This is a genomic window from Legionella sp. 39-23 (genome assembly GCF_001897665.1).
Taxonomy (GTDB): Bacteria; Pseudomonadota; Gammaproteobacteria; order Legionellales; family Legionellaceae; genus Legionella; species Legionella steelei.
This window is the reverse complement of the sequence record NZ_MKTO01000042.1, coordinates 1-57,671: the sequence shown is the minus strand read 5'-3', so window position 1 is coordinate 57,671 and position 57,671 is coordinate 1. Positions and strand designations below refer to the sequence as shown.

The window sequence follows — 57,671 nt, the reverse complement described above, 5'->3', positions numbered from 1 at the left end:
AAACTGGATTCTCGATCGCAACACCCATTCTTTGATTGATAAAGAATCGGTTGCTATCCCTTTAAGTCAACGAGAGTATGAACTGTTGGTTATTTTTTTAGAGCATCCCGGACGTATTTTAAGTCGCGACCAATTAATGGATTTGTTATATGAAAAAGATTGTGATTCGCAAGACAGAACCATTGATGTCCTTATTGGACGCTTGCGTAAAAAAATAGAGTTCGATCCTCGTAATCCACGATTATTGTTAACGATTCGTGGTGGCGGTTATCAATTTAAAACCAAGGTTGACTTGGTATGAGCCAATTAACTAAAACAGCAAAAAAGACCCTGGTTGGCTTAATACTAGGTAATTTATTAATCATTTTTTCACTCATGCAGTTGGGAAAATATTATTATGAAAACATCCGTTCTCCACTTCCACCTAAAGCGGTCCGCTCATTGACCCATCTCGTGACGTTGTTGCAAAAAAATCCTCAATCCGTCTGGCCTCTGATCTTAAGAAATCAAGGGATTTCCTGGGCGGAAATAACCTTATCTCCCCAGCCTGTATACGATAAAAATGCATTGTTAACCTTAAAAGCTCCCGTACTTATTAATTTAATAAAACAAAATAAGAAATTGGAATTCTCAGTATTTATAAAAGAAAATAACTGGTTGAATATCAAAGTGATTTCTTTTTTTCCCAGACAAGCGAACTCTATAGTCAGCCTATTTCTTATTTTAATTGGCGCGCTACTTTTTATTAATTATTGGGCAGTCAGAACGTTGAATCAACCAATACATACCTTAATTCAAAGCCTTCATTACAATGAGCATCAAGAAAATTGGTTGCCCATCCCAATCACTGGGAATCAAGATCAAAAAGCCATCTTTAAAAAAATTAATGATCTGCAGGAAAAAGTGAATAAACTTCTAGCAAATCGAACCCGAGTGGTCACTGCGATTTCACACGATCTACGAACTCCGTTAACTCGTTTAAAATTACGTGCTGAATATTTAGAAGATAATCCCAATTATAATAAAATAATGGCCGACATTAACGAAATGGAACTGATGATCCGTGAAACCTTAGATTATTTCAGGGATGTAAATGTTGAAGAAAAACCTCAGCTCTTTGATTTGGTCGCATTGCTTTCATCATTGAAAGATGATGCAGTTGAACTGAATTATGACGTAAGCTTTATCAGCGAAAGCCCAAAATTGGTTTATTATGGGACGGTAAATTTACTCAAACGTGCCTTTAATAATTTAATTAATAATGCAGTTCATTATGGCTATAAGGCAGTGATCCATCTAAATTGTTTGCAAGATATGATAGAAATTACCATTACTGACCAAGGCCCAGGATTACCCGACACAGATCTTGAACAAGTGTTCTTACCGTTTTATCGAGGAGAAAATTCACGTTCTCGCAGTACTGGCGGTACAGGCCTGGGATTAACCATAGCCAGAGAAATCATTCAAATGCATCAAGGAGATATTACTTTAACTAATAATTTGCAGGGCGGCTTAAAAGCAATCATTACTTTACCTCTTAGACCGTCTTAATTTCTTTGTATTTTGTGCGCCCTAAATCACCATAAATTAACTAAACTAAATATAGGCTTAAAATAATTCCATCATTGGTTGAAAAACGAAAAGGGTAGCGCAATGCAAGCGTTTAAAAATCTTTTCAACCACATAAGGTAGGCTGACTCATGGAACAACATGCCCGTCAATATCGCCTGATTTACTATGTTAGCCTTGAGTTAATTGTCATTAGTGCCGTTATTATTTGTCTCTATTCTCTGATGAAGTTGTGGTATATGGTTGTTCTTTTTAGTGGTGGATTTAGTATTGTAATAATTAATTTGTGGATTCTTTCCCGTACAGCAAATACTTTTTTCTGCGGGCATCTGATCACGCTGATTACGTTCACGATTATCATTGTTGCAAGCTGTATGATTTGGGGTATAGGAACAATCCATACGCAATGGTTTTATGTTATTCCATTACTTGCCGCTGCACTTGTTGGACGCAGTGGTTTGATTATTTATTCTGCCTTATCACTATTTATGATTCTGGGCTCTGGAAAATTATCGCTTCCTCCCTTTTATCATCTTCCCCAGTATAAACTTGAGATGATTGAGTGGGTAAATCATTTATTTGCCTATTTAATTCTAGTCACTACATTAATCAATTTGATATATGAACATGAACAATATGAACAAAAACTAACGAATAAAAATTATTTATTACAATCTGAAAAAGATAAATACCATTATTTAGCGCGTTTTGATCAGCTCACTAATTTGCCCAACAGCATGTATTTTAAGCAACATCTCAATGAAATTATTAACTCCTTAGCATCCAATTATCGCGCTACAATTTTCTTTATCGACCTCGATAATTTTAAATACGTAAATGATTGTTATGGTCATAACATAGGCGATCGCTTACTGCTAGAAGTCTCTAGACGTTTACAAATAAGTTTTCGCGAAGGAGACTTTATAGCACGTATAGGAGGTGATGAGTTTATCGCTGTAGTATTACATACCGAAGATGAAAAAATTCCTCAATTGATTGCTCAACGCATCATCCAAGAAGCCGAAGAAAAAATTCAGTTTGAGAATATTGAATTAAGCTGTCCTCTTAGCATAGGGCTTGCAACTTATCCAACAGATGCCCAAGAAGTAACTGAGTTGCTGATTAAAGCTGACCAAGCAATGTATGCGGCCAAGAAGATAAAAGGTAGTTCCTATTGCAAAGTGGACACATTAGCACTCTAAATTAACTTGCGTTTCCCATATAGACTTCATTCTGAGTAATATAATAAGCCCTATTCTTATCATGAATGAATTTTAAATACATTCATGATAAGAGCAAAACCGATTATATTGATGGACTCTTAAGAGAGTATTAAGTGAGTTTAGCTGGTAAGCTTTTAACATCAGGATTTTTTGAATAAGCCTCAAGAATTTCGTTAATTAATTGCTCTATAATACCTTCTCTCATTTCATCTTCAATTAATCCCATTTTTTCTTTCATATTATTCAACCGAGATTCTAATTCTTTAGCAATGGAACCATTAGGAAATAATGCCGCCAAAAGACGTCGTGCCTCACCTGGCCCAAGATGACGATACAAGTGGTTTCTCACTGTGGCATCCTCGGCTGTAGTACTAAATGCCCAGAGTTCAACTGGACCTAAAGTCAGAGTAAGCAACTGCACATTGACGCCACTTTTAGTAGCATATTGTGCCAGGAAAGTTCCTCCTCCTTGTCTTGGACCATGGACTCGAGTGCGTAAAGCGGTTTTTGCTGTTTCAGATAGCCCAAAAATGGCAGTCGTTTTTTCGATCGCTTGTGAAGGTCCTGCATCCATAATGTAAATTGCTGTAGCAAAATCGATCATGACTGGATCAAAGTCATCAACTGCCTGTGATAGCAAGGCAATTTGCACTTTCCATTTACGTCCTTCCCGCATATCAATAATCACTTGCTCACGTACTGCAGCAGATTTTGAAGTACGGTGAAACTCGTCATAAACAATACGTTTGTGATCTTCTCTAATCTCTTGCACTCTTTCTTTATGATATTCCTTGTATTGCTCTGGGATATTATTGAGACTCTCTTCAGTTAAATAATAGTGCCGTGCCAATACATAACGTGACAACATATACATGACTGCAGTCTGCCTGTCTGCTGCATCTCCACCACTTTTTGCTACCTCGTCAAGGTCAAGTGATACAACACGCGCGTCACCAATATCAAAACTCGTTACACGTGACAAAATAGGGTATTCACGAACAGCAGAAGAGATCATGCGTGAAAATGCATTAATTAACGATTCGCCAGTCGGTGCTGTGATTCGTTCATAGAGATCTTCAATAGATGGAGTACGGCAAATCGATGCAGCATCAGCCAATAAAGGCATCGCATAACGTTGCGCCAACATCGCTTCATGTATAAAACCTGCTGAATAAAGTGAGTCAGTTACTTCCCACCAGGTTGATTTTGAATCACGAACAAAGCCAATTTCCTCCAAAATACTGTCGAGGAATTCCTCTACTCCTGGAGAATAAGGTGATGGATTATATTCATCAGCCAAACTTTTATATAATTCATCTACCACCATACCTGCAAGGTCTGGCATACCATCATAGGGTTTTTCTGCACCCAATGGCGTCGTTAACAAGGTAATAAAGTTAACCAAAAATGCGCGCTCTAATGCAGTAGGATAACGACATCCCAATTGTGTATCAAAAGGATTGATTGAGTAATCAGGGGTCATTCTTAAACGATGATAAGCAACCAAATGGCGTTTTGATGCAGGAAGAGCCTCTTTCAGCAAAGAAATTAACCCGCTACTTGAAGGTCCAATATCAATAATTGCAATCCGTGGTAAACGCAACAACCCCCCTGATAAGCATAAAGCCAAGTTAATCGCATTCGATAAAACTGATTTACCAGAACCTGGACGCGCATATACGAGATCAATCCAGGTGGTTTGTTCTGTAGAGCCTGGCTGGAAAGGCCATGGTTTACCATCTGGAGTTCTAAAAAGTAATGCACCTTTTAGCCATGGCGATGCTGGGCGAGTAATCGGTAGTATGGAAATCACTGAGCTTAGTGGCGCAACAGTAGCTACTGCCGCACTATTCAGCGTAGCCGCCAACATCCCAGAGACAAAACCACCAAATGGGTCACCACAAATTTCAGAAACGTCGGTTGATCCCCACCCCTCAATTGCTTTGACTAGTTCAGAGCTACGTTGTCGCAATAATGCCATTCTGTCCTCAGGCGCCCAAGTTGTTGCAACAACACGCAAACGGACTATAGATTCGTCCGTATTTAACTGTAAATATTTTAATAAATTTACCGAGTCACTGATTAAACGATTTTGTGCTGAACTAAAAGTTAAAATTGCTGCCAATAGTCCTTTTAGTTTAATCGTAGCAAGCCCTTCACTTTCGATTAGAAAAGAGATTCTCCAAGGAACATGTGCCGGCAATATACGAGTAAATAGCTGAATAAATGGTCTAATGTCCTTGGGAAATAAATCAATGTACGTAGATGAGTAAATCTTGTCTCCAACCCTGACTGTACGCAAATCTAATACATCCGCATCACGAGGAAATACTTGTTTCGCCAGCGAAGGCCATAATAAATCAGAAGCGTCTCCGTCAAAAGAATTAATTTCTCTAGCAGTCACTTTATCCCCAGGCAGACTGGCTCGCCAATCATCAGCCGTATAATCTGGATCTGCAGTCATGCGTATTGCATGTATTGCATCATGAACTTCCAATAATTTAGCGAAAATATGTAGTGCATCCAGATCGTTCATCACCGCACGAACATAAGCATCATGAGTATCACGTAATTCAGGGATGGCCGCATAGATAGTCTGGCTGTTTTTAAACGGAGGAGCCTTCATATCTTTGATCATCTTAAATTTGGTTTTGGTTGCTACTTTTAATTGTTCCGAGGGTAAGTTGAATGGTCGGGTAATAAGTACAAAATAGACGCGCTCTTCTGCACAATATTGAGCCATATAATTGACACGTTCTTCAAATAAGTCCGTTAAATTGAGCTCAAGCCGTTTTGCAGATGCTGTAGCAGGTTCAAAAGTGTCTTGAATCAATTTCCTTATATTTTGTTTATCATGGCTAAAATATACCTGCAAAGCATGTCCTGGGCGCCCCATTGCCCCCTGAAATGCATTAGTTAACCCTGCAACCAAATTGTCAAACTCTTCAGCCCCTACAAGTGCAGAAACCCCTTCAATTTTCAAAATTGATAATAAAGAACCATCGTGATTAACCAACACAGTTGGACTATCTGCTGTTTCTAATTCAATATAAGATTCTGTTGTTTGCTTGAGCGAAGTACTTAGCCAGGCAAAGAAGGTATCTATTCCTTCAAAAAAAGATTCTGACCAATGCGCCATTCCATTACCTCTCTTTTAACTTGAAATTTCTTCTAGTGCACTCGCAGCCCATTTTTCAATTTGTTTACGGAATTTAGCTCTTGAAGGCAATAGAAGTATATTTTTAAATAATTGAGATCGTCTCTCTTCGTCATTCACTCCTGCATCGATCATTAACTGACCAAATATGGCAGGATCACTGGTTCCCTCACCAAATTTCTCCTCCACAAGTTGTGAACGAAATTTGAATGCTCGATAAATATTCTGTGCACTCGATTTATAGCCGGTATCATTAGTAATCGCACAAAATAACACATGACAGATACTATTTAACTCAGGCTGGGTTAGTTCGGGAAGATAAATTAATGTCCCTCCACCATAACCACCAACACCAACGGATTCAACAAAAAAACACTGTGCGCAGAAACAACAAGAAGTCACCAAATTATCTAACTTGTTGTTCGCATAATTATTATCAAGATTAACTACTTCTTGAAATAAGCGTGCTTGAAATCCACAAAACCTACATGTATATCTGTCTCTATGAAATACTTTTTGCTCAAACGCCTTAAATCGTTCGTCAACCTTTCTTGCAGAATATAAACGCCATGAACCAGGCGTAGCCATTAATTTTAATTTATTTTGTTCTTGATTAACTGCCATATCCTCGGCTCACATTGAATACAATAAACTTTGGCAATTATTCGTTTTAATACCTATTAAAAGATCCTCTTCCCCTTAACGGGGAGAGGATCAAAATGAATCTTACCATTATTATAAAAGCAACTATTATGCGATTAGCCGCTTCTTAATAAACTGTACCTGTAGGTCCAGCAGTTGTACCACCACTACCCCCGAACATTGTTGCTCCAGTAACTCCTAAAATTGTAGGTAGGAACAATAAAGCCGCAGCGATAAAAACTAATGCAATTGGTGTACCTATTGGAATTTGGGTCGGGTTATCTTTGTGCTGTTTAAACTTCATAATAGCACCAATTGAAAATCCCAATCCAGCCAGATAAGAACCTGCGGTGATCAGTTTTGTCAAGTTTGTAAATGACGAAGTAATGTTTGATGCCATCGACCCTATGGACTGGCCTGCTGCCGCATCTTGGCTAAACAAAACCAATAAGCTTAGGCAAATGAAACTGCCTATCCAATATTTGTAATCAGATTTACTAATGAGTTTGCTTTTCACCTTTTTTCTCCTCAAATTTAAATTTTAAAACAAATCAGTACATTCCACTCTGCTGCTACCCCCCATATAAAGTATTATTAATCATCTCAAGTGTTCCGATGATGTTAATTGCTAATATTCCTCCGAACACATGCATTAAACCTTTACCAGTCCCACCTGGGGGTTGTCCTTGCGAAGCAGAACGCGCAATCAATACCCATCCTCTTACAAAGGCGACTAAGCCAATTACCTGAATAATAATTGTTAAAGGTCTTCCAACGACGCTTCCAGTTCCGAATAAAGTATCCAGCGTAGGATTATTACTACTTACCGGCGCATAGGAAAGGACATTTTGATAACCAAATGTGGTTACCATTAATGCCGAAAAAGCCGTTGGAAAATAAATAAATATCGCACCAACTAACAAATACATAACTGGTTCTTTGATGCTTGTATTATTCGACATCATCGTCCGCGCCTCGCCATATACTTTTAAACTATAGATCGCTTTAAACAAAAAGGCACATCCAATCAAATATGCACCTCCTGTAATCAAACGCTCTACAGGAATCAACGAATTTGCGATATTAGTTAGTATATTTACTTGACCCGATATCCAGCAAGCTACCGATCCGCCTGTACATGTATCAGCCATAAAAACCTCAACTATCTTCTTGACTAAACCTAATTACTCGCCCGGAACTCGTTAAAACTCGCCCTTGCATAGAGTCGATTAATCTAACTGTCCCATATCCTGCGATTTTTGTCCCTTCTCTTACTGTAAGTGTAGAACCATTTGTGCCAATTAGCCAAGCCCGACCAGGAATTACTGCATTTATATAGTAAATTATTTGTGGAACTACGTTACGAACACGAACAACGCGTTTAACTGGTTTGGGTTTTGTACGCTCCATTAACACATTGATGATTTCAGATTGTTTGGTGACTTGATTATTCAAAACACTAATCATTTGGTTCAGTTTGGTAATCTGTGCATTTAATGCATTGACATTATTATTGACATTACCTACTTGTTGGCTCATTGAGCTCACTTCAGATTGAACCGTTTGCTGGCTTGCTTCAATAGATGCAACCTTTTGTTGTAGCGCTGTATTGTTCTCTTGCGCAGCCGGCGCTTGTGGTTGGACCGTGGGCTGTGGCTGAATAGGTTCTTGAGGAATTTGTGTTGGCGTTGTTTGTAGCTGAGGTTGTGGTTGCAGCTGAGGAGGAGGGGGAGTAACTTCCGCCATAGGAGCGGGATTTACATTCTCTTTAGTCGGAGTGGAAGTAGATTTAGAGAACATCCCGCCGATAAATTTATACATCAGCATAATAAAAACAATGACTCCCACTACAACTAGAGCATTGCGTGTAATATTCTTTTTTGGCCCCTGTCCATCAGGTGCTGCAGGAGTAGAACTTTTTGTATCAAACTCTGAAGTCTCCAGAGATTCATTCTCAAGAGAATCTAACTCAGCGAACTTATACTCATCGTTTTGATCATTATCTGCCATTTTTACCTGCCATCAAATTAAAAAGATTTCACATCCTGAGTAAATAAAACACCTACGGGAGTTCCTGCATAAACTTCAACAGTTGTAGGTGTATTAAATAATACTTGTGCTTGTTGTCCCCAAGTCTTACCAACCGTTGCCAAGCCAATTACAGCATTTTCCAGCGTAGAGCGGCCAACACCATTAGAAACAGTTACGTTATTGCCGCCACCTGTTCCACCGACGGTAACCGTTGTATTGGCTGACTGGAATGCATTACCAAAACCTTCTAAAAATGAGGAAGCAAATAATGAACCGTATCTCAGCAAATAATGATTATTTGTTTTGCTAGAAAGAGCAGTTCTTGCAGTATTTGGATCAATTGCATATGCAGAAATTGGAGTTGTTTTTGGTGCCCCAGGAATTGACATCGTATTAAATGTAATAACCATTTTGTTAGCATTCGAAGGTAGATTAAAGCTGCCAATTAATTTGGTTCCTTTGAGTCTTCCTGAAACAATAGTTGCGAGAATAGGTCCTGGTTCGTCGCTATTAATGGCAGTATCAATTACAGCGAAAAGCACATCACCTGTTTTAATCATATTAACGTCAGTAGTTGATGTGGTTGTGGTTTGAGTAACTGTTGTTCCACCAGGACCAGCTCCAGCTGCTGCTGTTGCAGCAGACGCTGCTCCACCACCCTCTTCTTCCTTACCTGCAGTAAAGTTCTGTGATGGTACACTGTTCCATTCACTTATTAATTGGTTTGCAGCCGATAACATATCTGAACTTTTTTGTTGAATTTTTTGTTGATATTTTTGTTCCGCTTGCTGCTCATTTTGTCTATTGATAATGGCTTGCAACTGTTCATTACTAGCAGCGGATCCTGGCAGTACTGGAGTTCCTGCCGCCCCCTGACCCATAGTGGGGATTCCACCAATGTTAAATGTGCCCTGTTGCAGATTTGGAGCGCCCAAGCCCGCTACTTGCGATCCCGCGCCTGTGGGAGCAACTGCCAAATTTTGAAGTTCGGTAGGACTGTATCCAGCGTTTCTTAAATCAGCAGCGCTATATCCGGCATCAGCCAAATCTTTAGCACTAAAACCTGCTGCCTTCATTTCGGCTGCTGTAAAGCCAGCATCTTTTAAATCCTTAGCGCTAAAACCCGCATCTTTTAAGTCTTTGGCACTAAATCCAGCATCCTTTAAGTCTTTGGCACTAAATCCAGCATCCTTTAAGTCTTTAGCGCTAAAGCCTGCATCCTTTAAGTCCTTAGCGCTAAAGCCTGCATCTTTTAAATCCTTAGCGCTGAATCCTGCTGCCTTTAAATCCTTAGCGCTAAAGCCTGCATCTTTTAAGTCTTTGGCGCTAAAACCTGCATCCTTTAAGTCTTTGGCACTAAAACCTGCATCTTTTAAGTCTTTGGCACTAAAACCTGCATCTTTTAATTCTTTAGCTGTGAATCCAGCATCTTTTAAGTCCTTAGCACTAAAACCCGCAGCTTTTAGTTCAGCAGCTGTAAATCCTGCATCTTTAAGCTCTTTAGCTGTATAACCAGCATCTTTTAGTGCTTTTGCTGAACATCCAAGCGTTTTCTTGATTGTCAAAGCACTAACACCCGCGGCTCTTGCTTTCTTCAATGACTCAACACTGCAATCGGCTACACGACCATTTGCAATGATATCTGCTGGATTCAATCCTGCATTTTGTAAGTCCTTAGGAGTAAACCCAGCAGCAAGAAGTTGCGCTGGAGTAAACCCGGCATCAAGCAATGATTTTGCATCGTAACCCGCATTCTTTAATGCTTCAGCACTACATCCATTTAATTCTTTAATCCGCTTGGCAGAAACACCGGCTGCAAAAAGCTTTTTCAAATTATCTGGGTTACAACCCGCAGCTCTGATTTGTGCATCAGTTAGAGGAGTAGCCGCACTAATTTGTGCTGGAGTGAAGCCTGCATTAGCTAATTCCGCATCGGTAAAGCCCGCTGCTTTTAATGCTTGAGCACTGCATCCAGCATATTGTTTAATTAAAGTCGCGCTAACTCCAGCAGCTCTTTCTCTTTTTAATGCATCAACATCACAACCTGCTTTTTTTACATCATCAGCAGTAATACCTGGCGGAAGCTCAGCCTCTGCTGCCTTTATCTCTGCTGCGGAGTATCCTGCTTTAGCAAGGTCGTCTGGAGTAAATCCTGCATTTAATAGATCTCGAGCAGTAAATCCTGCCGCTTTTAATTCCTCTGGGGTAAAACCAGCTCGTTTTAAATCCGCTGCGCTAAAGCCCGCATCGCGCAACTCTTTAGCAGTAAACCCTGCTGCTTTTAATTGCTCTGCACTACATCCACTTATCCTACGAATTGCTGAAGCTGTAACACCTGCTTTACGTAGTTTGGTCAATCCTTCAACACTACATCCTGCTTTTAATACATCCGCAGCGCTTATTCCTGCTGGCAAACCACTGGCTTTAGCTATTTCCTCTGGAGAATACCCGGCCCCTTTCAATTCATCATCAGAAAAACCTGCATCTTTCATCTCTTGAGCAGTAAAACCTGCATTACGTAATTCGCACGCATTAAAGCCGCAATCTCTTAATCTTGAGGCAGTATAGCCTGCATCTTTAAGTTGTCTGGCATTATATCCCGCAGCTTTTAATTCTTTACAGGGACAAACTGGATTCAGATCCTGTAAAGAAAAACCATTGTCCTTTAACTGAGCACAGCTACATGCTTGTTTTAGATCAGTTAATTGCGCACCTTGGCTAACAACCTGTTGTACCACTGTCTTTGAACAACCACCGTTTTGTAATGCTTGCAACCATAGACTTTTTTGAGCGCCTTCTTCATTTTCACGCGCTAAAGTAGCAAATCCTACGCCACTTTGCCCACCTTGAGAACCAATAACACCAACCCCCTCTCCTAAAGATTGAGTTCGAATAATCGTTGGAATTGCACTGCCACCACTTTGCTCTGCTTTTTGTGCCTGGTTGACATTTTGTTCTTCCTGTAATTTGGCATATTGGGCAGTTGGGTTGAGGACCCCAGGAATGGACTGGATGCCTCCAGGAGCATGTCCAAGAGTCGCCTGTGCTGAAGGGCCTGTACCTATCGATTTTAATTTTATATACCCGACTACCACAGCAATCACTAATAATACTGCTGTAAAAATAATAATAACTCGGGTACGAGTGTTTGAAAAAAGTGATTTAATATTTTCTTTTCTGCCAGCCATTTATAACCCTTCTACCTTGAGCTGCATGACCTTCCCATGCCAGGAAACGAGTAACACCGGAGATTTGTGCATTTCATATGCATGAGTCCCATCTGCGCTGGTCATACTTGCCAACCAGCCCGGTGACAATATAGTAAGATTTGTTCTAACATACATTCTGTCATTGGCTAACCAAGCACGCGCATCTCCTCCTGTAATAGTTAAGCGTTTACTTCCAGGAGGAGGTACACCATCTAAAACATGAAGAAGTAATTCACTAGCTGAGGGGGGAATCCCTGTTTCTAATGGCATACTTTTAGCATTTGGTCCAAAACCTTGAACACGTAAATCAACTCGATAATCAACTGCTTTTTGTCCTGGTATTAAAGTAAGCATTACTGGCGTATTTAAACCTCTCAAACGCACAGCCAAATTACCATAATTGTACAACTTCATTGCTTGAATCATTATGGTATTGCTTGTTTTATCCCATTGAATATTGAATGAGTTAGGATCTCCCAAATCATAAGCGGCAATTGGCCATGGCGCTCCCGAGGAATCAAGAAAAACCAATGAAGAAACAAACCCTTGAGCCAAACGTATGACCGGTGGGGTTGAGCCCGGAGACAAATTTACAAATTGAGAAGTTGCTGTAGGTTTTGGTGGGGTTCCTGCGGGCGAAGCCTTAGCATACTCCATGGTGTCATGTAATTGCCTTAATTGGCCAATTTGTCCTGGGTTCATTGGATAGATACTTTTTGTCATATCTTTAAATGCTTTATTATCAATGATTTGCTCATCATTTTGCGTTACTATCTGCGGCGCATTAGGATTGGGCGCAGCAGGATTCTCAGGTCTTGGAGGAGGACCTTTATAAATATTCCCAGCAAGCGGAATAGGAATATTGGGGCCTTGATCCGCTGGCGGATTTTGCGCAGGAGTTGGATTTTGCCCTGCTTGAGCTCCTGCCGGTGCCGGTTGATTTTGTCCTAGTGCCTGATTTTGTCCTCCTGGCTGATTTTGTGATAACCGTTGTTGCAATAAACGCAACTGTTGTAAGGCCTGCTGAGCGCTATCTGTTGATTGATCCTGCGCATAGACAGGAGCCGGAACCCAATAGACTATTCCATGCAACAAACAAAACTTTAAAAACCAACTCAGCTTTTTCATTAAGACACTCCACCTGTGGCAGGTCCTACAACAAATTGCGATATACCTATCCCTCTCGGCGAATTTAAAGTAGATACACGAGTAATTAACATAGTAACCACATTATTTTGTTGAGTAAACTCACTCGCACTCTGGTAGGTTACCAATATAGGCATTTGTACTCGCCATGAAAAGTTTCCATTTAAAACACCTTTTTGCAAAATAATAGGTGCTCGTGTTGCCACTGCAGAAACAATCAGTTTTTTGGCTTTGACTGCATCCAAGTTATTTGATTGTTGTAAAGCACTTAGGAACTGGTCCCAACCTTCGGCGGTAAAAAATCCAGATGAAGCCTGTAATTCGTCTCTATAGTTAACAAAATTGTAAGTAAATGCAGCAATCGCAGCCTGATTCGCCCATTGCAATACAGCCGAATCCGACTGGTTTGGTTCACTCAAAGGGAACAGTGGTGTAATACGGCCATTAATACTGGTAGCAAAATATTTAGGAGCTGGGGGGTGAGTGATCATGTACACTAATAGTGCAGCTAAAACAATATTGACAACAAGAGCAATTAACAACGCAAGCATTACCTTACGTTGGCTGTCCTTATAAAATTTGTTTCTTAGTGCGACAACTGTCAAGGAATCTTCAGCCATAATGTCCTCTATTTAATGCTTATTGTGGTATCACTTTATCTTCATTCTCCGCAGGCGGATCAGGAGGAAGTAACGCGTTCGATGAATAATTTGGAGCCAGCAGAGGCTGCAATTGAATAGGTGGTGCTATACCACTCGTTGCATAAAAATCCCGCTCAGGCTCAGTTAAATAAATATAAGCGATTAAAACGCCAAAAATACAATTCAACAGCAGGGATATAATCAACGTCGTCAACCCGCGTCTATATGAGTTAACGTAAAAATTCTTACTACCCTTGATCAATCCCCATGTTTCACGACTCATTATGTCCCCTACGCCACAGCTCGCCTGAAAGTAATTTCTACCCTAGCATTTACTGAATTATCACCGCCTCGCATGAATGAAATAATAGGTTTATCACTACCTAATCCTTGTGTAAAGATAAAACGGCTATCCACTCCTTGAGACCAAAGATAATCACTAACCACCCTAGATCGCGCTAAAGTTAATGCATGCTCTCTTTGTGGTGATACGTATTTGTTGCTGTAACTGGCTATATTAATTGCAATCTTGCGAAATTGTTTCAGAAACACAGCGATTTCATTTAATAAAGGATACGACTTCCATTTTAGACGTGGTGTTTCTGGTTCAAATAAGTAGCTGGCAGGAATACTAATCATATAATCCTGACCGATAGTAATTACTTTTACCCCTTGTTTATTTAGTTTTTTAGTGAGCTTCATGATGGTGGCATCACAGGCACCGAGAACCTTACAGGGATATTTAGGCTCTACTTTTTCTAGCGCCCACTGGTCACCTTTACAGGCAGTTAACATAATTAAGGCAATCACCCCAACAGCCCGGATTAGATTAATACGTACCGATCTCACTCACTATCCTCAAAGTTCAATAAAATGATTCTGACTGTAGTTCTGTTGTGTGTGTTCCATCTTTAAGAAAAACATACAAATCATTACGTTACAATGAATTCGATAAAATAGCTATTTTTTTAAAAATTTATTTTTTTTTTTACATTTCATTGAATAAAAACGTGGCGGTCAGGATTATTTTTTCGCAAAATTAAAAAATGTGAATAAGCTTCTTTAGGCATATGCTGTCGTGAAATAAAATACGATGCAAGTAGTACAAGAAAGGAGCGTTTATATGATGACTCACGCATTACCAAAAAATTAATTCCATACTTCAAACTCAAAAAAAATGAGCCATGAATAGACACAGCTCAATTTTTTCGGTATTGATAAATAATTGTTTAACTACTCTTCAGAGCTTTTATTTGCATTTTCGCGTTCTGTAGCAATTTTTGCGGATAAGGATCTTACCAGATCAGTTAATTCATCTGGCGCAATAAAGTCTCTTTCTTCTGGAGGATAACTCGTTGCCAATTGGAAATCTTTAACCAGTTCATTCGCAACCGTGCCCGCATATTTATCCTTAGCACCTGCCAAGCGTTCGATATTCATCATCTGATTACGTGTTTCATTAATAGGTAGTAATGCCTCTGCGAATGTCACTTTATCGCTCACTAAAATTGGCGGAGCACCTACATTTTCTCGTAAACCACTAAATATTGTTAATGCACCTTCGACTTCTTCCTCAATCAAATCTTCAACTGGTTCTGGCTCATTATGACCATGAAACGCAATTAAAGCAGATACACCTCGCTCTATGGGCTCGTCTATTGGTGATTCACGTAACAACTTGGAAATAAGGGTAATTTCTTCATTTTCCACCGTCTTGTTAATTGACAAATCACCACTTTCCAAAATGGATTGGAATGAGACTAATTGTCTTTGCAATCTCATTAAGTAATCGTCTGGAGGGGCTTCCACTTTTAAAAATTGATTTAGTTTCAACTGCTTCACTGGCTTAGGATTCGCATAAAACATTCGTGCACGAACAATTTTTGACTTGAAGAATATATGCGCCTCACCTTCTGTTTGTTCTTTTAAATCCAGTAGGTCAACACGAGCTCTTTTTTCAAATGAAGAGCTTTTACTGTCCATGTAGGTATTTGCCATGCTGGTATCTTTGGCTTGGAATGAATCAACTTTGGTTACATAAGCCTCACCTGCCGTTTTGGTAAAGAAATCCCAGGTTTCAGTTGGATCTTCCAGTTTCATACATATTTTAATGTTTGTGTTTGCACCGATAGACGCAGCTTCTTCTTTTGAAGCTTTTTGGAAAGCGGGTAAATCTTGTCCTGCAAAAATAGCAGAGAACCCTAGAGAACGCGCTTGCGCAGGAACCACTGCAAAACCTTGTACAGCATAATATCCATACTCATCAAGGATACACATATAAGGAGTAGGTGCATTGGTTGGTTTTCTCAAGATTACATCTCGATAGTCCCCTTCAACGTCCTCTCCTAAACCTGCTGCCATCATCGCTTTTAAGGAAGAAACAATAATCTTACCTAAGTTAGATAACTCATCAGGAGATTTTTCTAATGCGGGTAAGAGTACAACGAGAATTCGGCGATTCAAGACCACGTCTTTAAAATCTACCTCAGCTAGATTGGTACGCACTATATGTCCATAAGTATCCGCCAAGGATGAAAACGCCCTGACCAGCTGCATGGTGATAAAACCGTGTTGTTCCAAAACCTGTGATACTTGCTTACCTTTTTTCTCTTTATTATACCCTGGCAAAGTACCTAAGTAGTTACGTAAAGGGTCTGTAACTAATTTTGGAATCTGTTCGATGTTCACACTTTCCTGATTATCGCGTGGGAAGATTTTATCAACGACTATGGTTTCTAATCGGGTTAAATCAAAGTAGTTACGGATGGTATCAGCATCCAAAAGTATCGCGCCCTCATCACGCATATACACCAGAAGACGCATCAAGGCTTCAACGAAGGCAATAGCACGACCTTTCCACATATCACCGTCGCCGCCTCCTTTTGAATCCCCCATCAGGCTGACTACAAGCTGGGTTAACATACTGGAGGAGCCTTGTGAAAACGGATTAAACGTATTCGACAGCCTTCTTTCTTGTGGGCCAATAATATCTCGCGCACCAGTCATGAAGTTAATCAGAAGTAAATCATCTTCACGCCCCATACTGCGAACCATGGAGAACACTTTAGCATAGAGGGAGTTATCCCCTTTACCATCGACATAAATAAAACCACTTCCTTGTACTAAAGCATTAAAAGCAAGCGAGACCAAACATTCTGTTTTACCACTACCAGTGGAGCCGAAAATTAGTGCGTGCGTACGCATGTCATCATTAGCAAACCATAATTCATGGCCTGTTTTGCGATCGTTACCAAAAAACGCAATCCCTCGAGCCATATTCGGTTTGTTAACACCTGGCTTCATATCATTGTAGTCTTTGACACGAGAAATGAGTGGAAGACGGAAAGGCAATTTTTGTTTCCGTGTGTAACTATAAAGAAAACATCCGCCCCCCACTAGCATCAATAAGGTTGCTGCTTCTGAGAAGTAATACGACATCGCTGACAAGGTAAACAACACAATCGCAATATTCGTGGGATCTGCAAAAAAATCCGCCAGCCGTTGGGTAAGCGTCCGTGTGTCCCTAAGTAGGAGGGTGGGATCTAACTCATGACGTGATTCAATACCGCGCATCATGGCTCTAACTCCTGCATTTGTCGGGGTGTTAATTTAACTTCTTTTATGGCGATTTCCAAAGCTTTAATCGCTTCATCAACCATAGGCACTAAAGAACGACGCCCCATTTCTTTCTCAGCTTTCCAGTGAGCGAACGCACCTGCGACCTCAGAAAAGGGAGTTTGTCTACCAACACAATTAAGCATATACCATAAACGCCTATCAACGGGCCTTAACCATAAAAACTCAGAGCTCGGAACAACCCCGTCCATCCGAGCTTTCTCGAGTAATGATGCCATTATACATAGAGTATAGGCGTGTTTTGTAACAACTTCCTGGATAAGTTCTGTATTTTTATATTTTTCTATCGTAGGTCTGGCAACAGAATAATCCAGTTTTCCTGTAACATAAGTTCTATCTAGTGTAGATAAAATATTGTTTGCCGCATCTCTATCCCGATTAATACGTGCCATAAAAACAGCAGCTAAGGCATAAGCTTGGGGCGAACAATGCTCGAAACCATCCCAATAAGGGCCTAATTGCAAAGTAAAAACTCGTTTTGCATCACCTCTGCGTATCCCCGCCGTCATTTCTTGACCAGGTACAGGATTGTCTAATAAAACATCTTCTTTTTTTAATAAATTGTATTTACGTGCAAATTCCATTGGCGTCAAAGCCATAGCCCAAGTACCTTTATTGATATCCTGAGCGACCAAATCTTCTTTAACTATAGGCATAATTGCAGGCCAATTAAACTGCTCTTGCTCCCGCAATTTTTTCATATCATAAATTTTACGGAATTTTAAAGTGATATTTGATTGATACAAAAGCACTGCTAAAGCAAGTAGGACAATCACTACTGGATAACGCATGAAGTCGCCAACTGCACGTGTTGTATCTAATAGTTGATTCCAATCTACTGCATTGGGATCTATTGTTTGCATGATTTGAATCAAGCCTGCGAGCTGATCATTATGGACAAAAAGGTTAACAAGTTTTGCTTGCCAAATATTAATTTGAAAAACAACCATCACAATATACTGATGTCCTGTTTTCCAAATTAGATACACCGTAATAAACAATAGTACCATGACCCATATTGGACCCATGCCACTATCTTGACCTTGTTGTTGCGGTTGTTGTGCCATTAGTGATTACTTCAAAATAGTTTGTCTTTATAAGTATATACTGCTCTAGGATAATTTTGCGAGCGATTCGCAAGCATAGCAACAAAGAGAGATATTAAAACTCACGATTCTTTGATTAAACGGCCACGTGAATATTTATAAACACCGCTGATATGGACAAACCGGGTAATATTCTCTAAGTCTAAAGATCTGTCTTTTAACGTTAATAAAGGATTTCCTAACCTATCATGTAAGATTTTATCTGGGGCAAGGTGAATCATATCGGTATTATTGATATAGATACCTACATAAGCTTCATTCTGCTTGTTTTCTTTTGATTTGATTAATTCCTGCACCTGCTCTTCACTTCCATAAATCGGACGAGAAATCATTTGGCGCGGCAAATTAATAATTATCCTTTCCCAAGATTGAATATTAGAACCGTCTGAAGTATATAAAGAAATGAAAACTTCTTGCTGATTGCCTCGCAAAGCAAGGCGATTTGCCAGATTAGTATCCGATTGAATTTGTGATTGACTGCGCATATTAATTTTTTTGGAAAAATTATCGCGAATTCCGATTAAACGATTACCGATTGACCGTAGAAAATTCGATTTATCCCAGGGGCCATTTTGAATTGCATAATCCAGCGCTTTAAGAATCGCATCATTATGCTCTTTAGTGAAATTTTCGTTTGCCATAAAACCAGGTTTATTTTTAAAAGAGAAATCAATGCAGTATTATGGAGTATAACAGTAATTTCGATTATATAAAAAATATAAAATCCACAAAGAGAAAAGACTCTCTTTGTGAGCATAACAAAAATTATTATTTTTTACCTAGATACTGAACTCAATTCCTTTACATACCATAGCTAGTCGTCTCTTCAGCACCTTTCTCTTCTTGAGCGTTCTCACGAGATTGTTTAAGTGCTTGAAGTTGTTCCTTGGCTCCAGGAGTAGGAGTTTGTGGCGTCGCTTCTTGATTGTTCATGGCCTCTTTCGGCAATGTATTTGGGTTAGCTATTACCTGAGTTACGACATCCAACATCTGAGCTCCCTCTAGAAGATCACTGGTATTGCGACCGCTTGCATCCATCACTGATTTCATTCTTTCAATAGGTGTTTTGCATTCAGTTTCAATCTGGGTCTTCAGGTCACCACTTTCTTGTTTAAAAAATCCCATAGCATTACCCCTAAACATAAAATCTTTAATTAACATAGTCTATCAAAATTAACTATAAATGCATCTATAATCATCAAAGCTTACGATTTATTTACAATATATTTTAATAAAATACACCTAGTCGTACATTAACTCGTCCAAAGGGGTATAGTCACGACTTGGTCCACCTTGTATCAACTCATTTAACACATCAGTCATACATAATAACCGCAAAACATTAGGTGTTACCTCATCAAAAATAACTCTTAGTCCTAACAAAGCACCTTCAGCCTCATCAAACGTAGCCCCTAATCCATACCCAAGACATAGGGAGCACAATTGATCCGCTCGTTTTGCAATCGCAGGCAACAAACCTGTATCGGCAAAAACCTCCTCATAACTTACAAATCTATCATTAAGATAAAATTTTGCATTTAAACTTGCCGCAATAACTGACAGACTTTTACTAATATCTCTTTCCATGTTATCGCCACCATGGTTTTGCAGACTTCAGTGATCCAGCTAAGGTACTTCTTATCCACCTTAAAAAAACTGGCACCGTAAAACCATAATGTTCAATAATCCCAAAAAACACTGCAGAGATTAAAACAAGAACTCCAGTCCATATTCTAATATGCATTAGAAATAAGAATATAGGGAATGCGGCTCGAGCATCTACTATAAAAAAGCGAGCGCTACGAGCAGAATCTCTCCAATGTGCTGTTTCAGCAAACCCTGCCATGCCTTTATACCTCAAATAAAAAATAACTCTTTATAAAAAAAGTATATACCTAAATACAGGCTTTGGCACCCTTGTCCGGAGAATATTAATAGTATTTTTACAACAATTCGTACTTTTAATGAATATTATTATGATCTTAACAAGTGAAATAAACCCTCTCTGACTAGGAGAGGGTTTTATAGTTTACGGATGATTGCTTTTTTTATACGGATAACGATTACTAAATAAATTATTTTTTATCCATCGGAGAATATCCTTTTGAAAATTGTGGTGCTAGGCTCGCGCCGAGAACATTTTTCATATCTAATTCCGCAGATGGTTTTGCAGAGGGCGTTAATTGATGTTTCGGCGCAGCAATTTCTTCTCCAACTTCCTCTATTTTCTGCGAAGAAACGCTTGCAAACTGAGGTTTGCCTTGTCCCGCAGCTAGTTTCCCTAACATTTTAGAAGTGCTGAATTGACTCATCTGAACTCCTCCTGTTACACCTATACTTATAACTTAGCATAAACAACTTAAGGAATTATTAACAATAATTATTTTTTTTATAAAAAATACTATTGAGTAGTGAGTCTGTTTTACGTTATGTTAAAACTACCTATTAGAAAAATAGGTTCAATTGTCATTTATGGATGAATGCAATTGCTCAATTGACAGAAAAGTCAGGGCAATTGAGAAACAGTAGAGTCTACAAATAAGGCTCTGGAAAAGGAGGAAACATGGCTAAAGGTGAAGTTAAATGGTTTAATAATGCCAAAGGTTGGGGTTTTATTATTCCAGAAAATGGTGGCGATGATATTTTTGTTCATTTCTCGTCGATTCATGGCACAGGCTACAAAACATTAGTACCAGGACAAGCAGTTAATTACGATGTAGAAACTGGTGATAAAGGTCTACACGCAGCTAATGTAATAGTGCTCAATGAGAATGCTGATGCTGAAATGGCTTGATTAAGTTAACGCAGTATCATGGTGGTGCTGCGTCCACAAGCCCCAAGAAGATCAAATTTCAAACAAGTACTGAATTACAAACCGTCTTCATGTATGATGGCCCTATTCTATTTGTGGTCAGTGAATTACTGATGAAGCGTGGCTTGTTACTTATAAATCTTGGTACCCCTAACAGTGCAGAAATTTCATCTGTCAGGAGTTATTTACGCGAATTTCTTACCGACAAACGGGTTGTCGATCTCCCCGCAGTGCTCCGTTATATATTGGTTTATGCATTCATTTTACCGTTTCGTACAAAACGTTCTGCGCGTGCGTATCAATCCATATGGACTGAACAAGGTTCGCCATTATTAGTTCATAGTAAGAGTCTAGTAAACCAAATACAAAAAGAAGTGGGGTCAGAATCAATAATTGCTCTTGGTATGCGCTATGGAAACCCTTCGATCGAAACAGCCTTAAATCAGTTACGCGATTGCGAATCCATTACTATTTTACCTTTATATCCACAATACTCATCAGCAGCTAATGGCTCATCTATTGCAGAAGCCATGCGCATCATTAGCTCCTGGGATTTGATTCCATCAATTCGTATTATTAGTGATTTTTTTCAACATCCAGCGTACCTGAAAGCACAAGCCCAAATCATTAAATCCTATCTTCATGAACAAGCCCATGTCCTTTTTAGCTATCATGGGATTCCTGAACGCCAAATCACCAAAGTGAGTTGTAAATCAATATGCACTGAATCTTGTCCTACTTTAACAGACAGCATTCATTGGTGTTACAGAGCCCAATGCCATGAGACGAGCCGTTTATTGGCAAATGAACTGGGTTTAGCGACCAACAGTTACAGTACCGCTTTTCAATCAAGGCTAGGTAAAACACCTTGGGTAAAACCTTATACAGATCAAATTCTTGCTGAATTGATTGCGAAAGGAATTAAAAAATTAGTTATTATTTGTCCCTCATTTGTTGCCGACTGTTTAGAAACACTTGAAGAAATAGGAATTCGTCTCCAACAACAATGGACCACCTTAGGAGGGAACGAATTAATTACCGTTCCGAGCCTGAATAATGATCCCTCCTGGATTCAAGCCATAATCACCATGACAGATAGTCAATCTGATTCCCAATTGAGGTGCATCTCGTGAGTCTGCGATTAATCATCCGAAGAGTAAGGAACACCCTGTGTTCCCGGTATAAGACTATTGGATTGTCAAGCACCATACTCACTGCCCTGAGCGTTTACTATATATTCTATTATCATGCGAGTATTTCTCCTCCACCTCCTATTAAAATAGTTGAAGTAGTTACTGTAACTCCATCGACTATTGAAAAAACGATAAAACTTATCGGTACCATACGCCCTAAACATGCAACCATACTTGTTGCCAAAGGTTCTGGGATGCTTGATACCCTTATGAGCTCAGGACAAACAGTCAAAAAAGGTGACTTAATTGCTAAAATAACTAATCCGGATATTGAGCGAAGCTATCAACTTTCAAAAGAAACAGAACAACTAGAAAACACTCAATACCAACGCCTAAAAAGCTTGCAAAAAACAGGCTTTGTCAGTGCTCGAGAAGTCGAAGAGAAAAAAAGAATCTGGATAGATTCACAAAAGGAAAGGGCTAGAACTAAAATAGAGCTCAAAAACATGCGTTTTTATGCTCCATTTGATGGCGTGATTGGTGCATTTAAAATTAAAGAAGGAGCACAAGTAACAGAAGGTGTGCCTATTGTTACCATTTACGATCCTAATTCATTAAGCGTAGAAATTGATATTCCTTGCACCAATAATCACGCTATTGCAGAAAACCAACCTATTTATATATTTAATCAGCGCTATCATTTGAACCACGTACAAAAAATGATAGATGATGAAACACATATGTGTCCTGCTGATGTGGATATACAATGCACTCGTTGCTTAATCGGCGCAAGCGTATCCAGCCAGCTTGTCGTGAATAAAAAAACAGAGACTCTGATCATTCCCACACAAGCTTTATTTCTCAAACAAGGTAAAACACACGTTTATAAGGTAGTTGATAAAAAAATAGAGCTTATTGCCGTAAAAACAGGAATACAAGAAAAAGATAAGGTAGAAATTATTTCAGGATTAAAATCTGGGGATCAAATAGTGAGTAAAAACCCCGAACGATTATATCCAGGACTGGACGTCTCAATTTATAAAGGTTAGCCAGCCGGTTATGACGTTTACGAGCTATTTTTTAAAACATCCAGTTATTTCAATTATTCTTAATTGCATGATTCTGCTTTTGGGAATGTTGTGTTTCCATTCATTATCCTTAAGAGAATATCCCAACATCAGTTTTCCAATCATTACAGTAAACACCAACTACCCCAATGCCAGCCCTGAATTAGTCGAATCTGTAGTCACTAATGTGTTAGAAGATCAGCTTGCTGGCGTAGAAGGAGTGGAGATGATGACATCGCGTTCTAATGCGGGAAGCTCGCGCATTACCTTGCGATTTCGCCCCGGAACCCCTATGGAGAAAGCTCTGAATGCCACGCATGAAGCAGCACGATTAGCCCAGCTTCCATCAGCAGTAAAAACACCCATAATTGAACGCCAAAGACAAGCAGATGGCTTACCGTTTATAGGCATCGCGCTGGAATCTTCTTCGTTAAATTTCGGCGAACTCACACACTATGCTAATTTGAATCTGAAAAATGTGTTTCGAAGCCTAAAAGGAGTTGCCTCAGTCGAAGTATGGGGACAACCGTTCACGTATGCAGTTCGCTTAGATCAAAAAAAATTATATACATTTGGCATCAATGTCGATGAGATTGCTAATGCAATTGACAACAACCACTTATCTCTGCCAGCAGGTAATTATCAGAATAAGATCCCAACGACACTTGATTTCGAATTAAAAACTCCAGAAGATTATGAAAACTTGGTGATTAAAACGCAAAACCACCATCCTGTTTTTCTTAAGTCATTAGCCCAAATTCAATTAACTACGGATAACAACCAATTTCGTGTCAAAGTCAATGGGCATCCAGGTTTAGTACTTGCTATTAATCGTGCTAATGATGCAAATCCAATTGAAGTATCACAAAGTGTACGCAAAGAACTGAGGGCCTTGAAGAAAGGTTTGCCTGATGACATCAAAACTCGAATTATTATTGATCAATCCGAATTCATTAAAGCATCTCTTAAAAACATCCAATCGTCCATTCTTGAGTCCATTTTCTTAGTCTTAGCCATCATTTTTATCTTTTTACGCAATGTTCGCGCTACAATAATTCCCTTAATTGCAATCCCAATTTCACTTCTTGGCTCTTTATTATTTTTGAAAGTTGCCGGCTTTACGATAAACCAAATGACCCTTCTGGCAATGGTATTGGCCGTTGGTTTGGTTGTAGATGATGCGATTATTGTTCTTGAGAATATCTGGCGTCATATCGAAGATGATTTATCACCTATGGAGGCAGCCCTTAAAGGCTCCAAACAAATAGGGTTTGCTATTATTGCGATGACACTCACCTTAACCAGTGTTTATGCACCTATTGCTTTGATTGATGGCATGATTGGTCAGCTATTTATCGAATTTGCTGTGGCTTTGGCCGGGAGTGTATTCATCTCAGGAGTAGTTGCTCTAACCCTATCCCCTTTAATGTGTGCCACTTTCCTACATAAAAATACCAAACATTTATGGCCTGCTATCGATAATTTCCTGAATGCACTGGCCCAATACTATTATAAATTACTAAGCGTAATAATTTATCGAAAAAAAACCACACTCTTCCTACTCTTCTTGTCATTAAGTCTAAGCGTACTCTTTTATAAAATAATGCCCGGTGAAACAGCACCCAAGGAAGATCGCAGCTTAATAGGAATCTATACCCCTCCTCTATCTGGGGATAACTTAGATACGTTGGAGGCCAATACGAAACGCATCCAGCAGTCTATAGGTAAAATCCCTGAGGCGAACAATACATTAACTTTTCTTGGAAATTGGGGTAGCAGCATTGTCATGCCTTTAAAACCCCATAAGCAAAGAAATCGTTCTGCAGAGCAAATTGTTACTTCATTAAAACCGAAAACAGAGCAATTACCCTCAGTAGATGCTTCTGTCTGGAGCTGGGATTCCGGCTTACCTGGAGTAGATGATGCGCGCAACAATTCAGAATTGGAACTCGTTATTTCCACTACTGAAAATTTCCGACAGTTATTTGAAGCAACAGAGCATTTAAAAAAATTGTTAGATCAAAGTAAAGAATTTGCCTCTACTCGCTATGATTTACGTCTTGATTCCATGGGATACTCTATCAATATAGATAAAAATACTTTAGCTCAATTGGACTTGACGCCAGCACAATTGGCGAAAACCATAGAGGTGTTTTTCAGTGGCGATAAGTCCATGTCTTTTCAAAAAGATGGTGTGTCCTATAACCTAACATTGGAAGGTTCATCTAAACCTTGGACTTTAGATGAACTGTATCTTACGACTCCCACTGGAAAACGCGTTTCGTTAGGTTCCGTAGCACAAATGAAGCGACACGCACAACCCACAGCACTGGAACACGTCAATCAAATGCGTTCGACCACTTTATATGCCCAATTACCCAAACAACTATCCTTTAAAAATGGAATGAATAAACTCATGAAATTGGCGAAAGACAATCTCCCCCACCAGTATAAATTAAGTTGGACAGGTGCTGCTAAAGCCTATAATGAGTCATCACATACCATGGTTTTGTTATTCGCATTAGCAATTCTCTTTATTTATGCCATTCTTGCAGCACAATTCGAAAACTTTGTTTATCCGTTTATTATTCTGTTCACCGTACCTTTAGCGTGTTTTGGGGCATTACTGTTCGCGTACTTATTTGGCCAATCTCTAAATATCTTTACTCAAGTTGGACTGGTCACTTTAGTCGGACTGATCAGTAAGCATGGGATTTTGATTGTAGAATTTGCCAACCAGTTGCAGAAAGAAGGGTTCACTTTAGCAGACGCAATAAAAAAATCGTGCTCATTAAGGCTACGCCCTATCCTTATGACTACAGGCGCTATGGTTTTTGGCGCTATCCCCTTAGTCCTCTCACATGATGCGGGAGCCGAAGCCAGACAGGCGATAGGCACAGTGCTTATTGGCGGCTTGTGCATCGGTACATTATTTACTTTATTTGTGCTCCCTGCCGTTTATTTTATGATCTCGAACATAATAAAAAAAACTAACACGTAGTAATTTCCTAGAAAAAAAACTCATCTATCTCAAGTCCTAACATTGACAAGAGCATAGTTCACTACGTAAAGTCTAAGAAAAAAGCAATGGAATAACATGAGCTTAACCAAAATCCAAAAGCGAAGCATAGTGGTCTTTATCTTGGTACTGTGCATCTGCGCGCGCGCTTTTAGCAGCCCATTAAAAGTGGGTATCACGCTCTCAGGACTTCCTATTGTCGAACGCGTTAATACGGCTAAGGGTCCGTATTACTTTGGTTTTTGCATTGATATCATGAATGATATATGCAAACGCATTGGAGAAAAATGCGTCTACGAAGATATAACCTTAAATAATCAATTAAAGTTATTGGACAATGGCGACATTGATTTACTCGTTCAAGCCAAACCCTATACATCGGCTAATTTGCAACACTATGCCATTAGTCTTCCTTATGCCGTCAGTAAGATTCAGTTTGTTACTTTAAAAAGCGGCTCTATCAATAAGATTGCTGACATAAAAAACAAAAAAATTGGTGTCATTAAAAGTACTTTTTATAACTTGCTGCTGCAATCACCTTACAGTACTCATAATCAAATTATTGCTTATCAGGCTACGGCCGATCTCTTATCTGCTTTGGCACAAAATAAAATTGATGTGATTGTGCTTAATAATGCCATTGCACATGAGTTATCCAATAATAATTTTTATAATATTAAACTGGTAGGCCCTGACCAGGCATTAGGGGAAGGTTATGGTATCGTCGCTCTCGCAGATAAAGCAAAATTAATTGAGGCAATAAATAAAGCCATTCTCAACATTCAAAAAGATGGAACTTATGCCTCGATTTATCAAAAATATTACAAGCCTTAAGCACTTTGTTAGTATTTTAGAAGTAACAAAATTTTTAGTTTTATAATTTAACGCTCAGGATAAAACATCTGCGCCATACGTTCACAATAGCTAAAAAAATGGGGCTGTGATTTCGCATAATCTTGTAATGGAGAATGGATAGGCGGCTGGATAATACCCATGAGAAATGCATAAACACTGGCATCGATGCTGGCAGGCTGATCACCCATACAAAAATCATTTTGTTCCAATAGAGTACTCAGAGCATGCAAATCATCGATACCTAATTGATACACCTCTGCAGTACTATGTCGACCTATTCCCTGTCGATAAAGATCCTGCCTTGTTTTTCTTTGAATTAATTGAGGAATAAAGTAATAAAGAGGCTTTTTAAGCTGACCAAAAAAAGCCTCTTTAGTAATTGGCCAATATCGATTATCAATCCAGCGTGAATAAACAATGATCCAATACAGGTGCTCTTCGAGCATACGCCTTACTGCCAGCGCTTCTGCTTTTTGCATCGCAGTTAAATGCCCATCCAAAGGCACATCATATTTTTTTTGTAAATAATCGATAATAAAGCCACTGTCTGCTATTTTTTTTCCATCATCACTAATGATGGGTAGTTTTCCTTTTAACGCTTTTCGCGGATCAACAACGGTTACAATTTCAAAAGGAAGTTTCGCCATTCGCAAATAGGTTTCCAGCTTCATACAAAATGGACTGGGATTAGGTAGTGACCACGCAGTGGGAAATTGATAAAGCTTTATCATGTGTTATTCCTATCGTCGATTATGATACTCATTCGAGAAGCAAGCAAAATGCAGCATCCCAGCATTTAAGTCCCATCACAACTAATAACAAAAAGAGTACAGGCCGTTGCATGCGTGTAGCTATCTTTTAATACCTCATAAGGGATGAGTACTTCCTGAACTCCATTATAACGCGGGGCCACCTGCCCCTCATCAAAGGTAATTAATAAACCGCTTAACGTTAGATTCCAATTTTTATAATTTCCCATGCTAGGTCCAGCTCCGGTTTTAATCATTTCTGGAGGAAGTTTTTTAGTACTTAATTCTTTAGAGCAATAAGAAGAAATCTTATCTAAATAACCACTATTTGGCTCAAACAAATCGCTTAACGACAGTAACTTATTATGCCCTAAGTCATAGTTAAACACTTGCGTTTGATGACGAGGATGAGCCATGCCATGCACAAAAGAATCAACCTCTAGGCGGGTACTGATGTATTCAGTTTGTTGTGATTGAGATACGAAACCTGCTAAAACGTAATTTATTTTTAGGTTATTTTGCATCACATCGGTCGATTTACTTGGTGTTGTGTGCATGATTTCATTTCTAAATTGATTTGTTTCTTTATCGACAAAGGATTGTAACAAGTGATTAAAATCATGAGCGACCGGAGGTAAGGGGCTCCCGACAATTTGCGGATAACGTAGTTGCAAAATATAGTTCTCTTTTTCAGTTTGAATCGTTTTAGGAACTAATTGGTTTTTTTGATTCAATACCAATAATGGTCGTGAATCGTCTTGCGTATTTATCCAAAGCGATGAGGGTGGGAGTGGGTCAGCATAGACAATAGAAATAAAAAAACAACTGAAGACAATCAAGCCAACTCTATTTTTGCGTAAGCGAAGCATGGAAGGATCCCTTTCTTAAGAATACTAGATAGTTATATAGCTCAAAAAATGGAAAAAAAGTAGGGTTTGGAGGCTCTGCTCTCCGTGCGCTTGTAACGTCGCAGATCCAGAACTTTAGAGCACATCATGAATAACCCTATACTCTGTGCATTTAATTTAATGTACTATGAAACCGTGCAACTTTTATAGGAGATTATGTTGAAAAGGATCTGTTTTTTAATGATATTTTTTGTTTCTCAAGCAATAGGTTCTGTATTTAGTACAGAAGACATTCAAAAGTTGAAGCAACATTTTTTTGCCAATATTCATTCTCATGGAGCTATAGTCGCAGCCCCCTCAAAACAAAATCCAGATTACTATTATGATTGGATTCGTGATTCTGCGATTGCCATGAGCTTGATTGAAACATGGTATGAGTCCTCACATGCATTTGGCTATAAAGAGCGCTTATTTAATTATGTTTCCTGGACTCAAAAACTTCAGCATCAAGATGATCCATTACCTGGGCAAGATATATTGGGTGAGCCTAAATTTTATGTTGATGGTTACCCTTTTGATGGGTCCTGGGGAAGACCACAAAATGATGGTCCTGCCTTAAGAGCATCTGTTTTAATCCGTTTTGCCCAACAGCTCTTAGATGATAATGAAACAGAATATGTAAAAACCAATCTGTATAATAATAATTTGGATCCCTATGCAATGGGCGTAATTAAAATGGATTTGGAATACACTGCTCATCACTGGTCTGAGAAAAACTTTGACCTTTGGGAAGAAGTACTAGGACATCATTTTTTTACAGCTATGGTACAGCAAAAAGCGCTCTATGATGGTGCGATGCTTGCTCGCCGCCTCAATGATAATAAAGCTGCAGTTTACTATGAACAGCAAGCGGAAATGATAAATGATCGCCTAAAGCAACATTTAGATCTGACTCATAAAACAATCCAAGCAACGCTTTTACCACATCCAGGCCCTCAAAAAACTTTAGAACTTGATTCAGCAGTGATTTTGGGTATTTTATTGAACCCACAAGAGAATAGCGTTTTATCGCCCAATAGCCCTTATACTCAAAATACGGTTCGGGCTTTATATGAACAGTTTAACTCCATGTTTCCAATTAATAAGAATCATGCGGGAGAAATTTTATTTGGACGTTATCCTGGTGACACCTACGATGGATATCAAACCAATAGTATAGGAAATCCATGGTTTATTTTAACCGCGACTATGGCTGAATATTATTATACGCTTGCCGATAGTTTGCCCTTAGATAAAATTCATCAATCAGAGATAACAAAACACATCCAAGTTGGTGATAATTATCTGAAACTTATAAAAAAATATGCTCCCAGCATGAAATTAAGTGAGCAAATTAACTTAAATACGGGGATCCAACAAGGAGCTCCATCGCTGACCTGGAGCTATGTGGCTGTTTTACGTGCTATTGAGTTAAGAGAGAAACTAACAAACAAGTTGAAATAACTTCTCAACAACCAACTTCGCTAGACAGTACAAACGCTGGGCGTGAAAGCCCAGCCTAGCATGCTCTTGTCTAAACAATTACCGTCATCCTGAGTGGTTTACGACGAAGGATCACCTGATTGACACACCTTAGCATTTTGGAAATCCTTCACTGCATTCGGGATGACGTATCCCCGATAATGCATGCAATCCCCCCTTAGGCAGACGTCAAATAAGATGGTTCTTTTTTACCGACATCTTCGGTAGTGAGTATCTCTTTACGCCCCAACAGACGTAATGGCTTACCTGCCACGATATAATTTTCAATTTGCTCTAAACTAAGGTTCTTTGTTTCAGGCATATAAAAATAGGTATAGACTAGGCCAAAAAGACAAATCACTCCATACAAAGCAAAGGTATACTCAATCCCCATCATTTTTTCCAAAATAGGGAAACTAAAAATGACGACTGTATTAAACGTCCAGTTGCTCATAGCAGAAAACCCCATACCGGCACCACGTACGTGCAAGGGAAAGATTTCAGCCATTGCAATATGCGGTATTGGTCCCAAACTCACTGCAAAAGAAAAAATATAAAAAATAAGGCATGCGACAGACAAATATGGAAGCCAAACGGCTTGATTTAGGGAAAATATGCATAAAGCCAACAGGCTGACGAACATACCAGAAAAGCCAAACAGCAGCAGTTTACGACGCCCTACTTTATCCACACTGAGCATCGCAATAATAGTCACCAATAAATTAACCAAACCAATGCCAATGGTTGCTAATATTTGCCCCGTAGTACTATTCATACCTAAATTTTTAAAAATTTCGGGTGCAAAATAGATAACTACGTTGATCCCACTCAATTGCTGCAGACAAAACAACATAGTCCCTAACATCAAAACAGGCAATAAAGGGCTCTTAAATAACAACAACCAACTGCCTTTTTTCGGTTCATTAGCTAATGTCATTTCAATGTCATGCAACTCATGCTTGATGGAATGGCCGTTCCGTAATTTTTTTAAAGCCTTAGATGCTGCATCACGACGTCCTACACTGCACAACCATCTTGGAGACTCTGGCATGAGTAAAATTCCAATGCTTAAAACCAAGGCTGGGAAAGCACTTGAAGCAAACATGGCGCGCCAATCATGATTTTCAAGCAGCAAGTAATTTACTGAATAGGAGCAAACAATCCCTAAAGTCATCGCTAATTGATAAATAGCAACTACCGCGCCTCTTGTCTCATATGTCGCCGTTTCAGCCAGGTACAAAGGTGTCATTACAGAGGCCACTCCGATTGCTATGCCAAGTACCAGTCGAGAGATAATGAGTACTGTAATAGAATCAGCGAATCCAGCACCTAATGCGCCTAAAAAAAACATCGTCCCCGAAAAAGACAGTAATGTTCGACGACCAAAACGTTTTGCACCTTTTGATGCAGTAATCGCACCAATCAGCATAGAACCAAATAGAGCACCAAAGGGTAAGGCCGAGGCCATGATACCAATATGCATTGCATTCAATTCAAAATGATTTTTGACTAACTCTAAAGAACCAGCAATGATTCCTTCATCGTAACCAAACAAAAAACCGGCAACCGAACCAATAATTGCAACAACCCATGTCATATTAACTCCTTGAATTGTAAACAGACTCTAAAACAAAACGTTTTTCGTCAAAATGGCTAGTCCCATCCTCTAACGCTTTGGCGTGCAGCAAAAGCTAACTCGGTAATTAATGACCACTTGCCCTTTTTAATAGCTTCTTCAGGCACTATCCAAGACCCACCAACACAAGACACATTGGGTAAAGCCAGGTAGTCAACAAAATTTACTTCATTAATACCACCAGTTGGACAAAACTTTACTTGTGGAAACGGACCTTGAATCGCACGCAGCATATTGACTCCACCAGCAGCTACTGCGGGGAAAAATTTAAAATGGGTATATCCCAAAATTAATCCTTCCATCACTTCAGAAACACTGGATACACCAGGAATCAAAGGAATAGTGGAATGACATCCAGCAGTTAATAATGCTTGTGTTTTCCCGGGGCTTAGTGCAAATTTTGCACCTAAATCAGTGACTTGTTTTAATTGTTCCGGTGTGGTTACAGTACCTGCACCAATTAAGGCCTCGGGGAAGGTTTCTGAGAGTACTTTAATCGCATCTAAAGCAATTGGAGTTCTCAGGGTAATCTCAAGTACATTAATACCCCCAGCAAATAACGCAGTGGCTAAAGGTACTGCAAGTTCTATTTCTTTAATTACAACAACCGGGATTACAGGTGATGTACAAAATACAATTTCCGGTTGCACCATCCAATTTGGAAATGACATGAAAACCTCTCCTTGTGGTCGGCTAAAGCTAAGATGAGGAAACAGTGTAACTCAGGATTAAAACAAATGTCATTCTGGTTACACTCATTCTCATCTACTTAAAATAAAAAAAGCACCTAGCCCCACTTGTGGTGATGGGCTAAGGGTTTCATCAATACCCCCATTTCATCCTGAAGAGCATCTTTCTATAATAGAAGAAGGGATATCCTTAATTTATGACAATCTCACTTTATCGATTGTTTTAAATAAACTGCAGCGCCTAAAATTCCTGGTTGTTCGGCAGTAATCACATAAGTCGGAATTTTTGCATTAAAATCACTAAAACGGCCTTTTTCTTCAAAACGTGCTCTAAAATCACTGCTCGGGAGCAACGAAATTAATCGTGGTACAATACCGCCAGCAATATAAATACCCCCAAAAGCAGCAATAATTAATGCTAAGTCGCCAGCATAAGAGCCAAGAACAGCAAAAAACTGTGCTACGGCTGCTTCCGCAATACTACATTGTTGTGCTAAAGCCAAAGTAATAATCTGTGATGCCGGAATAGAAGGTTTGTCTTTTTGATACATCACTGCCAATGCTTGATATAAATTTTCCAAACCATGGCCTGACAATAAGCGCTCATAAGATACATGTTCATATTTCTTTTTGAGGTGGCAATAAATAAACCATTCCTGCTCAGTTTTTGCTCCCCAGCTGATGTGCCCCCCTTCTCCGGCATGGGCTGTGTATCCTCCTCGATCTGCCAGGAGAAAAGCAACGCCTAATCCTGTTCCCGCACCTAATACAGCTCTTGTTCCATGCGGATTGACATGACCACTTCCTATTTGCAGTATTTGCTGGTTCGATAAAACTGGTAAACTCATTGCAATCGCATTAAAATCATTCAAAACATACAGTTCTTTTAGTTCCAATTGATGCTTTAATTCACTGATCGAAAAACGCCAATGTGCATTGGTCATACAGATCACATCATCAAGTACCGGACAAGCGATAGCAAGAGCAACTTGCTTAATTTCTTCCAATTTATGTTGTTCTTTATAAGCCAGTAAAACTGATCCAAGGCTGTTGTATGATGCACATGAATAAATTTCAATTTTATCCATGGCTAAATTTTCTAAATTGACGCGGCTAAAGCGTGCAAAAGTTCCGCCAATGTCAGCAACAATTGCATAAGACTTTAAATCATCAATACTCATAACAAGACTCTTTTCCCTGAAACAAACTGCAAGCTCCCTGCTCAGCCCCAGTAAATTGGGTCCTTAAACTGCTGAATAATTCTCGTCCCATACCCAGATGAAATACTGCTTCATGTAAAACAGCTTTCGTTCTTCGCTTCAATTCCTGCTCAGAAACTAATAATTGTAATGCCCCTTGTTCTGCATCAATTAAAATCATATCTCCAGTTTCGACCCGAGAGAGCACCTCATTATCTATTGCTTCTGGGGTCACATGAATTGCAGCGGGAACTTTACCTGAAGCACCAGACATGCGTCCATCGGTGACCAAAGCAACCTGATATCCTTTATCCATGAGTACCCCAAGCTTCGGTGTTAATTGATGTAACTCGGGCATCCCACACGCTTTAGGTCCTTGAAAACGAAGTACGACGACGCAATCTCGATTCAAAACCCCTTTTTGAAACAGCTCCGCAAACTCTTCCTGGCTAGAACAAACTATTGCAGGAGCTTCAATCTTACTTTTTCCAGCAGCAAGCCCAGAAGTTTTAATTACCGCTCTTCCTAGGTTTCCACTAAGTACTTGCAAGCCACCTTGGGGTTTAAAAGGAGTTTTAGTTGAGGTTAATACACGTTCGTCACTTGAATCAGAAGGTCCAGAAACCCATAGAAGCTGTTCATTGTCCAATACGGGGTATTGCGTATATCGTTGCAAACCATGTCCCATCACCGTATCAACATCTTCATGTAATAACTGAGCCTCCAACAAAGTATGAATAAAATACGCCATGCCACCAGCTCGTTGGAAATGATTAATATCCGCATATCCATTAGGGTAAATTTTAGCAATTAAGGGAGTCACTGCCGATAATTGAGCAAAATCATCCCAATTAATCGCATAACCTGCCATGCTCGCTATGGCAATCAGATGCATCGTATGATTGGTTGAACCACCAGATGCCAACAAAGCCACAATACCATTAACAAGATTTTTTGCATCAAGCATCTGACCTATGGGCATATAGCCTTCACCCAAATCGGTTAAAGAAAGAATCTGTTGCGCCGCATTCCAAGTTAACGCATCGCGTAATGGTGTATTCGGGTTAATAAATGAGGAACCAGGAAGTTGTAGCCCCATCGTTTCAATAAGTAATTGATTGGAATTTGCAGTACCATAAAAAGTGCATGTACCTGCAGAATGATAAGAGGCAGCTTCTGCTTCAAGTAATGCATTTTTATCTACCTTTCCCTCAGCATACAATTGGCGAATACGTGCTTTTTCCTCATTTGATATTCCCGAAGGCATGGGGCCTGCTGGAATAAAAATAAACGGTAAATGGCCGAAGCTCAATGCCGCGATCAATAAACCAGGAACAATTTTATCACAAATACCCAACATGAGGCCGCCATCAAACATATTATGCGACAAGCCTACAGCCGCCGACATGGCAATCACATCTCGGCTTAATAAACTCAACTCCATTCCTGCTTGGCCTTGGGTTATCCCGTCACACATTGCCGGCACACCTGCTGCATATTGTGCAACACCTCCTGCCGCAGAAATAGCCTCTTTAATTAAAGACGGATAATTCAGATACGGTTGATGCGCGGAAAGCATATCATTATAAGCAGAAACAATTGCTATATTGGCCTTGCTCATACCACTTAGATTGGCTTTATCTTGCTGCGCACAGGCAGCAAAGCCATGTGCTAAATTACCGCAATGGAGGGCGCCACGCTGAGGACCTTTAATACGTGATTTTTCTATATGTCTCAGATAAACATCTCGACTATGCTCGCTGCGTTTACGTATACGATCAGTAACTTGGGCTACAACCGGGTGCATTTTTTTTCCTTAAGGTGCATACAACACCTGAACATTAGCATCTGCATTATTAAAAAAAGCACTAACCGGCATCACCATGGGATCATGCTCCGCCATGGCTTGATGCAATACAGCCAGTTTTTTTTGGCCTATTAAATGGAAAAAAATCACGCGACTGTTTAATAATCTTTTTTTAGATAAGCTGATTCGTTGATGAGACGCTGTTTTTGGGCTAACACAAAGTATTGCAGCGGCATTATCATCTAACCCGTTAACAAGCTCATCAGCGCAAGGAAATAAAGATGCAGTATGTCCATCTTCACCCATACCTAAAACCACTGCGTCAAAAGTGGGTAAAGAAGCGATGATGCGTTCTGTTTGCTCTATAGAATGATTTTCACTATATAAACTTAGAAAATGAGCTTTAGATGCGTGATTTTGGAGTAAAAATTGGCGAACCAAATGTTCATTGCGAGCAGCATCATGAGCAGGAACACAACGCTCATCTGCCAGAGTGACCGTAACTTTACTCCAGGGAAGCTCTGTTCCCGCCAGTGCCTTAAATAAATCGATGGGAGTTTTTCCGCCTGAAACCACTAAATAAGCATGGCCACGTTGTTTTACTGCATCACCAAGAACCTTCTTTAACTGGCCAACTAGATCTTCAGTTAATAAAGACGCGTCACTAAAACTATGTAACTGCATTTTGTTCACCCCATACATGTGCTTTGCCATTGTACAAACGAATGACCTCCAAAGGCCCCCAAGTTCCGGATGGATAAGTATAGAGTGGGCTATCTTGTCTTTCCCATGCGTGCTTGATTTCATCTATCCAATGCCAGGCTTGCTCAACTTCTTCACGGCTAACAAACAGATATTGATTGCCTAACATGACTTCCAACAACAAACGTTCATAAGCATCTGCAATTCTTTGTGAATTAAAAAGGTGGTTGAAATTTAAATTCAACTTACTGTCCCTTAATTGCATGCTTTCACTCAGGCCAGGAACTTTATTCATCATTCGAAACTCCACTCCCTCATCGGGTTGCAGGCGAATAATGAGCTGATTTGCAGACAATTCCTGTTTTAACTGTTTGAAAATGTTATAAGGTTGTGGTTTAAAGTAAATCACCACTTCACTTTGTTTTTTCGATAACCTTTTACCAGTCAATAAATAAAAAGGAACTCCTGACCAGCGCCAATTATCAATATAGGCTTTAATTGCAACAAAAGTCTCCGTGGTTGACTCTTTATGCGCCCCATCTTCATCGAGATATCCGGGAAGCTGTTGGCCTTTACTTACGTTTCTCACATATTGAGCACGTACTGTATTAGCATGTACCTGTACATCTGAAATAGGCCTTAATGACTTTAATACTTTTAATTTTTCACTTCGAATACATGCGGCATCGAGACTCATCGGTGGTTCCATTGCCAAAAGCGATAAAATTTGTAATAAGTGATTTTGTAGCATGTCCCTTACTTGACCTGATTTATCATAGTAAGCCCATCGTCCTTCAACCCCAACTTCTTCAGCCACGGTAATTTCAACTTTATCAATAGCTTTGTGATCCCAATTTGAGGAAAAAATCGCATTAGCAAAGCGAAGCACTAATAAGTTCAATACTGTTTCTTTACCCAAATAATGATCAATTCGATAAATCTGATTTTCAGCAAAAAAATGAGCCACTTCATTATTAATTGCAATCGATGAAGACAAATCATGGCCAATTGGCTTTTCTAAAACCACGCGCGATGGCTGTGTCGTTAAGCCAATACTCGAAAGACCTTGGCATGTTTGTGCATAGAGTGAGGGTGGAATTGCAAAATAGGAAATGGGAATCCGTTCTTGAGGACTCACATAATCGATTATTTTTGTAAAATCTGCAGATTGAGTTAAATCAATCTGACAATAAGTCATTCTGTCAACAAGACGAGACCAAACAAGCTCCTCAAGCGCCTCACCGATAAAAGTTTGCATTTTAGATTTCATTAACCCAGTGAAGTCAGTTAATGTTAATGCGTCACGTGCACAACTAATGATACGTGTATTGGCGTGAAGCAAGTGCGCACGTTCCAGCTGATACAACGCAGGGAATAATTTACGGCAAGACAGATCCCCCAATGCACCGAATAGAATTAAATCACAAGGATATTTTACAGCGACTTCTTCGATCATGCTTATCCCAAACAGTCATCTTTTTTAGAGGTTCAATACTAAATTGAAAGATAGTCCAGATCAACCCAAATCAATATTATCTTCAAGGCCTACACATGAAAAAATCTTGTCATTTATGCTCAGCAGTTTATTCACGAAAATCCAGTGTATTTGGCTTGATTCTGGGTCCCCAAAACAAGCTGTGAGATATAGAAATAGAAATCGGATTAAATCGATTAAAATCAATTTAAATGCTCCTATTATTGCAAAACCTCAGTTTTATGCTATATGAAATAAATAAGGTAGCTGTTCGCTTCTGCCGGACATCCTATGGCTTAGCTTTGGAGCGATGACTTAGATGAACCGTTGTTGCAGTACTTATCTTGACCTAAATCATTGTTAGGAGAAGCAGATGCTTAATAAGAGATTTTCAGAAAGACTAAATAAAGAACTTGATAATATTGGTGCTCCAGAATCAAGTGCGGAACGCATTGAAGTATTATCAAAGCTCGTGAAGATTCCAAAGTTTAAAGCAGAAGCATTGCTTAATGGCGCGACAAACCCAGATGAAAAACTACTCAACGCCCTCGCACAAGAATTTGAAGTAAGTGCAGATTGGCTAGTCGGTAAAAGTGACTCATCCCATTAATATTATTTTCCACTTTGTACTCGCATAATACATATATTGGCTATAATTAAAACAAAACCGTTCTAATTGTGGGATATATGTATTATGCAAACACCGATAGAGACGCCAATTACACGATCCTTAAAGCAACAAATCGGCCATTATGATAATCGCGGTCCATTTTGTATCAGCCCAGAAGGGGAGGAACAGTTATATCGGGGTATAGAGGCCTATGAAGGCACTCGCGTTACATTAGTTGAATCATATGCAAAGAAATACGATCAAAATATTAATACTGATGCTGCATCCGATCCCCAGTTTTTTAGAAAAAAATTCATCGAGTATACGCAGAGCCATCCGTTCCCCCAATATAACGGTAATCCTCAAACACGCGAAACCCACCCTGAAGAGGCGACCATAGGTATGGAGGCATTTTTTGGTGAACAAGGGGCTGAATTATACAAGCTTGCATTAGACGAAGAGATGAATAGCAAAGAATTTAGGCAGGCTGTAGTCATCAAATCAACCACACATTTTGATGGACCAAAGTGGACCGAGCGACCGGTGGTAATCGTTGGTGGTCCCTCAGCATCTGGAAAATCTTTTGCAGCACAAGCGGCAGTGGAAAAAGCAAAAGAATTTTTAGCATCTGATTACAGTGATATGAGTGGAAATTATGTTGTCGCAGCGGATGGAGGAATTGTTCGTGAAGTATCACAAATACGTAAACTAAGCATCCAATTAGCCACTAATGCAGGGCATGCCGGCCTTGACGATTTATATAGCAAATCTAAAAAATCGATGGAAAGTATAAAAGACAATGTACGCGAGGCAGCTTTTTTAAGCAATGTAGGTATGGTGATTCCTGAAACGTTTACAGACCCGCTAAAAGGAAGAAAACTGCTAAAACAAATTGAACGTTTAGAAAATACAAAACATATTTTTACACGTGTACAAGGTCACGATGACGATAATTTTCGCAAAGTTGTGGCGTTTATGGGCTCAAGAAGAGCATGGAAAACAAAAGATTTTAATCAAGAAGAATTAGATTTGAATAAATCTGGCTTAGTCGAATCAAAAGCATATGGCAAAAGCGGATTTACTTGGGGCAAGCTGTTCTCAAAAGAAGCAGAAGATTGGTTTAGACGCTGGAGTAAAGACAAGTTGTATATGCGCATTACCAATGATCTCATTCTTTTAAAACCTGATCCCGATCCTGCTAAACCAAGAAACTGGGTTACTGCAAAGCCCGACGATGAAGGAGCACGCCTCTTCTCTGAAAAAGCTTATAAGCAATGGCAAAACTTACCATCCACCTCTCCCAAACCTGATCTTATCGACTATTGCAAGAAAAACTCTAAATCGCAAATCACAACGTCTCCGCAGCTGGACTTTCTCGTAGCACAAAAAAATGTGGAACAAAAAATTGCTTTAGGCCAAGAAAAAATCAGACAAGCAGAACAAAAAAATGCTCATGAAACAGATCCTAAAGCAAAAGCTAAAAGTGAAGAACGCATTAGATGTCTTAAAACGCGGGAGGCTTTTTTAGATGGTCTTGCACATTTTACTCTACAGAATTTAGATAACTGGCATTCCATTGAACAGATGAAATCTCAGGTTTCGGATCAACTTCTTGCATTACGAATGGATCCAAACTCAAAAAAAATCCTTAGCAGAAGAACGATGAACGTTGTCAATGAATTGATACAAACACTCGATAAAGCAAGTCAAGAACTCCAAAATAATCCAACTTTTTATCAAGAAAGGGATCATACGATGTTCTTTAAAAAGAAATATAATGAAGCGGTAAAACGATTTGAAAATACGAATGAGCAAGAAGAAGAGCAAGTAGGCCCCCACTCTCCAAGCTCATGATAAATCTTGATGAGCTTCCTGTATCAAAGGAACAGGGAACACCAAGATTTTACATTTTACGTGATTTACAGCTGCTGAAGCGCATTTAATAAATTATCTATATCTGCTTCATTGTTGTAGTAATGCAAGGAAACTCTAATACCACCATCACGCTGAGTTACCCAAACATTATGGCTTTCCAGAAGTTTCATTATCTTCTCTAGCTCTTGGAAAGGACCTAATTGTATAATGCCTGAGCGATATTGCTTTTCAGTATTTGAAAGTACAGGAATATTTAATTGGCGCAATCGTTCTACTAAATAATCAGTAAGAAACATAATTCGTTCGGCAATGTTTGCAATCCCAATTTCGTCAATCAAATCAAGTGCCGCGTTAAAACCGGAAAAAATGGTCATATTATCCCAGCCTAATTCAAAAACACGAGCAGATTGATAAAACTGACAGCTTCCATCAAAGTTCATTGCAGACTGAACACTTCTCCATCCAATTAAAGCAGGTGTCAATTTTTTAAAGAGGTCTGGATGAATGTAAATAAAGGCGATTCCTTCACCACAGCCCATCCACTTATAACAAGAACAAACTAATGCATCAATTCCTTGCTTTTTAACATCGATAGGAAATGCGCCAATTCCTTGAGTTCCGTTCACAATAAAATGCGCATCTTTCTTTAATTCCTTAATTCGTTCCAAATTAAGTTTATAACCATTAGCATAATGGACATAGCTGGCTACAATTGAAGAAATTTTTTCATTTTCTTGTTGTGCAGAAACTAATTGCTCGGCAAAGTTCGCGGCTGAATCAGTCCACTTTACTGAATGTCCCGCATTTTCCCAGGGTAAAATCGATGAGGAAAAATCATTTTTTACAAGCAAAACAGAGTCTTTGCGAGGTAGCGAATGAGCTAATGCATTCATACCAAATGACACGCTAGGGATAAAAGCGATGTGTTCTTTTTCTGCATTAATCAGTTTAGCAATTTTTCTCGACATGTTTCCATCAACTGAATGTTATCGCCAAAAATTCTGCCTTCATTTAAGGCTAATGATTGATAACGCTCAGTAACTGCATTAAGTGCCTGCTTTGATAAAGCGCCGCCTCCAGCTGTCATAAAATAAGTTTGCTGTGTTACAACCGGAAACATTTCTCTGTATTTTTCCCAATTTATCATTATCTTATAACCCTTCTTCACAACAATAATTTAACTCCAGCCGCTCTTTAGCTTCCTCTTCACTCATGCCGTCTAATACATAAAGAGTTCCTGCCTTAGTTTTTGCAATCCCTAATTTATTTGCTAATTGACCTGGCATAAAAACCTGGATTTGTTCAACAGTAACAGATAATTGCTGCATAATATCTGTTTTTAGTTGTTGCGTTAATGCTGAAATTTGAGCTGAATCTAAATTGTTTAATAATTCAATTCTCAACTCAATAGCACCATTTCTTGTAATAATTTGGTAATCACAGGCAATTTCATCGTTTTGGAATAAAATATTTTCAATCTCTATGGGAAAAGCTGAGTTTCCTGTGGTTTTGCACTGAATTAAATCCGCAGAACGTCCCATTGCATTAATTACTGGAGTAGAGTACTCGCAACCACAGCCATATTGTAATTTACCAAAATCACCTGTTTTATAACGCAACAATGGCATATGATTTTTATGGGTGTTGGTTAGCACGATGTTGCCCAACTCTCCTTCTTTCTTTATTGGCGTATTAAAATCATCCTCTAACAATTCAATAATTAAATAAGGTTTTGAAGGTAAGTGATACTGATGATTGCTGCATGATACTAAACCACCACTATCGAGCTCAGTTAAACCGTAAACTCCATGAACTGTTGCGCCCCCATACATCTTACTGATACGAGCAAACTTGGCTTTGGAGATAATTTCTCCTGTTAAAATAATTTTTTTAATTGAAGATGTTGCAGGAGCGATTCTGGGGATGTATTGTCTTGCATCAGCTGATGTTGGTGGTCATACGATACTTACCAGCTCTCGTACTGTTCATGACGAAATACAGAAAATAAGACCCGACCTTCTCGAAATATTATACCAACCTTTTTATGCAGATCGACGTGGAAATGAAGCAACGGGAACACCGCCTTATGATTTAAGCCCCATCTTTGCTATGCATGGAAATGAATTGCGTTGCCAATATCATCAGCCTTTTTATAACAATGCACAAAAAAATTCCCCGAACTACCACGTTTTACTCCGCAGCAAATTGAAGCCATGGAATTATTCGATCAGGTTTCACTACGTAAAGACATTGCCTTTGAAACAAAAGTAAAACCAGGTAGCATCATTTTTATTAACAATGAAGAAATTCTTCATGGTAGAACAACTTTTGATCATCCTCAAAATCAAACGGTTCGGCATTTATTAAGAATTTGGCTAAATACACCTGAAATTAAACATACCTTCCCAAGCTTTTTGGGCTATCAAGGATAAAATAAATACAACAAGGATGTTGTATCCGTTCATCTAATTGAAAATTTTAATTGTCTTAAAATAGATATTACTTTACAATTTTTCTGCATATGATGGCTAAAAATTTTCTTCTATGGCCATTTTTTAAACATAATCATTAGGATGAAACGTGTCTACAACCAGCAAAGTCGATAATTATCAACACAAATGGTACGCTTTTATAGGAATCGCCCTGCTTTCTTTTGGGTGTTATCTCGATTATACGGTAGTAAATGTTGCCTTACCTACCATACAACAAGAATTACAAGCAAACCTCGTCTCCATGCAATGGGTAATGAATATTTACTTCTTAGCATTATGCGTTTTAGCTACGGTAATGGGGGGATTTGGTGATTTATATGGACGTCGACGTTGTTTGTATCTCGGTGGGGGAATTTTTGTCATTGCCTCGATCATTGCTGGTGTTTCTTCTCATATTCATTGGTTGGTTTTTGGTCGATTATTGCAAGGGGTAGGTGCTGCGATTATATTTCCCTTGGGCCTTTCTTTGCTGCCACAATTTTTTCCTCAAGAAGAACGAGGTAAGGCTGTAGCTTGGTTTGGAAGTATAGGTGGTATTGCTTTGGCCTTAGGCCCCCTTTTAGGTGGACTTATTGTTACATATTTAGGATGGAGATGGATTTTCTTCATCAATATTCCTATTTGCTTATTAGGATATCTGTTTTGCAGCAAATCAGTTACAGAATCGCAAACCAATTCCCAACAAGTCTCTTTAGATATAAAAGGGATGGTCTTACTGGCATTTACTATGGGCAGCATTGTACTTGGTTTAATTTATAGCCAAAGCTATGGCTGGATAGCACCAATCACTTTAACCTGTTTTGCAGTTACTTTGGTGACAAGTATTTTATTGGTCAAGGCCGAAAACAATCATCCGACCCCACTCATTGACTTTAAAGATTATTCCAATGTACTCTTTTCTGCCGGAGCTATTCTTGTCTTTTTAGCGGGTATATTAAGCGCAGTTACTTTATTTTTTGATCCACTATATTTACAAATCATCAAAGAACAGTCAGCGCAATTATCTGGCTTTGTTTTATTCGCTATTCCCGTCTCAGTATTCTTGATTGCTTTTTTTGTAGGAAAACTTATCAGTAATCTGGGATTATTGCATACTATTTTATTAGGATTGTTCTTAGCGTGCTTTGCAACACTTTTACAAGTATTCTTTACAAGTAATGCCTCAATATTTTACATCATTTTTGCATTTGTTTGTCTTGGAAGCATGTGGGCTATGGGTAATACTGTTTCAATCATTGCTGCCCAAACCGCAGTAGGTCCCGAACGCGCGAGTGTTGCAACAGGATCTATGGTTACCTTATTTAATATTGGCGGCTCTATAGGCTTATCTCTAGCCATTGTTATTTATAATTTTGTAACAAATCATTCCCTCACTTCATTATCTACATCCAATGTCAACGGGCTAAGCGAAACACAAGTTTCCAGTTTAAAAGACTTCATTGCAAATCCTACGCATTCATTACAACTTCCAGAAAATGACTTTATCCATCAATTGTTTAATAGAATATTCATGAATGGATTTACTGGAGTAATGGCATTTTTATTTATCGCTTCTCTGATTGCCTTCTCAGTGGTTTGGCGAAGTAGAAAAGCTGAAAACGAAGCGAAAGCAAATAAACTTGCCAAAGTTAAGAACAGTAGTTCTCTTGCCTAATCAGTAACCTGGTTGCTTGCGACCAGGATCAAAAACTTAGAAAAAACTCACTTCCCGGTTGTAAACAACCGGGCTTCACGTAGTAGTCTTAGTCAAAAGTACAGGGGCTCTGAGAAAATTAGATTTGGGCGCTGATTGGATATTTATAAGATTTCCTATCCATGAAAACGATCATTTACACTGATCGGTTTTGCATGTTTCTCAATGTATTCAATGATTTTTCCAGCGATATTGATGCCAGTTGCTTTTTCTACCCCTTCAAGGCCAGGTGAAGAATTAATTTCCAAAACTAAAGGCCCATGATTCGAACGAATTAAATCAACACCAGCAACTTTTAAACTCATTGTTTTAGCAGCGCTGACCGCAATCGCACGCTCTTGTGGTGATAACTTTACCTTAACTGCCTTTCCACCTTGATGGACATTCGCACGAAACTCCCCCTCTTTTGCTTGTCGTTTCACCGCAGCAACCACCTTATCGCCTACAACAAAGCAACGAATATCAACCCCACGCGATTCCTCAATAAACTCTTGAACTAGGATATTGGCATGCATTTCTTTAAACGCATTAATGATACTTACAGCCGATTGATGACTGTCTGCTAGGATTACTCCCTTGCCTTGTGTACCTTCCAATAATTTAATGACTAAAGGTGCCCCACCGACCATGCGCACTAAATCCTCAGTGTCATCAGGAGATTGAGCAAAGCTAGTTAAGGGCATAGGAATCCCTTTACGCGCCAATAATTGTAAAGAACGGAATTTGTCTCGAGAGCGTGCGATGGCTAAAGATTCATTTAAAGCATACATGCCCATCGTTTCCATATGCCGTAAAACTGCAGTTCCATAGTACGTATTTGATGCACCAATTCTAGGAATTACCGCATCGAAATGCTGCAAAGGAGAGCCACCTCTATAATGCACCTTAGGGCAAGAGGCGGCGACATTCATGTAACAATATAATGGGTTAATAATTTTAATTTCATGACCAGCAGCCTCACCCTCTGCCTTCAGACGCTTGTGAGAGTATAAATGTGGATTAGTGGCCAATATTGCAATTTTCATGAAAAACGCGTTCCTCAACTTTTATTTTTATTATTAGGGTCCGCTTACAATTCGCTAGCTAAGTCAAAATACAGTGAATTTAGAGCATCGAAACACAGCATACACGAAGTATGCGAGTAGCGAAGTACATAAAATCACAGCGTTTTGGCCATGATAGTAGAATCGTAAATAGACTCTAGAAGTTCCATGCTAAAAATTTATTTACAACAGACTCGTATAAATAAGACTAGTCTAAAAAATGTAAAAATCACATTGGAGTTAAAAAATATATTTATAAAAATATCCTCAATTAGGAAACTAATAATAAATAATCTTTTGCCAATAAATCTGCATGATGCGGAGTGGTAAAAAATGCATTCAGTTCACCGTTAGGATTAAATAGCATTAAAGCGCCACTATGCTGAATATCATAATTTGTTGCATCATTACTTCCCTTTTCAATTACCTTCGCATAAGCAATACCCATTTCTCGAGTCATTGATTTAATGGACTCTTCGTCGCCACGTGCCCCATAAAAATTAGGATGGAATGAAGTCACATAAGCACGTAATTTCTCAGGAGTATCACGTTCTGGATCAATAGAAATCATTACGATCCGGGGTAAATTCTTCACACCCTTGTCTTCAAGGGTACGATACATTTTAGCTAATTCTGCCATTGTCGTTGGACAAACATAACCGCAGTTTGTGAAACCAAAAAACATTAAAGTCCATTTTCCTTTTAAGCTTTTATTATCGAATGATTTCTCATCAACGCCTTCTAAGCTGAAGCGATTCACTGTTCTTGGATTTTCAAGGTATGTACCATGAAAGGTAGACACATCGATTTTTTTCTTAAAGTGGAAATGTTGACCGACAAAAATCCCTGAAAATAGTCCTGCAAGAGCCAACAAAACAACAACGGTAAAGGTAACACTTTTAGCCTTTAAACTCATTTTATCCCCCTTAATAGGAACGGACAGGAAATAAGTCTCACCACTCGCTGTTCAATATCTATCTGAATTGCGGTGTGGGACTTATTTCATACACATTCCTTATAAATAATGATCGAACAATAAAAAAACAAACAACAACATCAAATAAACAATTGAAAATCTAAATGTTTGCATTGCAACTACAGGCTTATCAGTACGATATAACTTGTGAGACCAAAATAAAAATCGTCCTCCAAGTACTAAAGCACCGATTAAATAAAACAAACCACTCATCCCGATAACAAAAGGTAAAACACTTACTACCAATAATAAAATGGTATACAAATAAACACTTAATTTAGTAAATGCGATACCATGAGTCACCGGTAACATAGGAATTTCTGCGTCTTGGTACTCTTCATAGCGATAGATAGCCAAAGCCCAGAAATGGGGTGGTGTCCAAATAAAAATAATTAACACCAACAATAACGCTTGAGGATCCAGTTGATTGGTCACCGCCGTCCAGCCCAGTAATGGTGGAGCAGCTCCTGCCAATCCGCCGATAACGATGTTTTGTGACGTAGCTCTTTTTAAATAACCTGTATAAATACCTGCATAGCCAATCAATGTAACAAACGTCAGTATGGCAGTTAATTGATTCACAAAAACAACCAAAATGGTCAAGCCTAAGACTCCCATGATAAAAGCAAACAACATGGCCTGACGCACTGAAACTTGGCCACTGGCAACAGGTCGCTTTTTAGTCCTAGCCATGATGGCATCAATTCGCTTATCCACTAAATGATTAATTGCAGCAGCACTTCCTGCACACAATCCAATACCAAGTAAAGAAAAAAATAATAATGATAAGCTAACCCAACCTGGTGTTGCCAAGTACATGCCAACAACCACAGTCAACAACATAAGCAATACAACACGAGGCTTACATAACTCAAGATAATCACGCCAAGCAGCTGACGAGGGTTGAACTACATGATCAACGTGCATCATTTTGCCCCTTACGTGTAAAATGAAGTGTACTAAATGCTGTTGCCAATAATAGAGCTGCAACTCCATTATGGGCGACTGCTACACTGATTGGGAGTAGATAAACTACATTCAGGATACCTAAAGTAAATTGAACTAATATACATAGGAAAATCAACGCAGCAGCTGTTTTGAGATAATTGAAACGACTTCGCAACATAATCAATAAAGAAAGTGCCAGCATATATAGCGCAGTGATTACAGCCCCTAATCGATGAATCCATTGAATTGTTACCCGTACATCATGATCTAACAAACCACCTTGATAATTAGCCCCCACTGGTGCAAATAAATTAAATCCTTGTGCAAAATGTAAATCAGGCAACCATTCTCCATTGCACTGAGGAAAACCAATACATGAGATCCCCGCATAATTTGAACTGACCCAACCACCCAAAGCGATTTGCAGGAAAACAATAATTACCCCTAGACGCAACCAAGGACGCCATTGTGGCAAGTCCTGTCCGCTCAATGAGCTGATTTGCAAGCGAAAACGGCTTAAACAGGCGACAATCAGCATCCCACCTAAAAGATGCCCCATAACTACCACCGGTAATAACTTTAAAGTTACGGTCCACATTCCCAAAGCCGCTTGAAAAAAAACCAATACAAGTAATGCAGCAGGTAAATGCCAAGGCATCAAATAATCGCCACGTAAACGTTTGCGTAGCGCATAAAAAGCAATAAAAAAGATCAATAAAGCTAAAGAACCCGCGACATAACGATGAGCCATTTCGGTCCAAGCCTTTCTAGACTCGATAGGAATTTGGGGATATTGAGTCTGAGCTGCTTTCAATTTTTCCTTAGCGCTTGGAAGTACCATCTGCCCATAACAACCAGGCCAATCAGGGCAACCCAAGCCTGCATCAGTCAAACGTGTGTAGGCACCCAACATCACCACTAATAAAGATAAAAGCACAGTAAATGATACTACATATCGTAATAATTTATTCTGCATCAGATTAATCACTCTTGTTTTCTGTTGTATTTAGTAACAACTTCAAATCTTTATATACATCTTCAGGATTAACCTGAGGTGCATAACTGAGAATTAAATAATTACCCGGATCAGCTATAAATACTTGCGCTTGTGAAAGTAAAGTATCTTTTGCAGTAAGCTCAGCCGCAGATAATTTCGCCACTTTAAAATCTATATCCTTTAAAAAGGATTGTTGTTCCTGCGATAAAGGAGGTGCTTTATCACTGATAAGAAGCCATTGATCGACCTGGTATAACTTACGCCCCAATGCCAGGCGAATTCGAGCCAAGACATCCAATTGTTTCATACATACCTGGTCACAAGTCTCTGGACTCCAAAAAACGATACGCCACTTAGACTTTCCCTCCAAAGTATCTAATAATACTGGGGGATTCAGTAAGGTCCCTTTATTGATCCGTGCAGAGCCCAACCAGGAAGGATGCTGGAAAAACACATAAGCAGTTATCCCAGGTGTGGCGAATATTACAACTAACAACAATAAAATATAATATTTACTGGATTGTTTTCTCATTTTTTTTCTTCAGATTTAATGCTACAAATATAATTAGTATCACCAATGCCATAACAAACCACTGCATAGCATAAGCTAAATGCCGCTGCGGAGGCATGGAGACCGTCTCCCATTCACGCACAAATCCATTTGTATCTTGCTTGTCGAGGCGAATAATAAACGGAGAGACTGATTTTTGCAAAATTTGGCTGATCAATTGATCATCCACACGCTCCAAAATGGTTATTTTATTCCCTTTTTCTTCCGAAACAGGCCCTAAAACCCATTGCTTTTTACTCGGAAAATATGCCGTACCCTGTAATTCCATGACTCCTTTAGGAATTTGGATATTCGGGAGAACACGACGTGTCAGCTCACCAGGAACCCACCCTCGATCAACAATGACAATAGTGCCATCAGATAATTCCAAGGGAGATAGTACATCGTAACCAAATTGATGTTTGTGATGCTGATTATCCAATAAGAATATTTGCGGCAAATACTCCCCTTCCAAGATGATGCGTTCATATTGTAACGGCAGCTTTTCCTTTGTATTCCAAAGGATTGGTTTTTGCTTTTCTTGTGCCTTTTGTGCAAGAATCATTTTTGTTTTTTCATCTGCACGATAAATCTGCCAAAAACCAAGGCGTACAAACAAAGAAAAAAATAAGATAGCAAGAATGAACATCGGCCAACTTGGGGTGAAACGAAATTTAAAACAGGTTAAACTAGGCATCATTATTTAATTGTTCAAATGTTAGTCATAATCAGACGGCAATTTCAGGAGTATAACAAATGATCACTAAAATTATCATCATATTTGCCATGATTATCATCGCAGCTTCTTTAGCAAGTGGTCTTATCTTTCTTATTCGTGACTCCGGTAACTCCAAACGGACTATTAAAGCCTTAACCATAAGAATAAGTATTTCAGTGGGTTTATTTATATTTTTATTAATTGCTTTTAAACTGGGTTTAATTAAGCCACATGGCATTTAATGTGTAGCTACTCACCATGGTTGAGAGCATGGCGCTGAATAGTTACATTAATTTTAAGGGTATAATTATGCGTATATTATTAATTAGTTTCTTATTCTTTTGTCACTGCATACATGCCGACACCATAAAGAACTATATGAATATTGCTGATAATATTCCGCAGATGGAGGTTAAAGCCGATCCTCAAGCACAAGCGTGGGCTAGGTCCGCCCGTCATGTTTTGACAATAACCTGTGAAAGTATTGCTGAAACAATGATTCAGGCGAATGAAATCGCAAAAAATCATGGAACGCCTATGTTTTGCCTCCCCCCAAGCGTACAACTTAATGCACCTACTCTTTGTGGGCTGATTCAGCAAACTTATAAAGAAATCTCAAGCCAGCAAAGCGACAAAGACGCCATGACTGTATCGCAAATAGCCTGGTTAGGTGCAAGCAAACAATACCCATGCCAACAAAATACCGCAGCCAAAAATGAAATGCTTCATGTTTCTGCTGCGTTAGGACAACCATCTGCAGCACAGCCACCAGTAACGCAACCATCAACAGAGCAACCAGCAACAGCCCAACATTAGTCTTTCAGAGAAATTCTAAACCCGGATTTTGTATACATCTAGATGATGGATCATTAACACATACCTGGTCATCCTTGTATGTGTTAGGTAATCTCGTTGACAAAAATAGCTCAATAAAACGTAGCAACTGTCTTAAATTTTATTTCAAGACAGTTGCTACACTTGCTACATCGCTGAAGCATAACAAAAGATAATGTAAGTTGATGCTAAGCGCAGCAATTTATTTACTAAACTCTTCAAAAGCCTCTAAAGCTTCTGCGGCATACATTAGAGATGGGCCACCACCCATGTATACAGCCATACCTAGCGTTTCTAAAAACTCTTCTCGGGTTGCTTGTAATTTAATTAATGCTTGTGCATGAAATCCGATACAACCATCACATTGTTTGGCAACAGCCAAAGCCATAGCAATTAATTCTTTAGTTTTTTTATCGAGTACGCCGTCTTTAGATGCTGCCTGCGCTAGAGCTGAAAATCCAGACATTACTTCTGGCATTTCCTTACGCATTTTCGCTAATTGAGTACTGATGTCTCTGGTGACTTGAGAATATTTATCTGACATTTAAAAGCTCCTTTTTGTAACCACTCATTCTCGTTTATCTTTATGCAAGTAAATGATTTAATTGAGCGATTTATTAATAATTACGCCAAGAAGGCATATGATTATTTTGAACCGGCTCCCGTAAAGATAGATTTTACGAGACAACGTTCGTTTAGCGATACATAAGACCTAAAAATGTCTTGTATCTCGAACCCTCGTTAATTTACAGCATTAGTTTATTGAGAAAAAGATTCTCGATCAAGAAACAGCACGATTTAGTGTTTCTTTCGCTAAAGTTAGGCGACGCACCACCTCACCTAGCTCTGCTTTTAAATGTAAAATTGCACTGGGATTATGATTATGCCTTAGATGTTCTAAAGCTTTAGTCATTGCTTGTTGTTGTTCTTCTAAGGTTTTAATTTCTAACTCAAGGTCATTTATCCATTGCCGCCTGGTACTTAGCATCTTAATGCCAAATACTGGTTTTTCCTCAGGCTTAGCCTTACCTTGATGCATTTGACATAACACAACTAAAACATTAATTTTTCGTCTGATTCGTTCCGCCAAATAAAAAGCACTACGCTTATTTTTTTGCGCACCTAAGGCGTGGATATCTGCTTTAATTTCTGCAATACATGCAGCACCACCATTTAGCCCTGAATCGGTACGAAATAACCCTTTGGGCAAACGCTGGCTCGAAAAAAATGAGCCAAGCTCGCTAATCTTCCATTCCAATTCAGGTAATCTTGCCATTAACTGGCTTAATAATTCATTAGATTCTGCTGGGATATCCATCATACTTTTTGTCTATAAATGCCTTCCGCGTACACAGGAGAATCTTTAATCTGGAACAGCCTCCAATACTGCTGTTTTTCCGCGCGACCAAGTGCTTATAAACGGTGGTAAACACATGAGAATTAAGCCACAAATTAATGTTAACTCATAACGTGCCATACTACCTACATTGATGCCGTCTGGTGGAATAAAACTTACTGCCAAGGTAGCACATACACCAATAATACCTACCCCTGCAACAAATAGCATGCCGAACATGCCTCCAGGGATCGCAAAAGGCCGGTGATGATGAGGTTCAGCAAACCGCAATTTAATTGCAGCGGCAAACATAATGAAATACATCAACATATACAATTGCGCTGCTAAAGCAGTTAATAACCAATAAGAGCCATTCACACTAGGCATAAACAAGAATAATCCTGATAATACGGTAACAATGCTCGCCTGCGTGTACAGCATAACAACCGGGGCACCTTGTGCGTTCGTACGTTGGAAATATTCGGGCAAATTTCCATCTTCAGCAGCAACCAGCAATCCTTTTGTGGGAGCAATTATCCAATTACTCACGCCTCCAAGCCCTCCCAAAACCAGCATTACAGCAACTACAGGCATCATCCAATATAAATGATAGCTAGAGAAAAATGCCTCGAATGCTTGCATAATGCCAGCAACTAAATTGATGTCTTTTCCTGGTAAAACAATCGCAATGGCTAAAGATCCAAGGATTAAAGTACTTAAAATAATTCCTACTGAATAGATTAAAACTTTGGGAAAAGCATGCTGTGGGTTATGTACATCGTTAGCATGAACTGTCGCAATTTCAATGCCACAAAAAGACATAATGATCGCCGTTAAGGAAACCCACATGGATTTATCTGATAAATGCGGCACGATACTCGGAATATCAAACTGAATCTGTAAGGGATTCCCTTGAGTAATCCACACAGCTCCTAGACCAATAATGAGAGACATAGGCAACAATAAACCTGCAAGAGAGCAAAGATTACTAAATGCCGCAGATGATTTCATCCCGCGCAGATTCAATATCGTCGCGCCCCAAAATGCACTCACGATGACCGACCATAAAAAATAAGGATTACTTGTTAACTCAGGATTAATTAAATAGCCAATAGTTCCGGCGACAAAAGATAAAATCGTTGGATACCAAATTACGTTTTCTATCCACTGCAACCAAATGGCTAAGAAACCTGCTTTTTTACCGAAAGCCTGTTTTACCCAAATATAAATCCCACCCTGTCGTGGCCATCCCGAAGCCAGCTCTGCGGAAACCAACGCGGTAGGGATTAGAAAAAATAAAGCACCTAAAACAAAATAAAAAATTAATTGACTACCGAATAAGGCTGTAGCAGGCAAATTGCGTATGCTGTCTACAGAACCAACTGTTATCATCGTCAGACTAAAAATTGTCAGTGAGTGTTTTTTCTCGATCATCGCATTCCTTCAGTGCAGTTTTTGGGCTTGAAGAAGCTTAATTATATAAAAATTAGCTTAAGGAACCCTTAATAATAGGGTAATAATTAAACAAAATGTTCCTTAATTCCATTTAATCACCCGCAGATTCTTAATACGCTCTGTAAAATAACATGATTTAACCAGAAAATCTCTGCCTTTTTTCCTGTCGTTGTGCACAAAATCACTCGCGCCCGCAAGAGATGTGGACACGGTCAAAAATCCCTTTATAAAAAAAATCGTATGAATTTGGCTTATAGCAAACTGGAGCATTCCAGAAAAAAACAGTTGGTACCTTATCGTTGGCATCTTTAGCTTGCGTTGAATGGTTTAACTGCTTTTTCTAGGATCATAGTCTGGGCAGTTTCATAACATACTCTCTCTGTGCTATAGTTCCTATTTTTTTCGGGCAACATATTATGTTTGAAACCTTAACCGAACGTTTGACTCGCACCTTTAAAAATTTACGAGGACAGGGTCGATTAACTGAAGAAAATGTACAACACGCTCTGCGTGAGGTCAGGCTTTCACTGCTTGAAGCAGACGTTGCCTTACCTGTTATTAAAGAATTTATTGAACAAGTAAAACAAAAGGCTTTAGGGCAGGAAGTCTTAACTGAATTAAATCCTGATCAAGCCTTTATTAAAATTGTCCATGATGAATTAATCCATATTATGGGCGATGAACGCGCTGAACTTAATTTTAAAACCCAACCCCCTGCAGTATTTTTAATGGCAGGATTGCAAGGGTCAGGTAAAACAACCAGCACTGCAAAATTAGCCCGTTACTTGAAAGAGTCTGAGAATAAAAAAGTAATGGTAGCCAGCGTCGACGTTTATCGACCTGCGGCAATCCAACAACTTAAAGTATTAGCGGAGCAAATAGGGGTTGCCTTTTTCCCATCCGAAGCCAATGAACAGCCGCTTGCCATTGCCAAAAAAGCGTTGGATACAGCCAAGAAACAATATATGGATGTTTTGCTGATTGATACGGCAGGCCGATTGCATATTGATGCCGATATGATGGATGAAATTAAAGGCTTGCACAAAGAGATTACGCCTATTGAAACGCTGTTTGTTGTCGACAGCATGACAGGGCAAGATGCGGCAAATACAGCAAAAGCTTTTCATGAAGCCCTACCATTAACCGGGGTCATTTTAACCAAAACGGATGGTGACGCACGAGGTGGAGCCGCGCTTTCTGTAAAGCAAATTACTGGACAACCTATTAAATTTATTGGTAGTGGTGAAAAAGTAGAAGCTTTGGAGCCGTTTCATCCTGAGCGAATTGCCTCAAGAATTCTTGGCATGGGAGATATTCTCACGCTGATTGAAGAAGTTGAGCGTAAAGCAGACAAACAAGCGAGTGAAAAGCTCGCTAAGAAACTGAAAAAGGGTAAAAGCTTTGATCTAGAAGACTTTAAACAACAGCTCCTACAAATGAACAATATGGGTGGTGTTGCCGGGATGATGAGCAAGCTTCCTGGTGTCAGTCAAATGATGCCTCAACAGGCAATGCAACAAGTCGGTGATAAAGCCATGGCCCAAACCATTGCCATTATTAATTCCATGACCCCCAAAGAACGTCGTATCCCCAAGCTTATTGTGGGTTCACGTAAAAAGCGCATTGCTTTGGGCTCAGGGACACAAATACAGGATGTGAATAAGTTATTAAAACAATTTGAACAAATGCAAAAAATGATGAAAAAATTTACCAAACCCGGTGGAATGCAAAAAATGATGCGTGGACTCGGTGGAATGGCTGGTTTAAAAGGCATATTACCCGATGATTTTAAATAATTCACAAGAATTACTTCACATGCTGAATTAATTTTCGTACAATACACGGCATTTTTACGTAACCACTCTTAAAGTAGAGGAAAACAATGGTCGTTATACGTTTATCAAGAGGTGGCGCTAAAAAGCGTCCGTTTTATCATATGGTCGTTACTGACAGCCGCAAGCGCCGTGACGGTAGCTATATTGAGCGCATTGGTTATTTTAACCCTATAGCTCGTGGGCAAGAAGTACGTCTGCACATTGATGCAGAAAAATTAAGCCACTGGCAAAAAGTAGGCGCACAGTTGTCTGATCGCGTAAGCGCTTTAGTCAAAGAGTTTAATAAAAAAGGCGAAGCTGCTTAATAACGTGAATAATCAGGAAAACTGGATAGTCATTGCCCGTTTTGGGCGGCCACATGGTGTTAAAGGTTTTGTTACGGTTCACTCCTTTACAGAACCTCGTGATAATGTCCTAAAGTATGCAAATTGGCATGCCTTTATCAACAATAAATGGCAGCCAATGAAGTTATTGCGTGCTGAAGTACAAAATAAATCCATCATTGTCCAAATTGAAGGTTATCCTGAACGCGAATCAGTAGCTTACCTAACTAATATAGAAATTGCGATTCAACGGGGGCAATTAGCAACACTAGAACCTGGTGAATATTATTGGCATCAGCTTATAGGTATGAAAGTGATTAACCAACAAGGCGAGCCTTTTGGAAATGTCACTGAAATAATTCCTACGGGTGCAAATGATGTGTTGGTTGTAGAAGGTAATAAAAGACATTTAATACCTTATTTACTTGGCCAATTTATATTAGATATAGATTCGAAACAGCAGATAATTACTGTTGATTGGGATATGGATTTTTAAGTGGTACTTCATCTCGGAGTAATCAGCTTAATACCAGAAATACTTAATGCCTTGAAGTATGGCATTACGGGCAGAGCAATTGAGCAAGAGTTGGTCAAAATTGATCACTGGAATCCAAGAGATTGGTCCTCCAGGCCTTACAGGCAAGTCGATGATAAGCCTTATGGTGGCGGCCCGGGAATGGTGATGATGTATGAGCCCTTAAAAGGGGCAATAATGCAGGCACGAAGTCAAATGCCAAGTCATTGCAAAACGATTTACCTGAGTCCTCAAGGTAAGGTAATTCGGCAAAATGACTTAAATAAAGTGGCACATGACAAACAACCCCTGCTTTTTATTGCCGGGCGATATGAAGGAATTGATGAGCGTATCCTTCAACACTATGTTGATGAAGAATGGTCTCTTGGAGATTTTGTTTTAAGTGGTGGTGAGCTGGCTGCTACGGTATTTATCGATGCAATTGTTCGTTTAATACCAGGGAGTCTAGGGCATCTTGGTTCAGCGGAACAAGATTCATTTATGAATGGTTTACTGGATTGCCCTCATTATACTCGACCAGCAACCGTTGACGGGTTAGAGGTACCACCCGTTTTATTAGGTGGTAATCACAGAGATATAGAACTGTGGCGAAGAAAGCAATCTCTGGGTAAAACCTGGCTTAAACGTCCAGATTTACTTGAAAAAATACAGTTAAGTGAAACAGACAAGCAATTGCTTGCTGAGTTTATGTATGAACACGGTGATTCCTAAAGGATGAACCAATTTGAGGAGTAGTCCATGACTAATATTATTGATCAACTGAATGCTGAGCAAATGCAAGGCAAAGAAATCCCAGATTTCAACCCAGGTGATACTGTTTTGGTTCAAGTGAAAGTAATTGAAGGTACCCGTGAGCGTTTACAGGCTTTTGAAGGTGTTGTTATAGCAAAACGTAATCGTGGTTTGAACTCTGCATTCACTGTTCGTAAAATTTCTCACGGTGTTGGGGTTGAGCGTGTATTCCAAACTTACAGTCCAATTGTTGATAGCATTACCGTAAAAAGACGTGGTGATGTACGTCGCGCTAAACTTTATTACCTCCGTAATCTAGCTGGTCGTGCAGCACGTATCAAAGAAAAGTTAACCGGTAAAAAAGCGGATTAATAGTTAATTCCAGGACAAATCCAATCATCCCCGTGCAAACGGGGATTTTTTTTATGAGCAAGAAAGTTTACTTTAATAGGTAAGCGTTCATGGCCACTCATCCTTGTAAGTGCAGGCTGGACCGTTAAGCCCAGCGTTTGCTGAGTTAACTCCTCTCTTCAAAATGTCCATCATGAAAACCATCACTGTAATTTCAATGAACAAGTAACTTATCCATGGTGTTCACTGAGTTTTTGGCAAACGTGCATGACTAAAATCATAGCTGCTGTTTAGCCTATAGCCACAATGATTATAGGAGGCGACTTAATGATAAATGGCACAAGCGGTTAAAATTGATGCTCTACTGAAAATTCATCCTTGTTGTTTTGATTCTTCATCCACTTGAAACGGAATCGACAACCATTTGTCTTGGCTTTTTTTGCTAAAAGTCTCAAATGTAATATTTACTCATATTGAATAAGGTTCACTTAATAAAA

The 57,671-nt window shown here is 39.2% G+C and carries 58 protein-coding genes (1 of these 58 running past the window's edge); 21 read left to right on the top strand and 37 right to left on the bottom strand.

Annotation, left to right across the window (positions count from 1 at the left end; translation table 11 throughout):
• The 3 genes from BGO44_RS16085 to BGO44_RS16075 all read left to right on the top strand — a co-directional run.
• Positions 1 to 301, top strand: partial view of a response regulator transcription factor gene (locus tag BGO44_RS16085; RefSeq protein WP_058509945.1) — the end only. 428 nt of this gene lie to the left of the window's left edge; the window shows 301 of its 729 coding nt (coding positions 429-729); its start codon lies off the left edge, out of view; its stop codon occupies positions 299 to 301.
• Positions 298 to 1,551 carry a sensor histidine kinase gene (locus tag BGO44_RS16080; protein WP_058509944.1) on the top strand — a complete coding sequence of 418 codons (1,254 nt, stop codon included), beginning with the start codon at positions 298 to 300 and terminating at the stop codon, positions 1,549 to 1,551. The genes BGO44_RS16085 and BGO44_RS16080 overlap by 4 nt, the downstream gene beginning before the upstream one ends.
• 149 nt (positions 1,552 to 1,700) lie before the next feature.
• The gene (locus BGO44_RS16075; protein WP_273198528.1) at positions 1,701 to 2,771 is read left to right on the top strand and encodes a GGDEF domain-containing protein; all 1,071 of its coding nucleotides are present in this window, start codon (positions 1,701 to 1,703) and stop codon (positions 2,769 to 2,771) included.
• A gap of 130 nt (positions 2,772 to 2,901) precedes the next feature.
• Here BGO44_RS16075 and BGO44_RS16070 read toward each other — a convergent pair whose 3' ends face one another.
• From BGO44_RS16070 to BGO44_RS15990, 17 genes are all read right to left on the bottom strand, one after another.
• Entirely contained in the window at positions 2,902 to 5,931 is a 3,030-nt protein-coding gene (locus tag BGO44_RS16070) for a putative type IV secretion/conjugal transfer ATPase (protein ID WP_058509943.1), read from the bottom strand.
• Between the two features lie 15 nt (positions 5,932 to 5,946).
• Positions 5,947 to 6,573, bottom strand: coding sequence for a type IVB secretion system protein IcmJDotN (icmJ, locus tag BGO44_RS16065; protein ID WP_058509942.1), 627 nt, complete (start codon positions 6,571 to 6,573; stop codon positions 5,947 to 5,949).
• Positions 6,574 to 6,718: 145 nt separating this feature from the next.
• Positions 6,719 to 7,108: a hypothetical protein gene (locus BGO44_RS16060; protein ID WP_058509941.1), complete on the bottom strand. Its 390-nt coding sequence runs from the start codon at positions 7,106 to 7,108 to the stop codon at positions 6,719 to 6,721.
• Positions 7,109 to 7,163: 55 nt separating this feature from the next.
• Complete coding sequence (locus BGO44_RS16055; protein ID WP_058509940.1) at positions 7,164 to 7,742, bottom strand: hypothetical protein; 579 nt, start codon at positions 7,740 to 7,742, stop codon at positions 7,164 to 7,166.
• 7 nt (positions 7,743 to 7,749) lie between these two features.
• On the bottom strand, positions 7,750 to 8,601 hold the full coding sequence (icmG, locus tag BGO44_RS16050; RefSeq protein WP_058509939.1) for a type IVB secretion system protein IcmG/DotF: 852 nt from the start codon (positions 8,599 to 8,601) through the stop codon (positions 7,750 to 7,752).
• Positions 8,602 to 8,618: 17 nt separating this feature from the next.
• Entirely contained in the window at positions 8,619 to 11,810 is a 3,192-nt protein-coding gene (dotG, locus tag BGO44_RS16045) for a type IVB secretion system protein DotG/IcmE (RefSeq protein WP_273198531.1), read from the bottom strand.
• Positions 11,811 to 12,959 (bottom strand): DotH/IcmK family type IV secretion protein, encoded by a 1,149-nt coding sequence (locus BGO44_RS16040; protein ID WP_058509937.1) that lies wholly within the window; start codon positions 12,957 to 12,959, stop codon positions 11,811 to 11,813.
• A complete protein-coding gene (locus tag BGO44_RS16035; RefSeq protein ID WP_058509936.1) occupies positions 12,959 to 13,597 on the bottom strand; it encodes a type IVB secretion system apparatus protein IcmL/DotI in 639 nt (212 codons plus the stop codon). The genes BGO44_RS16040 and BGO44_RS16035 overlap by 1 nt, the downstream gene beginning before the upstream one ends.
• A gap of 19 nt (positions 13,598 to 13,616) precedes the next feature.
• The gene (gene icmM / locus BGO44_RS16030; protein ID WP_058509935.1) at positions 13,617 to 13,901 is read right to left on the bottom strand and encodes a type IVB secretion system protein IcmM/DotJ; all 285 of its coding nucleotides are present in this window, start codon (positions 13,899 to 13,901) and stop codon (positions 13,617 to 13,619) included.
• A gap of 8 nt (positions 13,902 to 13,909) precedes the next feature.
• Positions 13,910 to 14,467: a type IVB secretion system protein IcmN/DotK gene (gene icmN, locus BGO44_RS16025; protein ID WP_058509934.1), complete on the bottom strand. Its 558-nt coding sequence runs from the start codon at positions 14,465 to 14,467 to the stop codon at positions 13,910 to 13,912.
• A gap of 384 nt (positions 14,468 to 14,851) precedes the next feature.
• Positions 14,852 to 17,194: a TraM recognition domain-containing protein gene (locus BGO44_RS16020; RefSeq protein WP_058509932.1), complete on the bottom strand. Its 2,343-nt coding sequence runs from the start codon at positions 17,192 to 17,194 to the stop codon at positions 14,852 to 14,854.
• Positions 17,191 to 18,321 carry a type IVB secretion system coupling complex protein DotM/IcmP gene (icmP, locus tag BGO44_RS16015; protein ID WP_058509931.1) on the bottom strand — a complete coding sequence of 377 codons (1,131 nt, stop codon included), beginning with the start codon at positions 18,319 to 18,321 and terminating at the stop codon, positions 17,191 to 17,193. The genes BGO44_RS16020 and icmP overlap by 4 nt, the downstream gene beginning before the upstream one ends.
• A 101-nt stretch (positions 18,322 to 18,422) precedes the next feature.
• Positions 18,423 to 19,001: a Dot/Icm secretion system protein IcmQ gene (gene icmQ / locus BGO44_RS16010; protein ID WP_273198533.1), complete on the bottom strand. Its 579-nt coding sequence runs from the start codon at positions 18,999 to 19,001 to the stop codon at positions 18,423 to 18,425.
• 160 nt (positions 19,002 to 19,161) lie between these two features.
• The gene (locus BGO44_RS16005) at positions 19,162 to 19,521 is read right to left on the bottom strand and encodes a hypothetical protein (RefSeq protein WP_058509929.1); all 360 of its coding nucleotides are present in this window, start codon (positions 19,519 to 19,521) and stop codon (positions 19,162 to 19,164) included.
• Positions 19,522 to 19,602: 81 nt separating this feature from the next.
• Positions 19,603 to 19,947, bottom strand: coding sequence for a type IV secretion IcmS family protein (locus tag BGO44_RS16000; protein ID WP_058509928.1), 345 nt, complete (start codon positions 19,945 to 19,947; stop codon positions 19,603 to 19,605).
• Between the two features lies 1 nt (position 19,948).
• The gene (gene icmT / locus BGO44_RS15995) at positions 19,949 to 20,206 is read right to left on the bottom strand and encodes an IcmT/TraK family protein (RefSeq protein ID WP_058509927.1); all 258 of its coding nucleotides are present in this window, start codon (positions 20,204 to 20,206) and stop codon (positions 19,949 to 19,951) included.
• A 229-nt stretch (positions 20,207 to 20,435) separates the two neighbouring features.
• Complete coding sequence (locus tag BGO44_RS15990; protein ID WP_058509926.1) at positions 20,436 to 20,672, bottom strand: hypothetical protein; 237 nt, start codon at positions 20,670 to 20,672, stop codon at positions 20,436 to 20,438.
• A 251-nt stretch (positions 20,673 to 20,923) separates the two neighbouring features.
• On the opposite strand from BGO44_RS15990, the gene BGO44_RS15985 reads away from it, so the two are divergent.
• The 5 genes from BGO44_RS15985 to BGO44_RS15965 all read left to right on the top strand — a co-directional run bounded on the left by BGO44_RS15985 (position 20,924) and on the right by BGO44_RS15965 (position 27,225).
• Positions 20,924 to 21,154, top strand: a complete 231-nt coding sequence (locus BGO44_RS15985; RefSeq protein ID WP_058509925.1) for a cold-shock protein — start codon at positions 20,924 to 20,926, stop codon at positions 21,152 to 21,154.
• Positions 21,155 to 21,285: 131 nt separating this feature from the next.
• Positions 21,286 to 22,305: a ferrochelatase gene (gene hemH / locus BGO44_RS15980; RefSeq protein WP_058511649.1), complete on the top strand. Its 1,020-nt coding sequence runs from the start codon at positions 21,286 to 21,288 to the stop codon at positions 22,303 to 22,305.
• Positions 22,302 to 23,354, top strand: coding sequence for an efflux RND transporter periplasmic adaptor subunit (locus BGO44_RS15975; protein WP_058509924.1), 1,053 nt, complete (start codon positions 22,302 to 22,304; stop codon positions 23,352 to 23,354). Before hemH ends, BGO44_RS15975 begins: the two co-directional genes overlap by 4 nt.
• Positions 23,355 to 23,364: 10 nt before the next feature.
• Positions 23,365 to 26,373: an efflux RND transporter permease subunit gene (locus tag BGO44_RS15970; RefSeq protein ID WP_273198534.1), complete on the top strand. Its 3,009-nt coding sequence runs from the start codon at positions 23,365 to 23,367 to the stop codon at positions 26,371 to 26,373.
• 96 nt (positions 26,374 to 26,469) lie between these two features.
• Complete coding sequence (locus BGO44_RS15965; RefSeq protein WP_058509922.1) at positions 26,470 to 27,225, top strand: transporter substrate-binding domain-containing protein; 756 nt, start codon at positions 26,470 to 26,472, stop codon at positions 27,223 to 27,225.
• 47 nt (positions 27,226 to 27,272) lie between these two features.
• On the opposite strand, the gene BGO44_RS15960 is transcribed toward BGO44_RS15965, so the two are convergent.
• On the bottom strand, positions 27,273 to 27,977 hold the full coding sequence (locus BGO44_RS15960) for a glutathione S-transferase family protein (RefSeq protein ID WP_273198536.1): 705 nt from the start codon (positions 27,975 to 27,977) through the stop codon (positions 27,273 to 27,275).
• Positions 27,978 to 28,042: 65 nt separating this feature from the next.
• On the bottom strand, positions 28,043 to 28,864 hold the full coding sequence (locus BGO44_RS15955) for an RsiV family protein (RefSeq protein ID WP_273198537.1): 822 nt from the start codon (positions 28,862 to 28,864) through the stop codon (positions 28,043 to 28,045).
• 219 nt (positions 28,865 to 29,083) lie between these two features.
• On the opposite strand from BGO44_RS15955, the gene BGO44_RS15950 reads away from it, so the two are divergent.
• Positions 29,084 to 30,346 (top strand): glycoside hydrolase family 15 protein, encoded by a 1,263-nt coding sequence (locus BGO44_RS15950; protein WP_273198538.1) that lies wholly within the window; start codon positions 29,084 to 29,086, stop codon positions 30,344 to 30,346.
• A gap of 196 nt (positions 30,347 to 30,542) precedes the next feature.
• Here the strand turns inward: BGO44_RS15950 and BGO44_RS15945 are convergent, their stop codons facing one another.
• The 6 genes from BGO44_RS15945 to zwf all read right to left on the bottom strand — a co-directional run bounded on the left by BGO44_RS15945 (position 30,543) and on the right by zwf (position 37,853).
• Entirely contained in the window at positions 30,543 to 31,961 is a 1,419-nt protein-coding gene (locus BGO44_RS15945; RefSeq protein ID WP_273198540.1) for a sugar porter family MFS transporter, read from the bottom strand.
• A 56-nt stretch (positions 31,962 to 32,017) separates the two neighbouring features.
• Positions 32,018 to 32,671 (bottom strand): bifunctional 4-hydroxy-2-oxoglutarate aldolase/2-dehydro-3-deoxy-phosphogluconate aldolase, encoded by a 654-nt coding sequence (locus BGO44_RS15940; RefSeq protein ID WP_058509917.1) that lies wholly within the window; start codon positions 32,669 to 32,671, stop codon positions 32,018 to 32,020.
• A 224-nt stretch (positions 32,672 to 32,895) separates the two neighbouring features.
• Positions 32,896 to 33,870, bottom strand: coding sequence for a glucokinase (glk, locus tag BGO44_RS15935; RefSeq protein ID WP_273198541.1), 975 nt, complete (start codon positions 33,868 to 33,870; stop codon positions 32,896 to 32,898).
• Complete coding sequence (edd, locus tag BGO44_RS15930; RefSeq protein WP_273198542.1) at positions 33,860 to 35,695, bottom strand: phosphogluconate dehydratase; 1,836 nt, start codon at positions 35,693 to 35,695, stop codon at positions 33,860 to 33,862. Before edd ends, glk begins: the two co-directional genes overlap by 11 nt.
• 9 nt (positions 35,696 to 35,704) lie before the next feature.
• Positions 35,705 to 36,379, bottom strand: a complete 675-nt coding sequence (gene pgl / locus BGO44_RS15925) for a 6-phosphogluconolactonase (RefSeq protein ID WP_058509914.1) — start codon at positions 36,377 to 36,379, stop codon at positions 35,705 to 35,707.
• Complete coding sequence (gene zwf, locus BGO44_RS15920) at positions 36,366 to 37,853, bottom strand: glucose-6-phosphate dehydrogenase (protein ID WP_273198543.1); 1,488 nt, start codon at positions 37,851 to 37,853, stop codon at positions 36,366 to 36,368. The genes pgl and zwf overlap by 14 nt, the downstream gene beginning before the upstream one ends.
• A gap of 391 nt (positions 37,854 to 38,244) precedes the next feature.
• On the opposite strand from zwf, the gene BGO44_RS15915 reads away from it, so the two are divergent.
• Positions 38,245 to 38,481: a hypothetical protein gene (locus BGO44_RS15915; protein WP_028380906.1), complete on the top strand. Its 237-nt coding sequence runs from the start codon at positions 38,245 to 38,247 to the stop codon at positions 38,479 to 38,481.
• A gap of 84 nt (positions 38,482 to 38,565) precedes the next feature.
• Positions 38,566 to 40,335, top strand: a complete 1,770-nt coding sequence (locus BGO44_RS15910) for a hypothetical protein (protein ID WP_273198545.1) — start codon at positions 38,566 to 38,568, stop codon at positions 40,333 to 40,335.
• 65 nt (positions 40,336 to 40,400) lie between these two features.
• Here BGO44_RS15910 and BGO44_RS15905 read toward each other — a convergent pair whose 3' ends face one another.
• The 3 genes from BGO44_RS15905 to BGO44_RS15895 are packed head-to-tail and all read right to left on the bottom strand — an operon-like array spanning position 40,401 to position 42,188.
• Positions 40,401 to 41,324 carry an aminotransferase class V-fold PLP-dependent enzyme gene (locus BGO44_RS15905; protein WP_273198547.1) on the bottom strand — a complete coding sequence of 308 codons (924 nt, stop codon included), beginning with the start codon at positions 41,322 to 41,324 and terminating at the stop codon, positions 40,401 to 40,403.
• Positions 41,300 to 41,503 carry a hypothetical protein gene (locus BGO44_RS15900; RefSeq protein ID WP_273198548.1) on the bottom strand — a complete coding sequence of 68 codons (204 nt, stop codon included), beginning with the start codon at positions 41,501 to 41,503 and terminating at the stop codon, positions 41,300 to 41,302. The genes BGO44_RS15905 and BGO44_RS15900 overlap by 25 nt, the downstream gene beginning before the upstream one ends.
• 4 nt (positions 41,504 to 41,507) lie before the next feature.
• Positions 41,508 to 42,188 carry a phenylacetate--CoA ligase family protein gene (locus BGO44_RS15895; RefSeq protein ID WP_273198549.1) on the bottom strand — a complete coding sequence of 227 codons (681 nt, stop codon included), beginning with the start codon at positions 42,186 to 42,188 and terminating at the stop codon, positions 41,508 to 41,510.
• Positions 42,189 to 42,207: 19 nt separating this feature from the next.
• On the opposite strand from BGO44_RS15895, the gene BGO44_RS15890 reads away from it, so the two are divergent.
• From BGO44_RS15890 to BGO44_RS15885, 3 genes are all read left to right on the top strand, one after another.
• A complete protein-coding gene (locus BGO44_RS15890; protein WP_157070703.1) occupies positions 42,208 to 42,627 on the top strand; it encodes a TauD/TfdA family dioxygenase in 420 nt (139 codons plus the stop codon).
• Entirely contained in the window at positions 42,570 to 42,788 is a 219-nt protein-coding gene (locus BGO44_RS18630; protein WP_058509908.1) for a TauD/TfdA family dioxygenase, read from the top strand. The genes BGO44_RS15890 and BGO44_RS18630 overlap by 58 nt, the downstream gene beginning before the upstream one ends.
• A 148-nt stretch (positions 42,789 to 42,936) precedes the next feature.
• Positions 42,937 to 44,502 carry an MFS transporter gene (locus tag BGO44_RS15885; RefSeq protein WP_058509907.1) on the top strand — a complete coding sequence of 522 codons (1,566 nt, stop codon included), beginning with the start codon at positions 42,937 to 42,939 and terminating at the stop codon, positions 44,500 to 44,502.
• A 155-nt stretch (positions 44,503 to 44,657) separates the two neighbouring features.
• Here the strand turns inward: BGO44_RS15885 and rimK are convergent, their stop codons facing one another.
• From rimK to BGO44_RS15855, 6 genes are all read right to left on the bottom strand, one after another.
• The gene (gene rimK / locus BGO44_RS15880) at positions 44,658 to 45,566 is read right to left on the bottom strand and encodes a 30S ribosomal protein S6--L-glutamate ligase (RefSeq protein ID WP_058509906.1); all 909 of its coding nucleotides are present in this window, start codon (positions 45,564 to 45,566) and stop codon (positions 44,658 to 44,660) included.
• Between the two features lie 289 nt (positions 45,567 to 45,855).
• Positions 45,856 to 46,500 carry an SCO family protein gene (locus tag BGO44_RS15875; RefSeq protein WP_058509905.1) on the bottom strand — a complete coding sequence of 215 codons (645 nt, stop codon included), beginning with the start codon at positions 46,498 to 46,500 and terminating at the stop codon, positions 45,856 to 45,858.
• Positions 46,501 to 46,599: 99 nt separating this feature from the next.
• Entirely contained in the window at positions 46,600 to 47,487 is an 888-nt protein-coding gene (gene cyoE / locus BGO44_RS15870; protein ID WP_058509904.1) for a heme o synthase, read from the bottom strand.
• Positions 47,477 to 48,484 carry a COX15/CtaA family protein gene (locus BGO44_RS15865; RefSeq protein WP_193393385.1) on the bottom strand — a complete coding sequence of 336 codons (1,008 nt, stop codon included), beginning with the start codon at positions 48,482 to 48,484 and terminating at the stop codon, positions 47,477 to 47,479. Before BGO44_RS15865 ends, cyoE begins: the two co-directional genes overlap by 11 nt.
• Before the next feature lie 4 nt (positions 48,485 to 48,488).
• Entirely contained in the window at positions 48,489 to 49,037 is a 549-nt protein-coding gene (locus BGO44_RS15860; RefSeq protein WP_058509902.1) for a redox-active disulfide-containing membrane protein, read from the bottom strand.
• Positions 49,018 to 49,752: an SURF1 family protein gene (locus BGO44_RS15855; protein ID WP_193393412.1), complete on the bottom strand. Its 735-nt coding sequence runs from the start codon at positions 49,750 to 49,752 to the stop codon at positions 49,018 to 49,020. The genes BGO44_RS15860 and BGO44_RS15855 overlap by 20 nt, the downstream gene beginning before the upstream one ends.
• Positions 49,753 to 49,811: 59 nt before the next feature.
• On the opposite strand from BGO44_RS15855, the gene BGO44_RS15850 reads away from it, so the two are divergent.
• Positions 49,812 to 50,015 (top strand): twin transmembrane helix small protein, encoded by a 204-nt coding sequence (locus BGO44_RS15850; protein ID WP_273198552.1) that lies wholly within the window; start codon positions 49,812 to 49,814, stop codon positions 50,013 to 50,015.
• 67 nt (positions 50,016 to 50,082) lie between these two features.
• Entirely contained in the window at positions 50,083 to 50,589 is a 507-nt protein-coding gene (locus tag BGO44_RS15845) for a phosphatase (RefSeq protein WP_273198554.1), read from the top strand.
• A gap of 220 nt (positions 50,590 to 50,809) precedes the next feature.
• Here BGO44_RS15845 and BGO44_RS15840 read toward each other — a convergent pair whose 3' ends face one another.
• The 3 genes from BGO44_RS15840 to BGO44_RS15830 all read right to left on the bottom strand — a co-directional run bounded on the left by BGO44_RS15840 (position 50,810) and on the right by BGO44_RS15830 (position 53,377).
• Positions 50,810 to 51,151, bottom strand: coding sequence for a carboxymuconolactone decarboxylase family protein (locus BGO44_RS15840; protein ID WP_273198556.1), 342 nt, complete (start codon positions 51,149 to 51,151; stop codon positions 50,810 to 50,812).
• Positions 51,152 to 51,388: 237 nt separating this feature from the next.
• Entirely contained in the window at positions 51,389 to 51,928 is a 540-nt protein-coding gene (locus tag BGO44_RS15835) for a hypothetical protein (RefSeq protein WP_058509898.1), read from the bottom strand.
• A 42-nt stretch (positions 51,929 to 51,970) separates the two neighbouring features.
• The gene (locus tag BGO44_RS15830) at positions 51,971 to 53,377 is read right to left on the bottom strand and encodes an APC family permease (RefSeq protein ID WP_058509897.1); all 1,407 of its coding nucleotides are present in this window, start codon (positions 53,375 to 53,377) and stop codon (positions 51,971 to 51,973) included.
• 437 nt (positions 53,378 to 53,814) lie between these two features.
• Here BGO44_RS15830 and ffh point away from each other — a divergent pair, with 437 nt between their 5' ends.
• The 5 genes from ffh (at position 53,815) to rplS (ending at position 57,195) form a co-directional block, all read left to right on the top strand.
• On the top strand, positions 53,815 to 55,194 hold the full coding sequence (gene ffh / locus BGO44_RS15825; protein ID WP_273198558.1) for a signal recognition particle protein: 1,380 nt from the start codon (positions 53,815 to 53,817) through the stop codon (positions 55,192 to 55,194).
• An 86-nt stretch (positions 55,195 to 55,280) separates the two neighbouring features.
• Positions 55,281 to 55,538 (top strand): 30S ribosomal protein S16, encoded by a 258-nt coding sequence (gene rpsP, locus BGO44_RS15820; protein WP_058509895.1) that lies wholly within the window; start codon positions 55,281 to 55,283, stop codon positions 55,536 to 55,538.
• Between the two features lie 4 nt (positions 55,539 to 55,542).
• Positions 55,543 to 56,052, top strand: coding sequence for a ribosome maturation factor RimM (rimM, locus tag BGO44_RS15815; RefSeq protein ID WP_058509894.1), 510 nt, complete (start codon positions 55,543 to 55,545; stop codon positions 56,050 to 56,052).
• A complete protein-coding gene (gene trmD, locus BGO44_RS15810; protein WP_058509893.1) occupies positions 56,053 to 56,802 on the top strand; it encodes a tRNA (guanosine(37)-N1)-methyltransferase TrmD in 750 nt (249 codons plus the stop codon). It begins immediately after the preceding gene.
• Positions 56,803 to 56,829: 27 nt separating this feature from the next.
• Complete coding sequence (rplS, locus tag BGO44_RS15805) at positions 56,830 to 57,195, top strand: 50S ribosomal protein L19 (RefSeq protein ID WP_058509892.1); 366 nt, start codon at positions 56,830 to 56,832, stop codon at positions 57,193 to 57,195.
• Positions 57,196 to 57,671 lie beyond the last annotated feature (476 nt).

Excerpts from the sequence above, each read along its gene's own strand:
- BGO44_RS16080 (WP_058509944.1), top strand. The coding sequence starts at position 298 with ATGAGCCAATTAACTAAAACAGCAAAAAAGACCCTGGTTGGCTTAATA.
- BGO44_RS16075 (WP_273198528.1), top strand. The coding sequence starts at position 1,701 with ATGGAACAACATGCCCGTCAATATCGCCTGATTTACTATGTTAGCCTT.
- BGO44_RS16070 (WP_058509943.1), bottom strand. The coding sequence starts at position 5,931 with ATGGCGCATTGGTCAGAATCTTTTTTTGAAGGAATAGATACCTTCTTT.
- icmJ (WP_058509942.1), bottom strand. The coding sequence starts at position 6,573 with ATGGCAGTTAATCAAGAACAAAATAAATTAAAATTAATGGCTACGCCT.
- BGO44_RS16055 (WP_058509940.1), bottom strand. The coding sequence starts at position 7,742 with ATGGCTGATACATGTACAGGCGGATCGGTAGCTTGCTGGATATCGGGT.
- icmG (WP_058509939.1), bottom strand. The coding sequence starts at position 8,601 with ATGGCAGATAATGATCAAAACGATGAGTATAAGTTCGCTGAGTTAGAT.
- dotG (WP_273198531.1), bottom strand. The coding sequence starts at position 11,810 with ATGGCTGGCAGAAAAGAAAATATTAAATCACTTTTTTCAAACACTCGT.
- BGO44_RS16040 (WP_058509937.1), bottom strand. The coding sequence starts at position 12,959 with ATGAAAAAGCTGAGTTGGTTTTTAAAGTTTTGTTTGTTGCATGGAATA.
- BGO44_RS16035 (WP_058509936.1), bottom strand. The coding sequence starts at position 13,597 with ATGGCTGAAGATTCCTTGACAGTTGTCGCACTAAGAAACAAATTTTAT.
- icmM (WP_058509935.1), bottom strand. The coding sequence starts at position 13,901 with ATGAGTCGTGAAACATGGGGATTGATCAAGGGTAGTAAGAATTTTTAC.
- BGO44_RS16020 (WP_058509932.1), bottom strand. The coding sequence starts at position 17,194 with ATGATGCGCGGTATTGAATCACGTCATGAGTTAGATCCCACCCTCCTA.
- icmP (WP_058509931.1), bottom strand. The coding sequence starts at position 18,321 with ATGGCACAACAACCGCAACAACAAGGTCAAGATAGTGGCATGGGTCCA.
- icmQ (WP_273198533.1), bottom strand. The coding sequence starts at position 19,001 with ATGGCAAACGAAAATTTCACTAAAGAGCATAATGATGCGATTCTTAAA.
- BGO44_RS16005 (WP_058509929.1), bottom strand. The coding sequence starts at position 19,521 with ATGTTAATTAAAGATTTTATGTTTAGGGGTAATGCTATGGGATTTTTT.
- BGO44_RS16000 (WP_058509928.1), bottom strand. The coding sequence starts at position 19,947 with ATGGAAAGAGATATTAGTAAAAGTCTGTCAGTTATTGCGGCAAGTTTA.
- icmT (WP_058509927.1), bottom strand. The coding sequence starts at position 20,206 with ATGGCAGGGTTTGCTGAAACAGCACATTGGAGAGATTCTGCTCGTAGC.
- BGO44_RS15990 (WP_058509926.1), bottom strand. The coding sequence starts at position 20,672 with ATGAGTCAATTCAGCACTTCTAAAATGTTAGGGAAACTAGCTGCGGGA.
- BGO44_RS15985 (WP_058509925.1), top strand. The coding sequence starts at position 20,924 with ATGGCTAAAGGTGAAGTTAAATGGTTTAATAATGCCAAAGGTTGGGGT.
- hemH (WP_058511649.1), top strand. The coding sequence starts at position 21,286 with ATGAAGCGTGGCTTGTTACTTATAAATCTTGGTACCCCTAACAGTGCA.
- BGO44_RS15970 (WP_273198534.1), top strand. The coding sequence starts at position 23,365 with ATGACGTTTACGAGCTATTTTTTAAAACATCCAGTTATTTCAATTATT.
- BGO44_RS15965 (WP_058509922.1), top strand. The coding sequence starts at position 26,470 with ATGAGCTTAACCAAAATCCAAAAGCGAAGCATAGTGGTCTTTATCTTG.
- BGO44_RS15960 (WP_273198536.1), bottom strand. The coding sequence starts at position 27,977 with ATGATAAAGCTTTATCAATTTCCCACTGCGTGGTCACTACCTAATCCC.
- BGO44_RS15955 (WP_273198537.1), bottom strand. The coding sequence starts at position 28,864 with ATGCTTCGCTTACGCAAAAATAGAGTTGGCTTGATTGTCTTCAGTTGT.
- BGO44_RS15950 (WP_273198538.1), top strand. The coding sequence starts at position 29,084 with ATGATATTTTTTGTTTCTCAAGCAATAGGTTCTGTATTTAGTACAGAA.
- BGO44_RS15945 (WP_273198540.1), bottom strand. The coding sequence starts at position 31,961 with ATGACATGGGTTGTTGCAATTATTGGTTCGGTTGCCGGTTTTTTGTTT.
- BGO44_RS15940 (WP_058509917.1), bottom strand. The coding sequence starts at position 32,671 with ATGTCATTTCCAAATTGGATGGTGCAACCGGAAATTGTATTTTGTACA.
- glk (WP_273198541.1), bottom strand. The coding sequence starts at position 33,870 with ATGAGTATTGATGATTTAAAGTCTTATGCAATTGTTGCTGACATTGGC.
- edd (WP_273198542.1), bottom strand. The coding sequence starts at position 35,695 with ATGCACCCGGTTGTAGCCCAAGTTACTGATCGTATACGTAAACGCAGC.
- pgl (WP_058509914.1), bottom strand. The coding sequence starts at position 36,379 with ATGCAGTTACATAGTTTTAGTGACGCGTCTTTATTAACTGAAGATCTA.
- zwf (WP_273198543.1), bottom strand. The coding sequence starts at position 37,853 with ATGATCGAAGAAGTCGCTGTAAAATATCCTTGTGATTTAATTCTATTC.
- BGO44_RS15915 (WP_028380906.1), top strand. The coding sequence starts at position 38,245 with ATGCTTAATAAGAGATTTTCAGAAAGACTAAATAAAGAACTTGATAAT.
- BGO44_RS15910 (WP_273198545.1), top strand. The coding sequence starts at position 38,566 with ATGCAAACACCGATAGAGACGCCAATTACACGATCCTTAAAGCAACAA.
- BGO44_RS15905 (WP_273198547.1), bottom strand. The coding sequence starts at position 41,324 with ATGTCGAGAAAAATTGCTAAACTGATTAATGCAGAAAAAGAACACATC.
- BGO44_RS15900 (WP_273198548.1), bottom strand. The coding sequence starts at position 41,503 with ATGATAAATTGGGAAAAATACAGAGAAATGTTTCCGGTTGTAACACAG.
- BGO44_RS15895 (WP_273198549.1), bottom strand. The coding sequence starts at position 42,188 with ATGTATGGGGGCGCAACAGTTCATGGAGTTTACGGTTTAACTGAGCTC.
- BGO44_RS18630 (WP_058509908.1), top strand. The coding sequence starts at position 42,570 with ATGGAATTATTCGATCAGGTTTCACTACGTAAAGACATTGCCTTTGAA.
- rimK (WP_058509906.1), bottom strand. The coding sequence starts at position 45,566 with ATGAAAATTGCAATATTGGCCACTAATCCACATTTATACTCTCACAAG.
- BGO44_RS15875 (WP_058509905.1), bottom strand. The coding sequence starts at position 46,500 with ATGAGTTTAAAGGCTAAAAGTGTTACCTTTACCGTTGTTGTTTTGTTG.
- cyoE (WP_058509904.1), bottom strand. The coding sequence starts at position 47,487 with ATGCACGTTGATCATGTAGTTCAACCCTCGTCAGCTGCTTGGCGTGAT.
- BGO44_RS15865 (WP_193393385.1), bottom strand. The coding sequence starts at position 48,484 with ATGCAGAATAAATTATTACGATATGTAGTATCATTTACTGTGCTTTTA.
- BGO44_RS15860 (WP_058509902.1), bottom strand. The coding sequence starts at position 49,037 with ATGAGAAAACAATCCAGTAAATATTATATTTTATTGTTGTTAGTTGTA.
- BGO44_RS15855 (WP_193393412.1), bottom strand. The coding sequence starts at position 49,752 with ATGCCTAGTTTAACCTGTTTTAAATTTCGTTTCACCCCAAGTTGGCCG.
- BGO44_RS15850 (WP_273198552.1), top strand. The coding sequence starts at position 49,812 with ATGATCACTAAAATTATCATCATATTTGCCATGATTATCATCGCAGCT.
- BGO44_RS15845 (WP_273198554.1), top strand. The coding sequence starts at position 50,083 with ATGCGTATATTATTAATTAGTTTCTTATTCTTTTGTCACTGCATACAT.
- BGO44_RS15840 (WP_273198556.1), bottom strand. The coding sequence starts at position 51,151 with ATGTCAGATAAATATTCTCAAGTCACCAGAGACATCAGTACTCAATTA.
- BGO44_RS15835 (WP_058509898.1), bottom strand. The coding sequence starts at position 51,928 with ATGATGGATATCCCAGCAGAATCTAATGAATTATTAAGCCAGTTAATG.
- BGO44_RS15830 (WP_058509897.1), bottom strand. The coding sequence starts at position 53,377 with ATGATCGAGAAAAAACACTCACTGACAATTTTTAGTCTGACGATGATA.
- ffh (WP_273198558.1), top strand. The coding sequence starts at position 53,815 with ATGTTTGAAACCTTAACCGAACGTTTGACTCGCACCTTTAAAAATTTA.
- rpsP (WP_058509895.1), top strand. The coding sequence starts at position 55,281 with ATGGTCGTTATACGTTTATCAAGAGGTGGCGCTAAAAAGCGTCCGTTT.
- rplS (WP_058509892.1), top strand. The coding sequence starts at position 56,830 with ATGACTAATATTATTGATCAACTGAATGCTGAGCAAATGCAAGGCAAA.